The sequence below is a fragment of the Streptomyces sp. NPDC005878 genome (assembly GCF_040629815.1).
GTDB lineage: Bacteria > Actinomycetota > Actinomycetes > Streptomycetales > Streptomycetaceae > Streptomyces.
The window spans coordinates 1-57671 of sequence record NZ_JBEXWK010000024.1 but is presented as its reverse complement, the minus strand read 5'-3'; the positions used below and the strand labels follow the sequence as shown (position 1 = coordinate 57671).

At 72.8% G+C, this 57671-nt stretch carries 49 protein-coding genes and 1 tRNA gene (1 of these 50 running past the window's edge); 25 read left to right on the top strand and 25 right to left on the bottom strand.

Annotation, left to right across the window (positions count from 1 at the left end; translation table 11 throughout):
- From ABZ404_RS28620 to mscL, 5 genes are all read left to right on the top strand, one after another.
- A protein-coding gene (locus ABZ404_RS28620; RefSeq protein WP_358835833.1) for an MFS transporter crosses the window boundary here: on the top strand, positions 1 to 72 show its 3' portion. It extends 1206 nt beyond the left edge of the window; only the last 72 of its 1278 coding nucleotides appear in the window; its start codon lies beyond the left edge, outside the window; the stop codon is at positions 70 to 72.
- A gap of 68 nt (positions 73 to 140) precedes the next feature.
- Complete coding sequence (locus ABZ404_RS28615) at positions 141 to 455, top strand: FmdB family zinc ribbon protein (RefSeq protein WP_358835832.1); 315 nt, start codon at positions 141 to 143, stop codon at positions 453 to 455.
- Positions 456 to 583: 128 nt separating this feature from the next.
- Entirely contained in the window at positions 584 to 1450 is an 867-nt protein-coding gene (locus ABZ404_RS28610; protein WP_358835831.1) for an S-methyl-5'-thioadenosine phosphorylase, read from the top strand.
- A 399-nt stretch (positions 1451 to 1849) separates the two neighbouring features.
- Positions 1850 to 2491, top strand: a complete 642-nt coding sequence (locus ABZ404_RS28605; RefSeq protein ID WP_358991042.1) for a hypothetical protein — start codon at positions 1850 to 1852, stop codon at positions 2489 to 2491.
- Positions 2492 to 2647: 156 nt separating this feature from the next.
- A complete protein-coding gene (mscL, locus tag ABZ404_RS28600) occupies positions 2648 to 3100 on the top strand; it encodes a large conductance mechanosensitive channel protein MscL (RefSeq protein ID WP_358837795.1) in 453 nt (150 codons plus the stop codon).
- A gap of 31 nt (positions 3101 to 3131) precedes the next feature.
- Here mscL and ABZ404_RS28595 read toward each other — a convergent pair whose 3' ends face one another.
- From ABZ404_RS28595 to ABZ404_RS28570, 6 genes are all read right to left on the bottom strand, one after another.
- Positions 3132 to 3335, bottom strand: a complete 204-nt coding sequence (locus ABZ404_RS28595) for a hypothetical protein (RefSeq protein WP_358837792.1) — start codon at positions 3333 to 3335, stop codon at positions 3132 to 3134.
- 81 nt (positions 3336 to 3416) lie between these two features.
- The gene (locus ABZ404_RS28590) at positions 3417 to 3812 is read right to left on the bottom strand and encodes a hypothetical protein (protein ID WP_358837793.1); all 396 of its coding nucleotides are present in this window, start codon (positions 3810 to 3812) and stop codon (positions 3417 to 3419) included.
- Positions 3809 to 4639: a Rieske (2Fe-2S) protein gene (locus tag ABZ404_RS28585; protein WP_358991039.1), complete on the bottom strand. Its 831-nt coding sequence runs from the start codon at positions 4637 to 4639 to the stop codon at positions 3809 to 3811. The genes ABZ404_RS28590 and ABZ404_RS28585 overlap by 4 nt, the downstream gene beginning before the upstream one ends.
- A complete protein-coding gene (locus ABZ404_RS28580) occupies positions 4636 to 5235 on the bottom strand; it encodes a 4Fe-4S dicluster domain-containing protein (protein WP_358836769.1) in 600 nt (199 codons plus the stop codon). Before ABZ404_RS28580 ends, ABZ404_RS28585 begins: the two co-directional genes overlap by 4 nt.
- A gap of 8 nt (positions 5236 to 5243) precedes the next feature.
- The gene (locus ABZ404_RS28575; protein WP_358836768.1) at positions 5244 to 7538 is read right to left on the bottom strand and encodes a molybdopterin oxidoreductase family protein; all 2295 of its coding nucleotides are present in this window, start codon (positions 7536 to 7538) and stop codon (positions 5244 to 5246) included.
- A complete protein-coding gene (locus tag ABZ404_RS28570) occupies positions 7535 to 8626 on the bottom strand; it encodes an MFS transporter (protein ID WP_358836767.1) in 1092 nt (363 codons plus the stop codon). Before ABZ404_RS28570 ends, ABZ404_RS28575 begins: the two co-directional genes overlap by 4 nt.
- A 216-nt stretch (positions 8627 to 8842) precedes the next feature.
- On the opposite strand from ABZ404_RS28570, the gene ABZ404_RS28565 reads away from it, so the two are divergent.
- From ABZ404_RS28565 to ABZ404_RS28550, 4 genes are all read left to right on the top strand, one after another.
- On the top strand, positions 8843 to 10021 hold the full coding sequence (locus tag ABZ404_RS28565; RefSeq protein ID WP_358836766.1) for a low temperature requirement protein A: 1179 nt from the start codon (positions 8843 to 8845) through the stop codon (positions 10019 to 10021).
- A complete protein-coding gene (locus ABZ404_RS28560; RefSeq protein ID WP_358836765.1) occupies positions 10014 to 11057 on the top strand; it encodes a P1 family peptidase in 1044 nt (347 codons plus the stop codon). The genes ABZ404_RS28565 and ABZ404_RS28560 overlap by 8 nt, the downstream gene beginning before the upstream one ends.
- 253 nt (positions 11058 to 11310) lie before the next feature.
- The gene (locus ABZ404_RS28555; RefSeq protein WP_358836770.1) at positions 11311 to 12528 is read left to right on the top strand and encodes an Ig-like domain-containing protein; all 1218 of its coding nucleotides are present in this window, start codon (positions 11311 to 11313) and stop codon (positions 12526 to 12528) included.
- A gap of 167 nt (positions 12529 to 12695) precedes the next feature.
- Positions 12696 to 13457: a DUF6227 family protein gene (locus ABZ404_RS28550; RefSeq protein ID WP_358837942.1), complete on the top strand. Its 762-nt coding sequence runs from the start codon at positions 12696 to 12698 to the stop codon at positions 13455 to 13457.
- A gap of 184 nt (positions 13458 to 13641) precedes the next feature.
- Here the strand turns inward: ABZ404_RS28550 and ABZ404_RS28545 are convergent, their stop codons facing one another.
- On the bottom strand, positions 13642 to 15084 hold the full coding sequence (locus ABZ404_RS28545; RefSeq protein ID WP_358836073.1) for an MFS transporter: 1443 nt from the start codon (positions 15082 to 15084) through the stop codon (positions 13642 to 13644).
- 159 nt (positions 15085 to 15243) lie between these two features.
- Between ABZ404_RS28545 and ABZ404_RS28540 the strand changes: the two genes are divergently transcribed.
- Positions 15244 to 16224 carry a WYL domain-containing protein gene (locus ABZ404_RS28540; RefSeq protein WP_358836065.1) on the top strand — a complete coding sequence of 327 codons (981 nt, stop codon included), beginning with the start codon at positions 15244 to 15246 and terminating at the stop codon, positions 16222 to 16224.
- 220 nt (positions 16225 to 16444) lie between these two features.
- On the opposite strand, the gene ABZ404_RS28535 is transcribed toward ABZ404_RS28540, so the two are convergent.
- On the bottom strand, positions 16445 to 17440 hold the full coding sequence (locus ABZ404_RS28535; RefSeq protein WP_358836066.1) for a sigma-70 family RNA polymerase sigma factor: 996 nt from the start codon (positions 17438 to 17440) through the stop codon (positions 16445 to 16447).
- Between the two features lie 445 nt (positions 17441 to 17885).
- Here ABZ404_RS28535 and ABZ404_RS28530 point away from each other — a divergent pair, with 445 nt between their 5' ends.
- Positions 17886 to 18398, top strand: a complete 513-nt coding sequence (locus ABZ404_RS28530) for a MarR family transcriptional regulator (RefSeq protein ID WP_358836067.1) — start codon at positions 17886 to 17888, stop codon at positions 18396 to 18398.
- Positions 18399 to 18467: 69 nt separating this feature from the next.
- Here the strand turns inward: ABZ404_RS28530 and ABZ404_RS28525 are convergent, their stop codons facing one another.
- Entirely contained in the window at positions 18468 to 20009 is a 1542-nt protein-coding gene (locus tag ABZ404_RS28525; RefSeq protein WP_358836068.1) for an MFS transporter, read from the bottom strand.
- 152 nt (positions 20010 to 20161) lie between these two features.
- On the bottom strand, positions 20162 to 20818 hold the full coding sequence (locus ABZ404_RS28520) for a helix-turn-helix domain-containing protein (protein ID WP_358836069.1): 657 nt from the start codon (positions 20816 to 20818) through the stop codon (positions 20162 to 20164).
- Between the two features lie 270 nt (positions 20819 to 21088).
- On the opposite strand from ABZ404_RS28520, the gene ABZ404_RS28515 reads away from it, so the two are divergent.
- Complete coding sequence (locus tag ABZ404_RS28515; protein ID WP_358836070.1) at positions 21089 to 22396, top strand: M6 family metalloprotease domain-containing protein; 1308 nt, start codon at positions 21089 to 21091, stop codon at positions 22394 to 22396.
- A 589-nt stretch (positions 22397 to 22985) separates the two neighbouring features.
- Here ABZ404_RS28515 and ABZ404_RS28510 read toward each other — a convergent pair.
- The 4 genes from ABZ404_RS28510 to ABZ404_RS28495 form a co-directional block, all read right to left on the bottom strand.
- Complete coding sequence (locus tag ABZ404_RS28510) at positions 22986 to 24659, bottom strand: class I adenylate-forming enzyme family protein (protein ID WP_358836071.1); 1674 nt, start codon at positions 24657 to 24659, stop codon at positions 22986 to 22988.
- A 59-nt stretch (positions 24660 to 24718) separates the two neighbouring features.
- Positions 24719 to 26719, bottom strand: a complete 2001-nt coding sequence (locus tag ABZ404_RS28505; RefSeq protein ID WP_358991037.1) for an anthranilate synthase family protein — start codon at positions 26717 to 26719, stop codon at positions 24719 to 24721.
- The gene (locus ABZ404_RS28500) at positions 26716 to 27375 is read right to left on the bottom strand and encodes an isochorismatase family protein (protein ID WP_358837026.1); all 660 of its coding nucleotides are present in this window, start codon (positions 27373 to 27375) and stop codon (positions 26716 to 26718) included. Before ABZ404_RS28500 ends, ABZ404_RS28505 begins: the two co-directional genes overlap by 4 nt.
- 119 nt (positions 27376 to 27494) lie before the next feature.
- Positions 27495 to 28667, bottom strand: coding sequence for a 3-deoxy-7-phosphoheptulonate synthase (locus tag ABZ404_RS28495; protein WP_358837025.1), 1173 nt, complete (start codon positions 28665 to 28667; stop codon positions 27495 to 27497).
- A 409-nt stretch (positions 28668 to 29076) separates the two neighbouring features.
- On the opposite strand from ABZ404_RS28495, the gene ABZ404_RS28490 reads away from it, so the two are divergent.
- On the top strand, positions 29077 to 30330 hold the full coding sequence (locus ABZ404_RS28490; RefSeq protein WP_358837028.1) for a transposase: 1254 nt from the start codon (positions 29077 to 29079) through the stop codon (positions 30328 to 30330).
- Here ABZ404_RS28490 and ABZ404_RS28485 read toward each other — a convergent pair.
- From ABZ404_RS28485 to ABZ404_RS28470, 4 genes are all read right to left on the bottom strand, one after another.
- Positions 30309 to 32276, bottom strand: a complete 1968-nt coding sequence (locus tag ABZ404_RS28485) for a helix-turn-helix domain-containing protein (protein ID WP_358837024.1) — start codon at positions 32274 to 32276, stop codon at positions 30309 to 30311. The two genes, ABZ404_RS28490 and ABZ404_RS28485, sit on opposite strands and share 22 nt — an antisense overlap.
- A gap of 393 nt (positions 32277 to 32669) precedes the next feature.
- Positions 32670 to 33503 carry a PhzF family phenazine biosynthesis isomerase gene (locus ABZ404_RS28480; protein ID WP_358833976.1) on the bottom strand — a complete coding sequence of 278 codons (834 nt, stop codon included), beginning with the start codon at positions 33501 to 33503 and terminating at the stop codon, positions 32670 to 32672.
- Between the two features lie 55 nt (positions 33504 to 33558).
- Positions 33559 to 34050, bottom strand: a complete 492-nt coding sequence (locus ABZ404_RS28475) for a PhzA/PhzB family protein (RefSeq protein WP_358833975.1) — start codon at positions 34048 to 34050, stop codon at positions 33559 to 33561.
- A gap of 227 nt (positions 34051 to 34277) precedes the next feature.
- Positions 34278 to 35621 carry a glycosyltransferase family 39 protein gene (locus ABZ404_RS28470; RefSeq protein WP_358833974.1) on the bottom strand — a complete coding sequence of 448 codons (1344 nt, stop codon included), beginning with the start codon at positions 35619 to 35621 and terminating at the stop codon, positions 34278 to 34280.
- Between the two features lie 362 nt (positions 35622 to 35983).
- On the opposite strand from ABZ404_RS28470, the gene ABZ404_RS28465 reads away from it, so the two are divergent.
- Positions 35984 to 36056: transfer RNA gene (locus ABZ404_RS28465), tRNA-Arg, on the top strand.
- Between the two features lie 128 nt (positions 36057 to 36184).
- Here the strand turns inward: ABZ404_RS28465 and ABZ404_RS28460 are convergent.
- Positions 36185 to 36652, bottom strand: a complete 468-nt coding sequence (locus ABZ404_RS28460) for a tyrosine-type recombinase/integrase (protein WP_358833973.1) — start codon at positions 36650 to 36652, stop codon at positions 36185 to 36187.
- Between the two features lie 242 nt (positions 36653 to 36894).
- Between ABZ404_RS28460 and ABZ404_RS28455 the strand changes: the two genes are divergently transcribed.
- Together ABZ404_RS28455 and ABZ404_RS28450 are read left to right on the top strand one after the other, a co-directional pair.
- Positions 36895 to 38451: a hypothetical protein gene (locus tag ABZ404_RS28455; RefSeq protein ID WP_358833972.1), complete on the top strand. Its 1557-nt coding sequence runs from the start codon at positions 36895 to 36897 to the stop codon at positions 38449 to 38451.
- 660 nt (positions 38452 to 39111) lie between these two features.
- Positions 39112 to 39234, top strand: a complete 123-nt coding sequence (locus ABZ404_RS28450; RefSeq protein ID WP_358991034.1) for a hypothetical protein — start codon at positions 39112 to 39114, stop codon at positions 39232 to 39234.
- Here ABZ404_RS28450 and ABZ404_RS28445 read toward each other — a convergent pair.
- The 3 genes from ABZ404_RS28445 to ABZ404_RS28435 form a co-directional block, all read right to left on the bottom strand.
- Positions 39231 to 40076, bottom strand: coding sequence for a DUF6415 family natural product biosynthesis protein (locus ABZ404_RS28445; protein ID WP_358833970.1), 846 nt, complete (start codon positions 40074 to 40076; stop codon positions 39231 to 39233). The two genes, ABZ404_RS28450 and ABZ404_RS28445, sit on opposite strands and share 4 nt — an antisense overlap.
- Positions 40073 to 40357 (bottom strand): hypothetical protein, encoded by a 285-nt coding sequence (locus ABZ404_RS28440; protein WP_358833969.1) that lies wholly within the window; start codon positions 40355 to 40357, stop codon positions 40073 to 40075. Before ABZ404_RS28440 ends, ABZ404_RS28445 begins: the two co-directional genes overlap by 4 nt.
- A gap of 174 nt (positions 40358 to 40531) precedes the next feature.
- Complete coding sequence (locus tag ABZ404_RS28435) at positions 40532 to 41782, bottom strand: helix-turn-helix transcriptional regulator (protein WP_358833968.1); 1251 nt, start codon at positions 41780 to 41782, stop codon at positions 40532 to 40534.
- A 651-nt stretch (positions 41783 to 42433) separates the two neighbouring features.
- On the opposite strand from ABZ404_RS28435, the gene ABZ404_RS28430 reads away from it, so the two are divergent.
- Positions 42434 to 43000, top strand: coding sequence for a Uma2 family endonuclease (locus tag ABZ404_RS28430; protein ID WP_358833967.1), 567 nt, complete (start codon positions 42434 to 42436; stop codon positions 42998 to 43000).
- Positions 43001 to 43232: 232 nt separating this feature from the next.
- On the opposite strand, the gene ABZ404_RS28425 is transcribed toward ABZ404_RS28430, so the two are convergent.
- Entirely contained in the window at positions 43233 to 43472 is a 240-nt protein-coding gene (locus ABZ404_RS28425) for a hypothetical protein (RefSeq protein ID WP_358833966.1), read from the bottom strand.
- A gap of 375 nt (positions 43473 to 43847) precedes the next feature.
- Between ABZ404_RS28425 and ABZ404_RS28420 the strand changes: the two genes are divergently transcribed.
- Positions 43848 to 46511 carry an RICIN domain-containing protein gene (locus tag ABZ404_RS28420; protein ID WP_358833965.1) on the top strand — a complete coding sequence of 888 codons (2664 nt, stop codon included), beginning with the start codon at positions 43848 to 43850 and terminating at the stop codon, positions 46509 to 46511.
- Between the two features lie 56 nt (positions 46512 to 46567).
- Here ABZ404_RS28420 and ABZ404_RS28415 read toward each other — a convergent pair whose 3' ends face one another.
- Together ABZ404_RS28415 and ABZ404_RS28410 are read right to left on the bottom strand one after the other, a co-directional pair.
- Positions 46568 to 47827 (bottom strand): GAF domain-containing protein, encoded by a 1260-nt coding sequence (locus ABZ404_RS28415; RefSeq protein WP_358833964.1) that lies wholly within the window; start codon positions 47825 to 47827, stop codon positions 46568 to 46570.
- Positions 47828 to 47967: 140 nt separating this feature from the next.
- Entirely contained in the window at positions 47968 to 49095 is a 1128-nt protein-coding gene (locus ABZ404_RS28410) for a helix-turn-helix transcriptional regulator (protein ID WP_358833963.1), read from the bottom strand.
- A 233-nt stretch (positions 49096 to 49328) separates the two neighbouring features.
- Here ABZ404_RS28410 and ABZ404_RS28405 point away from each other — a divergent pair, with 233 nt between their 5' ends.
- From ABZ404_RS28405 to griH, 7 genes are all read left to right on the top strand, one after another.
- Positions 49329 to 50747 (top strand): FAD-binding oxidoreductase, encoded by a 1419-nt coding sequence (locus ABZ404_RS28405; RefSeq protein ID WP_358833962.1) that lies wholly within the window; start codon positions 49329 to 49331, stop codon positions 50745 to 50747.
- Positions 50744 to 51385 (top strand): NAD(P)-binding domain-containing protein, encoded by a 642-nt coding sequence (locus ABZ404_RS28400; protein WP_358833961.1) that lies wholly within the window; start codon positions 50744 to 50746, stop codon positions 51383 to 51385. The genes ABZ404_RS28405 and ABZ404_RS28400 overlap by 4 nt, the downstream gene beginning before the upstream one ends.
- A 133-nt stretch (positions 51386 to 51518) precedes the next feature.
- Positions 51519 to 52706, top strand: coding sequence for an MFS transporter (locus ABZ404_RS28395; protein ID WP_358833960.1), 1188 nt, complete (start codon positions 51519 to 51521; stop codon positions 52704 to 52706).
- A gap of 177 nt (positions 52707 to 52883) precedes the next feature.
- On the top strand, positions 52884 to 53834 hold the full coding sequence (locus tag ABZ404_RS28390) for an AfsR/SARP family transcriptional regulator (RefSeq protein ID WP_358833959.1): 951 nt from the start codon (positions 52884 to 52886) through the stop codon (positions 53832 to 53834).
- 255 nt (positions 53835 to 54089) lie between these two features.
- Entirely contained in the window at positions 54090 to 55466 is a 1377-nt protein-coding gene (locus ABZ404_RS28385) for an aspartate kinase (RefSeq protein ID WP_358833958.1), read from the top strand.
- A gap of 22 nt (positions 55467 to 55488) precedes the next feature.
- Positions 55489 to 56337, top strand: coding sequence for a 2-amino-3,7-dideoxy-D-threo-hept-6-ulosonate synthase (locus ABZ404_RS28380; protein ID WP_358833957.1), 849 nt, complete (start codon positions 55489 to 55491; stop codon positions 56335 to 56337).
- 14 nt (positions 56338 to 56351) lie between these two features.
- Positions 56352 to 57458, top strand: a complete 1107-nt coding sequence (gene griH / locus ABZ404_RS28375) for a 3-amino-4-hydroxybenzoic acid synthase (RefSeq protein ID WP_358833956.1) — start codon at positions 56352 to 56354, stop codon at positions 57456 to 57458.
- The last annotated feature ends 213 nt before the right edge of the window (positions 57459 to 57671 follow it).

Sequence of the window (57671 nt, the reverse complement as noted above, 5' to 3'; positions counted from 1 at the left end):
GCTCCGCGCTCCTCGGGACGCACCGTCGCGCGTAGTGGCGTGGGTCACCGAGTTCCCGTCACGGTGGACTGATCCAGCGGAATACGTCACTATGGACCGTCGTTAGCACTCATCGAGTGAGAGTGCCAGGAGGAAGACAAGTGCCGACCTACCAGTACCAGTGCACCGAGTGCGGCGAAGGCCTCGAGGCGGTGCAGAAGTTCACCGACGACGCCCTGACCGTCTGCCCCAACTGCGAAGGCCGCCTCAAGAAGGTCTTCTCGGCCGTCGGCATCGTCTTCAAGGGCTCCGGCTTCTACCGCAACGACAGTCGCGGCGCCTCGTCGAGCAGCACGCCCGCGTCCTCGGCCGCCAAGCCGTCGACGTCGTCGGGCTCGGACACGAAGCCGGCCGCGTCGTCGTCCTCGGCGTCGTCCTCCTCGTCGAGCTCCACCAGCTCGTCGTCGGCCGCCTGACCGGCCGCACGAGCCCCGGACACCCCGAAGACCCCGCCGTCCCCGACGGCGGGGTCTTCGGCATGCCCGAAGCGCGTTCTCCCCACGGCCCGGGCAGGGCCGGCCGGACACGCCCTAGGGTGCTGCGCATGGCTAACGCAGAGATCACGCAGAGCACGGGGAACGCCGAACGCGCGGAGATCGGCGTCATCGGCGGCTCGGGCTTCTACTCGTTCCTGGAGGACGTGACCGAGCTCCAGGTCGACACTCCGTACGGAAGTCCCAGCGACTCCCTGTTCCTGGGGGAGATCGCCGGACGCCGGGTCGCCTTCCTGCCCCGGCACGGCCGCGGCCACCACCTCCCGCCGCACCGCATCAACTACCGCGCCAACCTGTGGGCACTGCGCTCGGTGGGCGTGCGCCAGGTGCTCGGGCCGTGCGCGGTGGGCGGCCTGCGCCCCGAGTACGGGCCGGGCACGCTGCTCGTGCCGGACCAGCTGGTGGACCGGACGAAGTCGCGCGTCCAGACGTACTACGACGGCCACCCGCTGCCCGACGGCTCGGTCCCGAACGTGGTGCACGTGGCGCTGGCCGACCCGTACTGCCCCGAAGGCCGCAAGGCCGCCATCGCGGCCGCGCGCGGCCGGAACTGGGAGCCGGTGGACGGGGGCACGCTGGTCGTCATAGAGGGCCCGCGCTTCTCCACGCGCGCGGAGTCGCGGTGGCATGCGGCGATGGGCTGGTCGGTGGTGGGGATGACCGGGCACCCCGAGGCCGTGCTCGCCCGCGAACTGGGGCTCTGCTACACGACGATGACCCTGGTCACCGACCTGGACGCGGGCGCGGAGACCGGGGAGGGCGTCTCCCACGAAGAGGTGCTGCGGGTCTTCGCGGCCAATGTGGACCGGCTCCGCTCGGTGCTCTTCGACGCGGTGGCGGCCCTGCCGTCGGGCGAGCGCGACTGCCTGTGCGCGCGGGCGCTGGACGGGCTGGAGACGGGGATCCGATTGCCGTAGGGGGTGCGGTTGCCGTGGGAATCCGGCTGCCGTGGGTGATCCGACCGTCGTCGAGGGGGCCGACCGCCGTCGAGGGGTCGGGGTGCCGTAGGGGGCGCGGGCGGCGGGCCCGCCGTGGCCGGTGCAGCCGAGCTGTCGGCCGGGCGGCCGGGCGGCCGGCGGGTCGGGCGGCCGGCGGGTCGGGCGGCCGGGCGGCCCGCTCACACGGGGCGGGCTTCTCCCCCGTCCGCCCCCGAAGCCTCCCCCGGCAACCCGTCTCCCCGTGAGGGTGACGGGGTTGTCCACAACCCGCGAGTAATCCACAGGGTTCGGCGGGAAGTTGGCGGGGCGGGGATCGTGAGGAGCGTTCGAGCAGCACCCGTTCCGGCTCCGGCTCCTCACGATCGGTGGTGACCCGCCATGTCCTGGCCCTCTCCCCTGCCCTCCTCCCCCGCGCCCGCACCCCCTCCCGCGCCCGTTCCCCTGCCTTCCCCGGCCCCCGAGCCGGTCGGGGTGCCCGTCTTTCCCCCGCTGCGGGTGCGCGGGAGCCGGCACCGGCTGCGGCGGGCGGTGCGGCGCCGACGGCGGGCGATGGCGGCCGGTCTCGCGGTGGCCGCGGCGGCGCTGGCGGCGGTGGGCGCGCGGACCCCGGATCACCCGGATACGGGGCCTCCGGCTCCCGGCGCCGTCGCGGCGGCGAGCACGGGCGTCCGGCAGGCGGGCGCGCCATCCCGCCCCGCGGCCAGGGCCGTTGACGTGGTGTCGGCGCCGGTACGGATCGCGGACGCGGAGACCGTACGGCTGCTGCGGCCCGGCGACCGGGTCGATGTGATCGCGGCGCCCGACTCCTCACCGGGCGGCGCGGGCGGTTCGGGCGGCGCGGGTGGTTCGGGCGCGGCCCGTCTGGTGGCCTCGGGTGCGCGGGTGACCGACGTACCCCGGTCGCGCGGTCCGTCCTCGTCCGACGAGGGGGCCCTGGTCGTCCTCTCCGTCCCCCGCGCCACCGCGACCGCGCTCGCCGGTGCCGGTGCGACCTCCCGGCTGGTGGTGACGTGGTACTGAATCGCACGGACATCCTGTCAAGTCACCTGTTTGCGTACGCGGATTGGACAGCGCGGTCATGCGCTGACGTAGGTTGCGGAACGGTTTGCTCCACCCCCCGCACCTGCGAAGAGAGGCTCATTCGTGACCGACGAGAAGAAGAGCGGCGGCGGCGTCATGGCGGGCTTCAAAGCCTTCCTGATGCGCGGCAATGTGATCGACCTGGCCGTCGCGGTGGTCATCGGCGCCGCGTTCACCACCATCGTGAACTCGGTCGTGAAGGGCGTCATCAACCCGCTGGTCGGGGCGTTCGGAACGAAGGACCTGAACAGCTACAGCTCGTGCCTGAAGGGCCCCTGCCAGTTCGACCAGAAGACGGGCGAGGCGGTCTCCGGCATCCCGATCATGTGGGGCCTGGTCCTCAGCGCGGTGCTGAGCTTCCTCATCACGGCGGCCGTCGTGTACTTCCTGATGGTCCTGCCGATGGCGAAGGTCCTGGCCAAGCGCGCTCAGCGCGACAAGGCGAAGGAGGGCGTCCAGGAGACCATGGAGATCAGCGAGCTGGAGGTGCTGAAGGAGATCCGCGACGCCCTGGTCTCCCAGCTCGGTACGGGGCACAGCGCGCCGTAGCGCACGGCCGCCGGGCCGGACGGGGGCGCGCTCAGATGTGGTGGGGCGGCTTCTCGTCGAGGAAGCGCGCGAGGTCGGCCGCGCTGCCGGTCGAAGGGGCCCGCTCACCCCACCCACGGTCCGTGTCGTCCGCGGACTGCTGGTCCAGCGGATCGTCGAAGACCAGCGCGGGCCTCGGCTTCGGGTCGGACGCCGGCTTCGCATCGCGCGGTCCGGGGGCGGGGGCGGTACTCATAGCTCCAGGGTACGGCGAGACGGTGGCCGACACCCTCTCCTCCACCGGCGCCCTCCCCCTGGCCGCCCTCCCCCCGCCCCCTCACCGGTCCTTGGGGTCGATCAGCCAGAGGCCGAGGACGACGAGGAACGACAGGCCCAGGAAACCCGTGCCCCACCAGGCGGTCGCGGAGTCGCCCTTCATCCACTCGTCGACGATCACCGTCAGCCCCCAGAGCTGGCCGACGACCACGGTGATCGCCAGGACGAGCCGGGCCGTCAGCTTCGAGGACCGCTCCGGCTCCTGTTCGGTGCCCGCACCGGGGCCGGGGCCGGTGCGGCGGGTCCGGGGATCGCCGTATCCGCTGGTGGCGCGGATCTGGGGGTACCGGTCGCGTACGGGACGGTTGAGGCGCGGCTGCGCGCTGCCGGGGGTGTACGGCGGCGGCGCGGGCACGGTGGCGTCGCCACTCGCGCCGGGGCCGGTGTCGGCGCTCATGTCCGTTCGGTCCTCTCGGGCTGGGACCGCGCCCCCGGGCAGCCGATCCGGGCCGCCATGTCCGGGCGCCGCTCACCGAACTGCCGGCACATGGCCGCCTTGAAGCTCTCGCCGGAGCGGGTGGTGGCCACCGCCCAGACGCTGCCGTCGATCTCCTCGACGAGGAGCACCTTCGGCAGGGGGCGGGGCGGTGGTCCGGCGGTCACCTCACCGGTGCGGACGTCGAAGACGCCCTCGTGGCAGGGGCAGTACAGCTCGCCCTCCTCGCCCCGGTCCTCGCGCCACAGCACCGCGCAGGCCAGGTGCGTGCAGACGGCGGAGTAGCCGACGAGGGTGCCGTCCCTGAGCCGTACGCCGACCGCCCGGTCGTCCTCGCCGGGGAAGCGGAAGGCGATGGACTCGCCGGGGCGGAGCCGGTCGGCGACGCGCTTGGGCTCGGGGGCGTCCGCGCTGTCCCCGTGCCGGTGGAGCACGCCCCCGGCGACGGCGACCGCGCCGACGGCGAGGCCGCCCGAGACGGTGGTGACGATCCGCAGGTAGTCGCGGCGGGTGGTGAGCGAGTCGGCGGCGACGCGGTCGCGCAGCGCCTCCTGGGCGGGGTCGGGCCAGGGGGCGGCGGGCCCCGAGCCACCCTCGCGCGAGCCACCCGCACCCGGGACGCCCTCACCCGGGACGCCCCCGCTCGGGGCACCTCCGCCCGGGGCACCCCCGCCCGGGGAGCTTCCGCCCGGACCGCTGCCCGCGTCCGCCGTGCCGGGCCCGTCGGCCGGCGTGCCGGGCCCGTCGGCCGGGGTGCCGGGCGGCGGGGGCTGGCCGGTCGTGCTCATCGGACCGCCCTTCCGTTCACCTCGACGACCGGGAGGCCGCCGGGGACCGGCCACTGGACCCGGTCGGCGGGGACGACCATGGCCACGCCGGTGGCCACGACGACATCGCCGAACGTGAAGGAGTCGGCGACCTGGACACCGGGGCGTTCGGCGCGGAGCTCCTCGACCGTTCCGTAGAAGAGGGCGCCGGTGGGGCAGACCGTGGCGCACATGGGGGCGAGGCCGTAGGAGGTGCGGTCGTAGCAGAGGTCGCACTTCATCTGGAGCTTCGCCCGGAGGTCGATCTTCGGTACGCCGAAGGGGCAGGCGTTGACGCAGTTGGCGCAGCCGATGCAGCGGGAGGTGTCGGCCTGCTGCACCACTCCGTCGGCGGTCACCAGGATCGCGTCGGCGGGACACACCTCGGCGCAGGGGGCGACCGGGTCCTCGCAGTGCATGCAGACCGTGGGAAGGGAGGCGACCGAGTGCCCCTCGTCGGGGTAGTCGAGATGGATCATGGATGTGCCCCGGTGCGAGTCGCACTCGCGGCAGGCCGAGACACAGGCCTGGCAGCCGATGCAGCGCCCGGGGTCGATGAAGATCGTTCTGCCCATCATGGCGGGCGTCAGCTCCTCTCGGCGGTGCCGCGCCCCTGCGGGGACGTGGGCGGCCGGGGGTCGGTGCGGGAGGCCTGGGCCGCCGGCCAGGCCACGTGGCCGGGGGCGGTCGGGGGCGCGGGGACCTCGGCGATCCGGTCGCCGGGCTCGATGCGGCAGGCGCAGACCTTGTACTCGGGAATCTTGGAACGGGGGTCGAGAGCGTCGATGGTGAGCACGTTGGCGGCCGTGGGAGCCGGCCAGTGGTACGGGATGAAGACGGTGTCGGGGCGGATCGCCTCGGTGACCAGGGCGGGGAAGACCTCGCTGCCGCGCCGGGTGACGACGCGGACCGGGTCGCCGTTGCGGAAGCCGTGCGAGGGGTGCACCTCCACCCAGGGGCGCGGGGTCTGCTCGACGAGCGCGCCGAGCCGGCGGGTCTGGTTGCCGGAGAGGAAGTGCGCCACGGTCCGGCCGGTGGTGAGGGAGAGGGGGTGCTCGTCGTCGTACGGGTCCATCGGCGGGTGCCACTCGACGACCTGCATATGGACCTTGCCGTCGGGGTGCGCGGTCCGGCCGTCCTCGAACAGGCGCGGGGTGCCGGGGTGGTCGGTGGAGGGGCAGGGCCAGACGATCCCGCCGGTCTCCTCCAGGCGCTCGTAGGTGATGCCGTAGTAGTCGTTGACCGTCCCGGCGGAGGCGACGCGCAGCTCGTCGAAGACCTCGCGCGAGCCGGCGAAGGCGAACTTGTCGCCCGCGCCGAGGCGTTGGGCCAGCTGGCAGATCACCCAGGTGTCGGTGCGGACGCCGGCGGGGGGCTCCTGGGCCTTGTTGTGCTTGACCACCCGGGCCTCGGCGTTGGCCATCACGCCCTCGTCCTCGGCCCAGGTGGTGACGGGGAAGACCACATGCGCGTCGGCCGCTGTCTCGGAGAGGAAGAAGTCGAATTGGGCGTGGAACTGAAGGGCGTCGTAGCCCTCCTTGACGGTCCTGTAGTTCGGGAGGGAGACGAAGGGGTTGTTGCAGATGCCGATCAGGCCGCGGATCTCCTGGCGGCGCATCTGATGGACCATCTCCATCATCGAGGTTCCGGCGGGCGGGAGTTCGGACTCCTCGATGCCCCAGATCTCGCAGATCTGCCGCCGGTGCTCGGCGTTCATGATGGAGCGTCCGCCGGGCAGCAGGTCGGCCTTCTGGCCGTGCTCGCGTCCGCCCTGGCCGTTGCCCTGGCCGGTGAGGGTGCCGTAGCCCGCGCCGGGCCTGCCGAGGTTGCCGGTGGCCACGCAGAGGTTGATCACGGAGAGGCAGTTCTCCACGCCCTGGGAGTGGTGCTCGATGCCCCGGGCGTGCCAGGCCATGGCCCTGGGGGCGCGGGCGAAGACGCGGGCCACCTCGACGATCTGCGCGGCCGGGACCCCGCAGATCTCCGCGGCCCGCTCGGGGGGATACTCGGCGGCCTTGGCGCGGACCTCCTCCCAGCCCGTCGTGTGGGCGGCGACGTACGCCTCGTCGACGAGCCCCTCCTCGACCACGACGTGGAGCAGCGAGGTGAAGAACGCCGAGTCGGTGCCGGGCTTGAGGGCCACGTGGATGTCGGCGGTGCGGGCGACCGCCGTCTCGCGCGGGTCGATCACGATCAGCGTGGCGCCCCGGTCGCGTGCCCCCCACACGTACTGGGTCATGACGGGGAAGCACTCGCCGACGTTGGACCCGGCGATGAGCAGGCAGTCGGTGAGGAGGATGTCGGAGAAGGGGTTGGCGGCCCGGTCGATGCCGAAGGCGAGCTTGTTGGCACCGGCCGCGGAGACCATGCACAGCCGCCCGTTGTAGTCCACGTGCCGGGTCTTCAGCGCGACGCGGGCGAACTTGCCGACCAGATACGTCTTCTCCGAGAAGAGGCTGGCCCCGCCGAGCAGGCCGAAGGCGTCATGGCCGTGGGCGGCCTGGATACGGCGGATCTCCGCGACCGTGAAGTCCAGGGCCTCCTCCCACGACGCCTCGCGGAAGGGCTCGTCGCGGGAGCGGCGCAGCAGCGGCGCGGTGAGCCGGTCGGGGTGGTTGACCTGCTGGTACGCGTTGATGCCCTTGGGGCACAGGCGCATCCGGTTGATGTCGTGGTCGCGGGGTTCGACGCCGAAGACCCTGCCGCCGCGGTCGACGCGGAGATACATCCCGCACTGCACCCCGCAGAAGCAGCAGTGGGTGGGCACGAGGGTCTCGCCGTCCTGGTCGGCGCGCCGGCGGTCGGCCGGGATGTCGCCCGCGTCGCGGAGGACGCGGGTGCCGGGCGGGGCGAGGGAGGGGTCCAGCGGGAGCCGGTTCACTTGTAGCCCTTCTTGACGTGCGCGAGGTAGGCGGAGCCGCGCAGCACCCGCTTGCAGCGCGGGCAGTACTCGGCCCAGGCGTCGAAGCCGAGGCGGAGGTCGCGCATGGTCCCGCGCAGGTTCTCGACATAGGGGGCGGTGTCGACGGGCTCGCCGCAGCGGCGGCACGGGAAGACCTGTTCGTCCTGCCGGGCGGTGTACTTGAAGAGCTGCATCCCGACGGCGGCGGGCCGCTGGACGATGTGGAAGAACTTCCCGAACGGGATGTAGATGAGGGTGAACACCACCGACACCATGTGCAGCACGGCCAGGAACTCGTAGCCGCCGCCGTGCAGGAAGACCGACGAGAAGGTGAGGAGGAGGCCGGTCACGGAGACGACGATCAGCAGGAGCAGCGGGACCAGGTCGTAGGCGAAGCGCTGGCCGGTGATCGCGCCGCGGTCCTTCATGCGGCGCCACAGGAAGTACGAGGCACCGGGGATGACCAGGACGGCGGCGATGTCCAGCCCGTGGAACATCAGCCAACCCAGGAGGTTCAGCGAGTCGAAGCCGAGGATCTTCAGACCCCAGATCCGCATCTCGTAGCCGGGCCCGGAACCGGTCGACGAGGTGAAGGTGAACCAGCCCCAGGTGAGGGGGAAGGTGATCGCGGCGGCCAGCAGACAGCCCCAGAAGACCAGCTGGTGGGCGGCCCAGCGGGCGTGCGAGCGGGCGCCGAGGAACTTCTGGAGACCGAGGTAGGTGGCGGCCATCCTGGGCAGCGCGGTGGGCGCCCGGCGGAAGTTGGCGACGGAGAAGAGGCTGCGCCACCCCTGGGTGAGGAGGCGGCGGGCGCCCGGCGAGGAGATCCACACGGTGTAGCGGTAGGCGACGCCGAAGGCGAGGAAGACGGTCGCGCAGGCGTAGGGCAGGAGGGCGGAGTCGAAGTCCTTCAGCCGGCGGCTGCCGAAGACGATGGCGAGGACCAGCAGGAGGGAGAGGGCGGTACCGGCGGCGGTCGCCCGCAGCGCGACCGTCGGCTTCCCCGTGGGTGGCCTCGCCGCGGGAGGCTTTGCTGCGGGGCGCTTCGCTGCGGGAGGCTCGGTCACCCGGCCACCGTAGGTGCATCTGACCACTTATCACCTGTTTTGACGGGTGGCGGGGTGAACCCTTCAGTCAGATGGCAGTGGGGGGCGGGCGGCCGTGGGGCGGGGCCGGGCGGGGCCGCTCGCCGGCCGGGGAGCCTCGCAGCTGGGTCCCGGTCAACCCGCCCGGGTACCCCCCGGTGCCGCCGTCCCGGTGTCCGCGTCTGGTCTCCTTGGCCCATGCCCCGCATGACCGCACGCAGCCGCCACGAGGAACACCGCGCGGCAACGCCCCTGGAACTCTTCTTCGACCTCTGTTTCGTCGTCGCCGTCGCGCAGGCCGGCGCCCGGCTCGTCCACTCGCTCGCCGAGGGCCACCTCGGCGCCGGACTGGCCGGCTACACCGCCGTCTTCTTCGCCATCTGGTGGGCGTGGATGAACTTCACCTGGTTCGCCTCGGCGTACGACAGCGACGACGTGCTCTACCGTGTCGTCACGCTGGTGCAGATCACCGGTGTCCTCATCCTCGCCGCCGGGGTGCCGCGCGCCTTCGACGACAGTGACTTCACCGTCTGCGTCATCGGCTACATCGTGATGCGGCTCGCCCTGACCAGCCAGTGGCTGCGCGCGGCGCACAACGCGGCGGACCCGGGCGAGCGCCTGATGGCGCTGCGGTACGCCGCCGGGCTCGTCGTGTGCCAGCTCGGCTGGGTCGGCCTGCTCTTCGTGCCGCACGGCGCCACCCGCTCCTGGGTGTTCGCGGTGCTGGCCCTCGCCGAGATCGCCGTACCCGTGATCGCCGAGCGGGACGCGCAGAGCACCTGGCATCCGCACCACATCGCCGAGCGGTACGGCCTGTTCACCCTGATCGTGCTGGGCGAGACGGTCGCCGCCGCCACCGTCGCCGTACAGGAGGCGCTCGACGAGCACGAGGCGCTGGGCGAGCTGCTGCCGCTCGCGGGCGGCGGGCTGCTGATCGTCTTCGCGGCCTGGTGGATCTACTTCGCCGTGCCGATCGCCGGTCATCTCACCTCCAACCGGCAGGCGTTCGCCTGGGGGTACGGGCACTTCGTCATCCTCGGCTCGGCCGCCGCCATCGGGGCCGGGATGGAGGTGGCGGTCGAGCAGGCCGTCGGCAAGGCGCACATCTCCACGGCGGCGGCGTCGGCCGCCGTCACCGTGCCCGCCGCCCTGTTCATGCTCACGGTGTGGGCGCTGCACTCGCGCCACTTCAAGCGCACCCTCGCCCAGCAGCTGGTCCTGCCCGTCTCGGCGGTGGCGACGCTGGCCTGCACGTTCGCCGGGCACGGGGCCGTGCTCGCCGCCGGCCTGGTGGCCGCCGCCACCGTGGCGGTGGGCGTGGCGCTGCCCGGTCACGACGGGGAGGGAGACGACCCTAAGGTCGACGGTCATGGCTGACACCGCGAAGACCCCCGGGGCCGACTCCCTCACGGACGTGCCCGGCTTCCTCGTCGGGCACGCCCACGTCCCCGGCGAGCGGGCCCTGAGCGGGACCACCGTCGTCCTGGCCCCGGCCCCCGGCGCCGTGGCGGGCGTCGATGTGCGCGGCGGCGGGCCCGGCACCCGGGAGACCGACGCGCTCGACCCGCGCAACGTCGTCGAGCGGATCGAGGCCGTGGTGCTGACGGGCGGCAGCGCGTACGGACTGGACGCGGCGGGCGGTGTGATGGCCTGGCTGGAGGAGCGGGGGCGCGGGGTGCGGGTGGGGCCCGAGCCGCACCAGGTGGTGCCGGTCGTCCCGGCCGCCTGCGTCTTCGACCTCGGGCGCGGCGGCGACTGGCACGCCCGCCCGGACGCGGCCACCGGCCGGGCCGCCGCCGAGGCCGCGGGCCCCGACGTCGCCCAGGGCTGCGTCGGTGCCGGGACCGGGGCGGTCGCGGGCGGCCTCAAGGGCGGGGTCGGCACCGCGAGCGCCACCGTGCCCTCCGGCGCCACCGTCGGAGCGCTGGTCGTCGTCAACTGCGTGGGCTCGGTGTTCGACCCCGCGACGGGGGCGCTGTACGGGGCGCCGGGGCGCGTCGCGTACCCCGAACCGGCGGTCCACGAGGCGGCCATGGAGCGGCTCGGCCGGGCCCGTACCACCTCCGGGCTGCCGCCCCTGAACACCACGCTCGCGGTGGTCGCCACCGACGCGCCGCTCACCGGCCCGCAGGCGCAGAAGCTCGCGGGCACCTCGCACGACGGGCTGGCCCGGGCCATCCGGCCGGTGCATCTGATGCACGACGGCGACACGGTCTTCGCCCTCGCCACCGGCACGTCCACCTCCACCGGCACCGGCACCGGCGCGCCGCTGTCGCCGGTCGACCTCAACGCGGTGCTGGCGGCGGGCGCGGACGTGGTGGCGCGGGCGGTCACCAAGGCCGTGCTGGCGGCGGAGGGGGTGGAAGGACCCGGCGGGACGTTCCCGTCGTACCGGGATCTGTACGGGAGTTGAGGGGCCTGGCGGCGCTGTCCCGCCTCGCCGCCGGCGCCGACCAGCTGTTCGCGGCCATCACCCTGGAGTGTCAGGGCCCCCGCCGGCCGCTCCCACCGCCTCCCCCCTGTGGCGTGAGTCACAGAGCGCGCTCGCAACCGTAAGGGCCGTGTGAGTGCTCTGTGCACGTACTGAGTGACGTACGCACAGATGGAGCAACCACGTGATCTCGCCCGACACCGCCGCGCAGCCGCAGTCCCGCACCCCGCAGCAACTGCGCGCCCGGCGGCGGGCGTTCACCGCCGCGTCGGCCCTGCTGCTCGGCGCCCTGACCCTGACCGCCTGCGGCGGCAGCGCCTCCGGCTCCGACAAGGGCGACGGCAAGGGCAAGGGCGGCGACTCGGCCCCCGCCCAGGACGTCTCCACGCTGAAGATCACGATCTCGGCGAAGAACGGCTCCGCCAACGCGAGCGTCAACAGCACCGCCGTCACCGCCCAGGGCGGCAAGCTCACCCAGGTCACCATGGTCGAGGCGCAGACCGGCAAGGCCGTGGCCGGCGCGCTCGCCGCCGACGGGCTCTCCTGGAAGCCCACCGCCAAGGTGGAGCGCGGCACCCCGTACAAGATCATGGCGACCGGCAAGGACGACAAGGGGCGGCCCGCGACCGAGAACTCCGCCTTCACCACGGTCTCCTCGAAGAACAGCTTCATCGGCACCTACACCCCGGACAACGGCGCGACGGTCGGTGTCGGCATGCCGGTCTCGTTCACCTTCGACAAGGCGATCACCGACAAGAAGGCCGTCCAGTCGCACATCACGGTCAGCTCCAGCAGCGGCCAGCAGGTGGTCGGCCACTGGTTCGGCGGGCAGCGCCTGGACTTCCGGCCGCAGGAGTACTGGAAGGCCGGGTCCAAGGTGACGATGAAGATCGCCCTGGACGGCGTCCAGGGCGGCCAGGGCATATCCGGCGTGCAGTCCAAGACCGTCACCTTCACCATCGGCCGCAACCAGGTCTCCACGGTCGACGCCCGGACGCAGAAGATGACCGTGCAGCAGGACGGCAAAACGGTCAAGACGCTGCCCGTCTCGACCGGCAGCGCCGAACACAGCACGTACAACGGGCAGATGGTGATCTCCGAGAAGTTCACCGAGACCCGGATGAACGGCGCCACGGTCAACTTCGGCGGCGAGTACGACATCAAGGACGTACCGCACGCGATGCGCCTGTCCACCTCGGGCACCTTCCTGCACGGCAACTACTGGTACAAGGGCGACCCGTTCGGCAACACGGGAACCAGCCACGGGTGCGTGGGGCTCAAGGACGTCCGGGGCGCCCAGGGCGACACCCCCGCCAAGTGGTTCTTCGACCACTCGCTGATCGGTGACGTGGTCACCGTGAAGGGCTCGCCGGACAAGACGATCGCCCCCGACAACGGCCTGAACGGCTGGAACATGGCGTGGGCCGAGTGGCAGGCGGGCAGCGCCGTCTGACGTCCCGTCGGGCCGCGGCCCGGGGCCCCGCCCCGGGCCGACTCCCCCGCCGCACGGGGCCGTTCCAAGCCGATGAGAATGTTTCGGCCATGCCCGCTGCGCGAAGCGCGCTCAAGGGCTACGTTGAGCACCCTCTACGTGACGAACAGCTACGGCGGGGAGACGCCTTGGTGCCCAACGAGTGCGAGTACGAGACGGCCGAGGACCACCTCGCCGGCCTGCTCGGCCGCGCGCTGAACTCGTTCGACCTTCCGGACGAGCTGGTGGAGAGCCTCGACTCGGCCCTCGCGCACACCACTTCGCTGCACTCGTCGCTGCACGCCTCGGGCGGCCCCGGCCGCCCCCGGCTCAGCCGCGAGACCTACCGCCACACCTATCTCCTCCTCGACGGCACCACGGTCACCCTCTGGGAGGTCGTGCACGCCCGGGGCAACGAGGTGTACGCGGACGAGGAGAGCGCCGCGCTCGCCGCGGCCCGGCTGTGCCGGCGGGTCCGTCCCGACCTGGCGGCCGGGCCGGCGGACGACGGCCTCGACCCGGGGCTCACCGGGGTCGAAGTCCTCGGCGGGCTGACGCCGGTGGAGCGCGCCGGGGCGCGCGGGACGTACGAGGCGGACGGCTCGGCCGACCACGCGCGGCGGCTGCTGCGCCGCGCCGAGAACCCGGACCGGCCCGGCGAGAGCGTGGCCCGCTTACTGCGGGGCGCCGTCGCCCATCGCATCACCCGGGCCCTGGGCGGGCACGGGGGTTCGGCCGGGCGCGGCGGCGCCATCCTGTACGAGCACGCGTTCCTGCTCCGCGACGGCGTCGAGCTGAGCCTGTGGGAGGTCGAGCACACGGCGACCCCGGACGGCCGCCACATGTGCGAGGTGTACGCGGCGCAGGAGTCGGCGCGGACGGCGATGGAGCGGCGCACGCGGGTCTCCTGACCCGGCCGGGGTAAGCGGCGACGCCGGGCCGGGTGGAGGTCTCTCCACCCGGCCCGGCGTCGTCGTGGCTTACCGGCCCGGCGTCGTCGTGGCTTACCGGCCCGGCGTCGTCGTGGCTTACCGGCCCGCGTCGCCGCGGCGTTGCCCGCCCGCGTCGTCGTGGCCTACCCGTTCGCCCGCGCCGTCACGGCGTCAGCGCCGGCTCCTTGGCGACCTCGTCGGACGGCTCCGCGTCCGCGCCGCCCTCCAGGTGCTGCTTGGGCCGGGCCGGCAGCAGGAACATCCCGATGAAGATCAGGGCGCAGACGCCCGCCACGACCCACAGCGAGCGCTGGAAGGCGTCCGAGAAGGCCGGGCCGATCTCGGCGAACGGCAGGTCGTCGTCGATCGCGCCGAAGAAGACCACCGAGACCAGGCCGAGGCCCAGCGCGTTGCCCATCTGCTGCACGGTGTTGATCAGGCCGGACGCGGAGCCCGCGTGCTCCTGCGGGACCTCGGAGAGGACCGCGTCGGTGAGCGGGGCGACGATCAGGCCCATGCCGACGCCGAGGACCACCAGCGGCAGCGCCATCTGCCAGGACTCGATGTCCATCCCGAAGTGGCGCGCCTCCCAGATGTAGATGAGCAGGCCGAGGGCGGTCACCAGCGCGCCCGCCTGGAGCACCTTGCGGCCGAACCTGGGCACCAGCGACTGGACGGACATGCCCGCCGCGGCCGACATGGCGATGGAGAACGGGATACCGGTCAGACCGGCCCGCAGCGCGCTCCAGCCGAGGCCTATCTGCATGTACAGCGTCCAGACCAGGAAGAAGATGCCCATGGCGAGGCCGAACGTCATCTGCACCGCGATGCCCGCCGCGAAGCTCTTCACCCGGAACAGCGAGAGCTCCACCAGCGGCGAGCCGTCCTTGCGCGCCTTGACCCGCTCGTACGCCACCAGCGCGCCGAAGACGACGAGGCTGCCGGCCATCGAGAGGTGGCCCCACAGCGGCCAGCCCAGCTCGCGGCCGCGGGTCAGCGGGTAGAGCAGCATCAGCAGGCCGAGGGTGACCAGCGCGACGCCCACCAGGTCGAGCTTGAGGGCCTTGGGCGCCTTGGACTCGGTGATGAACTTGGCGCCCAGGACCAGACCGGCGACACCGACGGGCAGGTTGATCAGGAAGATCGGCCGCCACTCGAGACCGAACAGGTTCCACTCGGTCAGCAGCGCGCCCAGGATCGGGCCGGAGACCGCGCCCAGGCCGATGACCGCGCCGAACATGCCGAACACCTTGCCGCGCTCCTCGGCCGGGAAGGTGGCGTGGATGATCGACAGGACCTGCGGCACCATCAGGGAGGCCATGGCCCCCTGGAGGATGCGGGAGGCGACCAGCATCTCGGGGTTGGCGGCGAAGCCGCAGAGCGCCGAGGCGATGGTGAAGCCGGTCATGCCGATGAGGAAGAGCTTCTTGCGGCCGTGGATGTCACCGAGGCGGCCACCGGTGATCAGACCGGCGGCGAAGGCCAGGGCGTATCCCGCGGTGATCCACTGGATCGAGGCGAAGGTCGCCCCGGTGTCCTTCTGGATGGAAGGGATCGCTACGTTGACGATCGTGACATCGACCAGGTCCATGAAGGCCGCGGTCATCACGATGGCCAGGGCGAACCACCGTCGGCGGTCGGTCACGGCGGCCGCTGTGCCGGGGGCCGCGGCTTCTGGAGGTGTGGGCGTGGTGGAGGTCATGGGAAAGAAGCTAGACCCTATGTAGGTCAGCCCGCGTCCTAATTTTCCCGCATCCTGGGTCTCATGACGGACACCCCGGCTCGGCTGCTCCAGCTCCTCTCCCTGCTCCAGACGCCCCGCGAATGGCCCGGCGGCGAACTCGCCGAGCGCCTCGGCGTCTCGCGGCGCACGGTCCGCCGTGACGTGGACCGGCTGCGCGAGCTGGGCTATCCCGTCCAGGCGACCCTGGGCGCCGACGGCGGGTACCGGCTGGTGGCCGGGAAGGCGATGCCGCCGCTGGTCCTCGACGACGAGGAGGCGGTGGCCATCGCGGTCGGGCTGCGGGCGGGCGCGGGGCACGCGGTCGACGGGGTGGAGGAGGCGTCGGTACGGGCGCTGGCCAAGCTGGAGCAGGTGCTGCCGTCCCGGCTGCGGCACCGGGTCGCCACCCTCCAGGCCGCCACGATGCCGCTGACCGGCCCGTGGCGCGGCGACGGGGCGAGCGTCGACCCGCACACGCTGACCGTGATGGCCTCGGCCGTCACCGGGACGGAGCGGCTCCGCTTCGACTACCGCAAGGGCGACGGCAGCGAGTCGCGCCGCGTGGTCGAGCCATACCGGCTGGTGTCGACGGGACGGCGCTGGTACCTCGTCGCGTACGACATCGAGCGCGAGGACTGGCGTACGTTCCGGGTCGACCGGGTGGCCTCCCCCTTCGCGACGGGGTCGCGGTTCGCGCCCCGGGAGCTGCCCGCGCAGGACGCGGCGGAGTTCGTGAGCCGGTCGCTGTCGCGGATGCAGCCGGAGCTGGACCTGGACGTGACGTTCGAGGCGCCCGCCGACTTCGTGACGGCGCGGCTCACCGCGTCGATGGGGGCGCCGGTGCCGCTCGGCCCGGCGCGGTGCCGGCTGCGGGCGCGGGTGACGGAGTCGCTGGAGTGGGTGGCGATCCGGCTGGCGCTGGTGGACTGCGAGTTCGCGGTGGAGTCACCGGGGGCGCTGACGGACTATCTGGCGGATCTGGGAGCCCGGCTCACCCGGGCGGCGGGGCCCCGTTCCGAGTAGCCCCGAGGCCACAGGGGCCCGCCCCGACCCTGGGCAGCCTGACCGCAGCCCGAGGAGCCCCGAGGTCACGGGGGCCCGGCCCTGGGCAGGGAGGAGCCCGGCCGCAGCCGAGAAGTCCCTCGCCGCCCCGGGCCCCGCCCCGGGCAGGGGGGAGCCCCCGGCACCGGGGGGGGGGAGGGTGCCGGGGGCTCGTCTGGGGGGGGTGGGCCGGGGCGGATCGTTACGCCGCCGCGTCGAAGCCCGTGTCCCGTGCCATCTTCTTCAGTTCCAGCAGGGCGTGCTTCTCGATCTGGCGGATGCGCTCGCGGGTCAGGCCGTGCTCCTTGCCGACCTCCGTCAGCGTGCGCTCGCGGCCGTCGTCGATTCCGTACCGCATCTTGATGATGGAGGCGGTGCGCTGGTCGAGCTTGCCGATCAGGTCGTCGAGCTCCTCGCTGCGCAGCAGCGTGAGCACCGACTGCTCGGGGGAGATCGCCGAGGTGTCCTCCAGGAGGTCCCCGAACTGGGTCTCGCCCTGGTCGTCGACCGCCATGTTGAGCGAGACCGGGTCGCGGGCCCAGTCCAGGACGTCGGCGACGCGCTCCGGGGTGGAGCCCAGCTCCGCGGCCACCTCGGCGGCCTCCGGGTCCCTGCCGTTCTCCCGGTTGAACTCGCGCTGGACGCGGCGGATACGGCCCAGCTCCTCCACCAGGTGGACGGGGAGGCGGATGGTGCGGGACTGGTCGGCTATCGAGCGCGTGATGGCCTGGCGGATCCACCAGGTCGCGTACGTCGAGAACTTGAAGCCCTTGGCGTAGTCGAACTTCTCCACCGCGCGGACCAGGCCCGCGTTGCCCTCCTGGATCAGGTCGAGGAGCGGCAGACCGGCCCTCGGATAGCGCCGGGCCACGGCGACGACGAGGCGGAGGTTGGAGCGGATGAAGAGGTCCTTGGCCCGGTCACCGGCGGCGACCAGGGCTTCGAGCTCCTCGCGGGAGGCGCCGCCGGCCTTGCTCTCCACCTCTCCGTCGAGGATCTGGCGTGCGTACACCCCGGCCTCGATGGTCTGGGAGAGCTCGACCTCCTTGGCGGCGTCGAGCAGCGGCGTCCGCGCGATCTCGTCGAGGTACATCCCGACCAGGTCGCGGTCGGCGATCTCGCCGCTGACGGCGCGAACACTGCTCCCCGACTCGGATCCGCTGCTTGCGGTCCGGCGGGCGACGGCGCGGGTTGCCATGCGTGCTCCCTTGCTGTGTAGGTCGCGACACCCTCCCGGGTGCCCTGCATCCGATGGAAACAACGGCTGGAATCCGGACAGAATTCCCGTCCGGACCATCGATTTCCGGATCATGCAGTACCCTGTGCCGCCACCGGTGCCGCACGGATGCTGCGGGAACGTACAGAGGCGCAGGTCAGGCCCGGTGCCGGAGTCTTCGACCCCGGACCGTGAGCGCCGCTCCGGTGAGACCGGCGTCACATCCGAAACAGTTGCCTTCACCTCGGAAGAGCCCTCCCCGTTTCCGTTCTCTCCCACCGTGAAGACGACCCGCGCCGCCTCCTGGTTGCTCAGGATGTCCAGACTGCCCTGGTTCCCTGGTACCCCTCTCGGCCCAACAGCAACGGGGTGAGGCAAAGGAGCGGGCAGGTGGTATCTTGTTCAACTTTCAAGAAGCGCCGGTACAGTGGAATCCATGACCACCACCCCCGCCGAGGAGCCGCGCTGGCTCAGCGACGACGAGCAGCGCACCTGGCGTGCCTACCTCCACGCCACCACGCTTCTGGAAGACCATCTCGACCGCCAGCTCCAGCGGGACGCCGGGATGCCGCACATCTACTACGGGCTGCTCATCCAGCTCTCCGAGGCTCCCCGGCGGCGGCTGCGGATGACCGAGCTGGCCATCGGCGCCAAGATCACCCGCTCCCGGCTCTCGCACGCGATCGCGCGGCTGGAGAAGAACGGCTGGGTGCGGCGCGAGGACTGCCCCTCCGACAAGCGCGGCCAGTTCGCGGCGCTCACCGACGAGGGCTTCGAGGTCCTGGAGCGCACCGCGCCGGGCCATGTGGCCGCCGTGCGCCAGGCGATGTTCGACCGGCTCACGCCCGAACAGGCGGAGCAGCTCGGGCAGATCATGCGGGTGATCGCCGAGGGCCTGCAGCCCAAGGACGCGGGAGCGGACCTGCCCTGGCTCCGCTGAGCCGGACAGGTCCGCGTCTGGTGTGTGCTCTGCTTCCCGCTTACGCGTCCCCCACGTAGGCGGTCGGCGTCAGTGGGCGATCACCGGCACCCGGATCTCGTCCTCGGCGCCCTCGCCGTCACCGGAGCCGGTGAGCGAACCGGTGTCGGGGCGGCCGGTGTTGATGAAGGTGACCGCGATCGCCGAGGCGACCACCAGGATGCCGACCGCCCACCAGATGGCACTGGTGAAGCCGTGCACCATCGCCTGAAGCTTCAGCAGCTCCACGCTCTTGGCACCGGCGGCGTGCGAGGTGGCGTACGCCGTGGTGGCGGAGGCGGCGATGGTGTTCAGCAGGGCCGTACCGATGGCGCCGCCCACCTGCTGCGAGGTGTTGACCATGGCGGAGGCGACACCCGCGTCACGCGGCTCGACCCCGATGGTGGCCAGCGACATGGCCGGCATGAACGCGGTGCCCATGCCCAGGCCGAGCAGCAGCTGCGCCGGCAGGATCAGCCCGGCGTAGGAGGTGTCGATCTGGAGCTGGGTGAGGATCAGCATGCCGATGCCGGCGGTCAGGAAGCCGGGGCCCATCAGCAGACGCGGCGGCACCCGGGTCATCAGCCGGGCACCGATCTGGGTGGATCCGGTGATCATGCCCGCGATCATCGGCAGGAACGCGAAGCCGGTCTTGACCGGCGAGTAGCCCTTCACGACCTGGAGGTAGTACGTCAGGAAGAGGAAGAGGCCGAACATCGCGATGATCGCAAGGCCGAGGGAGAGGTAGACCCCGCCCCGGTTGCGGTTGGTGATGACGCGCAGCGGCAGCAGCGGGTGCTTGACCCGGGCCTCGGTGGCGACGAACCCGGCAAGCAGCACGACGGCCGCGACGAACATCGTCACCGTCAGCGTGTCCGACCAGCCGGCCGACTCGGCGCGGGTGAAGCCGTAGACCAGCGCGACCAGGCCGAGGGTGGACAGGACCACGCCCGGGACGTCCAGCGGCGAGCGGTTGCGGGTGCCGGAGGGCTCACGGATCACGAAGTAGGCACCGGCGGCCGCGACGATCGCGAACGGGATGTTGACGAAGAAGGTCCAGCGCCAGTTCAGGTACTCGGTGAGGAAGCCGCCGAGGATGAGGCCGACGGCGCCGCCGCCACCGGCGATCGCGCCGTAGATGCCGAACGCCTTGGCGCGCTCCTTGGCGTCGGTGAACATCACCGCGAGCAGGGAGAGCGCGGCGGGCGCGAGCAGCGCGCCGAACGCGCCCTGGAGCGCGCGGGAGCCGAGCAGCATGGCCTGGCCGGTGGCCGCGCCGCCGAGCGCGGAGGCCGCGGCGAAGCCGAGCAGACCGACGACGAAGGTGCGCTTGCGTCCCCAGAGGTCGGCTATGCGGCCGCCGAAGAGCAGCAGACCGCCGAAGGCGAGGGCGTAGGCCGTGATGACCCACTGCTTGTTGCCGTCGGAGATGCCCAGGTCGGTCTGGGCGGAGGGCAGGGCGATGTTCACGATCGTCGCGTCGAGCACGACCATCAGCTGGGCGAGCGCGATGAAGGCGAGGGCCTTCCAGCGACTGGGGTCAGGAGCGAGGTCCTGGGGCTCGTGCTGGCGAGCCTCGACGGTTTTCGACATGGGTGTAGCCACCTTGGGACGTGATGGTGCGATGAGCAGAGTGCGGAGTGCGGAAGTGCGACGTACGTACTGAGGTCTGTGTCTGTGTCTGTGTCTGTCTGGGGCTGAGGGCTCGGTGCGCGGAGCGGACTCGCCGCCCGGACGCGGGTCGGTCAGGGCTGGCTGAGGTCCTGCATCGTCGCCGCCGTCCCCGGCAGCTCGGACCGCGCCGGGGCCATGAGCCCGTCGAGGAAGAGCTGGAGATGGCGGTGGACGAACCGGTCCATGTTCGGGCACGCGGTGCCCGGCAGCGGCCGGGTGAGCTGGGTGAGGGCGACCATCAGATCGCCCACGTCGACGTCGTCGCGCAACTGGCCGCTGCGCCGGGCCCGCGCCATCAGGACCCGGACGGCCCCGTCGAGGCGTTCCCGGGCGGCGTTCAGCTCCGGCACGTCCTTGTCGAAGCTCTCGGAGAGCATCGGGCACAGGGCACCGATGCGCTCGTCGGCCGCGTTGAAGACGAACCGGCGCAGCGCGGCGAAGGCGTCGGGCTCCTCGGCGGTCGCGGTCTCCGCGGCCACCGCCCCCCGCTCCATGACCGCGAGCACCACGCTGGTGATCAGCTCGGTGCGGTCGCGGAAGTGCCGGTAGAGCGTGGCGTTGCCGATGCCCGCGCGCTTGGCGATCTCGTCGAGCGGCACCATGGCGCCCTCCTCGACGAACATCTCGCGCGCGGCCGTGATGATCCGCTCCCGGTTGCGCAGGGCGTCGGCCCGCGGCCGCGGGGCGCGACGGGGCTCCGCTGCGGTGCTCGGGGTGGCGGTGGACACGGCGTGCTCCTTCTGCTGCGTACGAAGTCGTCGTCCGAACCGGAACCGGGGAGGCTCTCCCCGTTTCGGCGGGACACAGGTGCAAACGGGGAAACGCTCCCCGGTTATTTCCGGCTCCGGGCCCTGTTTCCTGTGACCTGAGTCACACCTGCCGAGCCGGAAAACCACACGCCCGGCCCACCCAGCGCGCGCCCCCGACACGCCCGACACAGGGTGATCGCACGAGCGCAGCCCGGAGCGGCCGGCTGCCGTGGGCGAAGGCGAGTGCGCATGGAGGAGTCCGGCAGACCGCGCCGTCGGATACCCGGCGGGCCGCGCGACCCGCGCCGCCGCCGCACCGTCGCGGGCGCGGCCCTCGCCGCCGCCGTGCTCGCCTCGATGACCGCGGGCAGCACCACCCTGATGCCCCCCTTGCGGGCGTCGGCCGGCCCGGTGGCCACCGGCGGCGAGACCGCGCTCGCCCCGTGCCGGATCAACGCCACCCTCGGGGTGCAGATGTCGGAGGGCCTGCCCACCCCGCCCGGCTACACCCACTCCACGGGCACGATCCGCGCCCTGACCCTGATGGTCGACTTCCCGGACGCGCAGGGCACCGAGTCCGCGCTGAGCCGGTACGCGGAGTTCTTCCCCCAGACCACCCAGTGGTTCCGCACCGCCTCCTACGGCCGGCTCGACTACCGCCCCGACGCCCCCCTCCCGCAGTGGCTGCGGATGCCGCAGTCCTTCGCCGCGTACGGCATAGAACGCGGCTCGCCGTACGAGCCGGGCTACCGGCGGCTGGTCAAGGACATCGTGGCGGCGGCCGACTCCCGGGTGAACTTCGCGGCGTACGACCTGGTGAACATCCTGATGTCGCCGAACGCGGGGCCGTCCGCGCTGGACACCGTGCTGTCGGTGACGTTCTCCGGGAACGAGGAAGCGCCGCTCGCGGACGGCGTCCCGCTCTCCAACACGTCCTTCGTCTACAGCCGCCAGGACGACGGGTCCGGCTCGTACCGCGAGACGGGCTACCGGGTGCTGCCGCACGAGAACGGCCATGTCTTCGGGCTGCCCGACCTCTACACCCCCGAGGGCGGGGGCGCGGTCGGCCACTGGGACATCATGTCCGAGGACTGGGGCGCCAACAACGACCTGCTCGGCTGGCACAAGTGGAAGCTGGGGTGGCTGGACAACGCGCAGGTGGGGTGCGCGGCGGGGGCCGGGGCCAGCGAGTACCTGCTGACCCCGCTGGCCGCTCCCGGGACGGGCCGCAAGCTGGTGTTCGTACCCCTGTCGGACGAGAGCGGGTACGCGGTGGAGGTGCGGACGCGGACCGGGAACGACGAGGCGGTGTGCAAGCCGGGGGTGCTGGTGTACCGCGTCAGCACGGACGTCGACACCGGGCGCGGGCCGATCACCGTCGCCGACAGTGCGAAGGACAGCGGGGGGTGTACGCGGCGGCCCAATGTCCACGCGGAGCTGTCCGACGCGCCCTTCGCCTCCGGGGAGACGTTCACGGACCGGGAGCGGGGGGTGCGGGTGTCGGTTCTGGGGGCGGACGAGCTGGGGAACTATCGCGTGCGGGTCACCCGGGGGTGAGGATCCGTGACCCCCGGGAGGACCCCCACCCCGCCCCTTCCCGAAAGCCCTCGGGCGGGCGGCCGGGACCTTCGTGCCTGCGGCCCGTGCCCAGCCTGTGGCGCAGTTCCCCGCGCCCCTGAAGGTCCGGGACTTCACCTGCGGGCCGGTGGAGGGCTGGTCGCGCAGTTCCCCGCGCCCCCTATTCGGCCCGGACTTCGTCTGCGGGCCGGCGTCGGTTGCTCGCGCAGTTCCCCGCGCCCCTAGGGGGTTGCCCGCAGCCGGAACAGTCGGCTCAGCCCCAGGCTTCCACCGGAACAGTCGGCTCAGCCACAAGCTTTTAGGGGCGCGGGGAACTGCGCGGCCGGCCACCCACGGCCCGCAGACGACAGCCGGCCTTTCAGGGGCGCGGGGAACTGCGCGAGCAACCCACCACCGCGCCGCAGACGACCCACCACACCCAGCCGCCCCCCACCTACCGCAAAACCCACCCACCCCAGGGGCGCGGGGAACTGCGCGACCAGCCACCCACCACCCGCAGACGAAAGCCGGCCCATAAGGGGCGCGGCCGGTCACCCGCGGCCCGGCGCCCGACGGGCGGCCTCGGGGATCATCGGCGTCGCAGCCAGTCCTCCACCTCCGTCCGCAGCTCCCGCTTCAGTACCTTTCCCGTCGCGTTGCGCGGCAGCGGCCCCGTCCGGGCCAGCACGTGCGCGGGCACCTTGTACGCGGCCAGGACCCGCGCCGCGTACGCCCTCAGCTCCTCCGGCGTGACCGGCGAGGCCACCCGCACCACCGCCGCCACCTCCTCGCCCAGCTCCGCGTGCGCCACCCCCACCACCGCCGCGTCCAGCACCGCCGGATGGCCGTGGAGGACGGACTCGACCTCCACGCAGTAGACGTTCTCGCCGCCCCGGATCACCATGTCCTTGATCCGGTCGACCACCGCGATCCGGCCGTCCCGCGCCACCGCGAGGTCACCGGTCCTGAACCAGCCGCCGACGAAGGCGCGTGCGGTGGCGTCGGGGTCGTTCCAGTAGCCCCGTACGTTCGCCTGGGCGCGCAGCCACAGTTCGCCGACCTCGCCCTCGGGCACGTCGGCGCCGTCCTCGCCGACGACCCGCACCTCGGTGGTGGGCGTCGGGCGGCCCACGCTGTCCGGCCACCGCCGGTACTCCGCGCCGAAGTTGGCCAGCACGCCCCCGCTGGTCTCGGTCAGCCCGTATCCGTTGCGCGGCTCCATCCGCTCCCCGTACCGCGCGGTGAGCCGTACCACCAGGGTGGGCGGCGCGGTGGAGCCGCCGGTGTTGAACATCCGCAGCGACTCCATCGGGTCGCCCGCCCGCTCGGCCTCGTCGAGGAGCTGGAGGGCGGTGGTGGGGACGCCCGCGTAGTGCGTCACGCCGTGCTCGCGGATCAGGGCGAGGGCCCGGCCCGCGTCCCACGCGCGCATCATGACCAGGGTGCCGCCCGCGCCCATCACCGAGTAGAAGCCGCTGAACCCCGCGACGTGGAAGAACGGATAGGTGACCAGGGACACCGGCGCGGGCCCCTGCCCCGGCACCAGGCCCCGGCCGAGCGCGGAGGCCGCCGCGTGGAAGCGAGGGTTCATCGCCGCCCCGGCCTGGGCGAGGTGGGTGGCCACGGCCCCCTTGGGGCGGCCGGTGGTGCCGGAGGTGTAGATGATCGTGGCGTCGTCGTCCGGCGACACCGTGACGTCCGGCGGCCCGGCGGCCGGGTCGGGCGCGCCCAGGTCCTCGTACGCCTCGAAGCCCGGCGGAGGAGTGCCCGCGCCCTGGAAGACGATGCCCCGCACCCCCGCCGCCCGCGCCCAGTCCGCGACCCGCTCCGCCCGCTCCCCGTCCACGAGCAGCACCCCGGGCGCGCAGTCGTCGAGCGCGTACCCCAGCTCGGACGCGGTCCACCAGGCGTTCAGCGGCACCGCGACCAGCCCGGCGAGCTGGGTGGCCCAGAACGCGATCTGCCACTCGGGGAGGTTGCGCATCGCCACCGCCGCGCGGTCGCCCCGGCGCAGCCCGTACTCCTCCACCAGGCGCCGGGCCAGCGCCGAGGCCGCCGCGAAGAACTCCCCGTAGGTGTACGTGCCGCTCTCCGCCACGAGGAACGGCCGGTCCCCGTACGCCCAGGTGACCTCCACGAACTCGCGCAGGGTCCGCGGGCCCCCGGTGTAGAGGAGCACCCCGTCCGGCCCCCGCTCGACGGCGAAGGGCGCCCCGGGCGCGGTCAGGAGCGCTTCGGCGGCGGCGGGGGTGTACGGCGGCACGAGGGCCCTCCTTGGCGGCGGGTGCGGGGCGCGGGGCTCCTCGTAACATAGACGCCGCCTCAGCCCGGCAGGAGGCCGCCCGGGCTGGAGCGGACCACCGCGGTCAGCGCCTCGGCGAGGACGCGTACGCCGTCCTCGGTGAGCACCGACTCGGCGTGGAACTGCATCGAGGCGAAGCCGGGGCCGCGCAGCGCGTGCACCTCGCCGGTGTCCGCGTCGCGGCTGACCGCGATGACGCCGTACTCGGGGTGGGTGAGCTTGTCGTCGGCGCTGCGGGCGGCGAACGTGTTGTAGAAACCGACCCGCTCGTACGCGCCGAAGAGGTCGATCTCCTTCTGGACGCCCTGGTTCGGGGTCTCGCGCCGGGCCAGGCCGAGGCCGAGGAGGGTGGCGAGGACCTGGTGGCTGAGGCAGACCGCGACGAACGGGCGCCGCTCGTCGAGGAGCCGGGTCACGGCCGCCCGCAGATGGGCGATCTTGGGGTGGCCGGTCTCCCGGGGGTCGCCCGGCCCGGGGCCCATGACGACCAGGTCGTGGCCCTCGAAACCGTACGGCTCGTCGAAGCGGCGGACCGTCACCTCAAGCCCCAGGGCGGCCAGTTGGTGGCCGATCATCGCGGTGAAGGTGTCCTCCGCGTCGACGATCAGCACCCGGCGCCCGGCCAGCTCCTCGACGGGCGCGGCCCGCCTGGCGGGGTCGCGCAGCCAGAAGCGGGCGATACGGTCGTTGCGCCGCTCCAGCGCCTCGCGCACCCGCGGGTGCGCGGCGAACCGTCCGGCACCGGCCGCGCCGGGGGCGGCGGGCTCGTCCGCGTCCAGGGCGGCGAGGAGCCCCGCGGCCTTCGCCCGGGTCTCGGCGACCTCGCTCAGCGGGTCGGAGTGGCGCACCAGGGTCGCGCCGACGCCGATGCCGATCCGCCCCTCGGCGCTGATGTCGGTGGTACGGATGAGGATGGCGGAGTCCAGGGTGCGCCCGCCGTGCGCGTCGCGGCCGATGAGGGCCATGACCCCGCTGTAGTAGCCGCGCCCCTCCGGCTCGTACCGGGTGATCACCTTGCAGGCGCTCTCCAGCGGGCTGCCCGTGACGGTGGGGGCGAACATCGTCTCGCGCAGGATGTCGCGCACGTCGTGGGAGGTGCGGCCCTCGATGAAGTACTCGGTGTGGGCGAGGCGGCCCATCTCCTTGAGGTACGGGCCGACGACCCGGCCGCCGCCGTCGCAGATCCGCGCCATCATCTTGAGCTCCTCGTCGACGACCATGTAGAGCTCGTCGGCCTCCTTGCGGTCGGCCAGGAAGGCCATCACACCGGGCAGGTCTGGGCCGGCCGCCGGGTAGCGGTAGGTGCCGCTGACGGGGTTCATCACGGCGGTGCCCCCGTGCAGGCTGACATGGCGTTCGGGGCTCGCGCCGACGAAGGTGCGCCCGCCGGTGTGCACCAGGAACGTCCAGTACGCGCCGGACTCCCGCTCCACCAGCCGCCGGAAGAACGACAGCGCGCTGCGCGGGGTGTACGGCGTGATGTCCGCGACGAACGCGCGCTTGACGACGAAGTTGGCGCCCTCCCCGGTGCCGATCTCGCGCTCGACGACCTCGCGCACGATCGCGGCGTAACTGTCGTCGTCCACGTCGAAGCGGCCGCCGGTGAGGACGACCGGCTCGTCGGGCAGCCGCCGCAGGGCCTCGGCCAGCGGCAGTGTGCCCTGCTCGGCCACGGACATCACGAGCAGCGGTTCGCCGTCGTCGGTGCCGGCGAAGCCGCGCTCGACGATCTGCCGGTACGGCACGACCGCCAGCACCTCGTGGCGGGCGCCCGGCCCGGCGGGCGCCTCGGGCACCGGGATCGCGGCCAGCGTGTCGACGGCGCCGACCTCCCCGAGCAGCACCTCCAGAACGTCCCGGCCCACCGTCTCGGGCCGGTGCAGCAGGGCGTACGCGGCGGGGGCGCGGTCCAGGACGCGGCCGAGCAGATCGTGGCCGAGCGGGTCATGGTCCAGCGGCTCCCGGCCCGGCCGGTCCGGGCCCGGCCGGTCCCCGTCCGCCGGGAGGCGGCCGTCGCTCATCGGTGCGCCCCGTCGACGGGGGCGAGCTCGGCGAGGACCGCCTTGGTGGTGGTGACCACCGCGCAGCGCCCGGCCGCGTACTCCAGGGCGAGGCGGTGGTGGCGCTCGGCGAAGTCCGCGACCGCGTCCGCGACGAGGAAGGGCTGGATGTCGTGGGTGAACGCCTCCACCGCCGTCATCAGCACGCCCACGTGCGCGTACACCCCGCAGAGCACCAGCTGGTCGCGGCCGGCCGTACGCATCCTCTCCAGCAGGTCCGACCGGAAGAACGCGCTGTAGCGCCACTTGGTGAACAGCCAGTCGTCCGGGCCGGGTTCCAGCTCGTCGACGATCTGGCGGTCCTCCGGGGTGACCCGCATGCCCGGCCCCCAGAAGTCCTTCAGCAGCCCGCGCTCCCGCTCGCTCATCCCGCCCGGCTGGGCGGTGTAGGCGACCGGGATGCCCGCGGCGGCGCAGCTCTCGCGCAGCAGCACGGTGTTGCGCAGCAGGGGGCCGCCGGGCGACTGGTCCGCCGGCAGCGGCCGCAGGAAGTAGCGCTGCATGTCGTGGACGAGCAGCACCGCCCGGGCGGGATCGACCGTCCAGGGCGCGGTGTTCGCGGGGAGGTCGCCCTCGGCGGGCATCGGATACGGGTCGATGGTGGGCAGGCCCGCCATGGAGGATCCTTTCGCTGTGCCGGTACGGGTGCGCGGTCGGACGCGGCGTGCGTTCATCGGCGTACGTACGTTCACGGCGTACGTGCGCGGCGTACGTCCAGGGGCAGCGGCGGCCGGGGTCAGCCGAGCCAGGCCGAGGCCACCGCGACCGCCTGGCGCGGGTTGAGCCGCGGGTCGCAGAAGCTCGTGTACTTGTCGCCCACCTCGTGCAGCCGGTCGTGGTCGGTGACGCACTCGGTGACGTCGTCGGGGGTGGTCTCCAGATGGATGCCGCCGGCGGTGCCGCCCGCCGTGGTGACCGCCCGGTGGAACTCCACGACCTCCCGGACGACCGTCTTCACCAGCCGCGTCTTGAGCCCGTCGGGGCCGGCGACGGTGTTGCCGTGCATCGGGTCGGTCAGCCAGATCACCGGGTGGCCCGCCGCGCGCACCGCCGCCACCAGCGCGGGAAGCCGCTCCCCCACGGTGTCCGCGCCCATCCGGGCGATGAGCGTGAGGCGGCCGGGCTCCCGGCCGGGGTCGAGCCGCTCGCACAGCGCCAGCAGGTCCGCCGAGGTCGTCGATGGGCCGACCTTGCAGGCCACCGGGTTGGCGACGGCCGCGAGCAGCGCCACATGGGCGCCGTCGAGCCGTCGGGTGCGCTCGCCGACCCACGGCCAGTGGGTGGAGGTGAGCAGCGGCCGGCCGTCGTCCCGGGCGCGCAGCAGCGGCAGTTCGTAGTCGAGCAGCAGCGCCTCGTGGCTGGTCCACACCGGCGCCTCGTGCCGCGCCCCGCGCCCCGGGCCGCTCCAGCCGAGCAGTTCCAGGATGCCGCGCGCCGCCCGGTAGCCGGTCAGCATCCGGGTGGGGTCGGGGCGGCGCAGCTCGGGGTCCGGCTCGGGATCGTTGACCATATGGCCCCGGTAGACGGGGAGTTCGACCCCGGCGACCGTCTCGGTCGGACGCGAGCGCGGCTTGCCGTACTGCCCGGCCAGCCTTCCCACCCGCAGCACCGGCTTGTGCGAGGTCATCCGCATGACCCCGGCGAGCACGTCGAGCAGCCCCGCCTTGCGGGCCACGTCCCCGTGGCCGCTCTCCGCCCAGTCCTCGGCGCAGTCGCCGCACTGCACGACCTGGACGCGCCCGGCGGCGACCTCGGCCAGCCGCCCGCGGAGCCGGTCCACGTCGTCCGCCTCGACGAGCGGCGGCAGCGCGGCGAGCTCCCGCCGTACGCGGACGAGTTCGGGGTGGCCCTGCCAGTCCGGTTGCTGCACCGCGGGCAACGAGCGGAGGAACGTGTGGACGCTGTTCACCTGAAGCCTCCCTGCGTGGCGTGGCACCGCTCACCCGAGGGGCGGATCAGGAAGCGGCCGGACGCCGACTCTCGCAAACCGCGGGAGGAAAACCGAAGGGCGTGCCGCGGACTCCGTGACCTCCGCGCCGGACCTGGGCCGGACTTGACGGAGTGTCCGTCCCGTACGGCGGGGGGAGAAACAGCCGCACCGCGCCGCCGGGCCCCGGTGGCGCAGTCACCACCGGGGCGCACGGTAGCGCGTGACGTCCCGCGCGGAACCGGTGCGCGGGCGGGCCGGCAGTGGCGAGCCACCCACGCGGCGGCGCGACGGGGTGCCCCGTGCACCTCGCCCCTCCCTCCGGCCCCGGCCATGGTCGAAGGGGTGGCTCCGACTGGCCGCCCAGAGCTTCCAGGGGGTTTCCGTGAGCATGCCCGCCGGCCGTACGCGGCCCGTCCGGTACCGTCCCGCCGCCGCCGTGTCGCAACGCACCTCGCCCGCGGTGATGTACGAGCGGGAGTTCATGCTCAGGGACCTGAGCAGCACGCTCTTCGCGTCCCTGCCCCGACGGGACCAGCGCCACAAGGGCGAGCAGTACCTGCGCGGGCTGCTCACGGCCAGGGGACGCCGCTCCATCCGCAACGTGGCGGCCTGCCTGGGCGATCCCACCCTGGAGCAGACCCTCCACCACTTCATCTGCAACTCCACCTGGGAGTGGCGCCCGGTGCGTGAGGCGCTGGCCTGCTGGGTCGGCCACCTCATCGCCCCGCGCGCCTGGGTGGTGCGGCAGACCCCGATCCCCAAGTCCGGCCGCCACTCGGTGGGCGTGGGCCGCGGCTTCGACCTGCACCGCAACCAGATGTTCCACGGCCAGCAGGCCTTCGGCGTGTGGTGCGCCTCCCCCGAGGCGGCGGCGCCGGTGAACTGGCGGCTGGTCCTGCCGGAGCGGCGGGGCGAGGGCGGCGAGGGTAGCGCCCCGGGCGCGCCCGGCAAAAGGTCCCGCGGCCACACCGGTGAGACGCCCGAGGAGTGCGCCACCACCGCCGCCCTGGACTTCGCGGACCTGCGCGGCGCCCCGCTGCTGCCGGTGGTGCTCGACCTGCCCGCCCGCGACCCGAACGCCGTCGTACGGCGGTTCGCCGCGGCCGGGGTGCCGGTGCTCGTACGCGTCGGGCCGGGGGCCCTGTTCACCGTGGAGGAGCCCGCCCCGGCCGGGTTCGCCGCGGGCGCGCTGCCCGCGCACCGCATCCTCGACTCGGTCCGGGGCCGCCGCCAGCGCGTCGGCGCCTTCGCCCCGGACGCCCCCGCGGGCGTACGGAACACCACCGCGGTCAAGGTACGGGTGGGGCTGCCGGGCGGGACGCCGGTGCCCCGGGACGCCCGCGAGGGTGCTCTGGCGCTGCTCGGGGAGTGGCGGGAGCCGCACGGGACGCCGAGCGGGCTGTGGCTGACCAACATGGGCGGGGTGCCCGCCGCCACGCTGCTGGGCCTGACCCGGCTGACCGACCGGGTCGGCCGGGACTTCGCGGAGCACGGGGACCGGGCGGGGCTGCGGGACTTCGAGGGGCGCTCCCTGCGGGGCTGGCACTGCCACATGACGCTCGCCTCGGCCGCCCACGCCGTCCAGGTCCTGGCCGCGGCGCGGCGCGGGCGGGAGGAGGGTTACGTCCCCAAGGTGTCCTGAGCCCCGTCGGCGCCCTCCCGCCGGCCGGGCAGCGCCTCGCGCCGGCGGCGCAGTACGTCCCGGGCGCGCAGCAGCCGTAACGCCAGCTGGGCCTCGGTGGCGCGCTCGGGGCGCTGCCAGCCCGGGCCGAGCAGCTCGGTGATGCGTTCCAGGCGTCGGGTGACCGTGTTGGGGTGAACGTGCAGACCGCCCGCCGCGCGGGTGGGGCTGCTGCCCGCCGCGAAGTACGCCTCCAGCGTCTCCGCCAGCCGCGTCATGCGCTCGGCGTCGTGGTCGAGCACCGGCCCGAGGACCGAGGCGACGAACCCGTCGACGTCCTGGTCGTCGGAGAGCAGCAGCCCGAGGAAGCCCAGGTCGTCGAGGGAGGCGGCGCTGCCCGCGCCGTCCAGCGCCAGCAGCGCGTCGAAGCAGCGCAGCGCCTCCTGGTACACCCGGGCCACCGAGGGAAGCGAGTCGGCGGGGCCCGCCGAGGCCACCGTGACGGGCCCGGTGAGCAGCGGCGACAGCTCGCCGGAGACCGCGCGGGCGACGGCCGAGGCGTCGGCGCCGGGCAGCAGCAGCACGACGCCGCCCTCGTCCGCCTTCATCAGCCCCGAGCCGCGGTAGGCGTACGAGGAGGCCCACACCACCGCCTTGCCGTGCTCCTCGCCCTCCGGCCGGACCACCACCACGATGTGCGACGCGTCCGGGTCGAGGCCCACCTGCCGTGCCTGGCGGGCGAGTTGGTCCGGCGCCTGGGCGGCGGCGGTGAGCAGGGCGTCGAAGAACTCCTCGCGCGGCGGCCCCTCCGCCACGGCCGTGCTGCGCCGCACCGCGAACAGCAGCGCCACCGCCTGTCCCACGAAGCCGAGGAAGGCCCGCTCGTCCTCGGTGGGCTCCCACGCGGCCCGCAGCAGCACCAGACCTGGCTCCTCGCCCGCGCCGACGGGGGCCGCCCACACGTCCGGGGCGACCTGGACCGGGCCGCCCGCCGCGTGCGTCTCCAGGGCCGCCTCCCGTATCCGCGCCTCGTCGAGGTCCGGCGCCCGACCCGCGCCGGCGAGGACGCGCCCGCACCCGTCGCTCACCACGAGCCCGGCGCCGAGCGCCGCGGCGGCGGCCTTGGCCAGCTCGTGCGGATCACCGCCGCCCAGCACCAGCGCGGCCAGCCCCGCCCGCGCGTCCGCCAGCCGCCGCAGCCGCGCGATGGCGGCGTCCGCGCGCACACCCGCCGACTCCAGCGCGACGATCTCCTTGCGGGAACGGTCGAGCAGCCGGGCCTTCTCCAGGGCGACCGCGGCGAAGTCCGCCAGGTACCGCATGACGCTGATCTCGTCCGGGGTGAAGTGCCGCACCACCCGGTCCGCGCCGTACAACGCCCCGATGGACTCGCCTCCCTGACGGATCGGCACCACCATGACGGCGTGCAGCCCCTCGGCCCGGACCATCGCGTCGAGCTGCTCGCCGTGCGGAATGCGGTCGTCGTTGAGGTAGTCGGAGGTCCAGGAGGGCGCGCCGCTCTCGTGCGCCAGTTCCCCGAGGCCACGGCTCTTCTCGACCACCAGCCCCACGTTGAGCGAGGTGGTGTCGCCGTCCGAACTGTGCACGTACGAACCGCCGCCCGGCGTCCGCAGACTGATGTACGCCATGTCGAACCCGAGCAGCCGTCGGGCGCGGCTGGTGATGACCTCCAGCAGGCTGTCGGGGTCGTAGGGGATCGTCATGTCGTGGACGGTGTTGACCAGATCGGCCATCACCGACTCCCGCTGGCGGCGCTGCTGGCCGGAGGCCTGGATCTTCAGGGCGAGCATGGTCGCCCTTTCCAGTTCCTCCAGCGGCGCGGAGGGCAGCTTTTCGCGGCGGGCGCGGTCGAGCAGCTCCTGGAAGTGCGCGGGCGGCGCATCGACGGCGAGCAGTTCCAGAACGGCCAGTGCCGGGGAATCCGATAACGCCTTGCCGTCCGCCATTGCCGCCGCCCCCCATAGGCTCGGAACAGGGCGCGAGCCCCCATCGAACCTACGTTCCCGGGTAGGGCGGGTCAAGGCCGGGTCAAAGGGGCTGACCAGGGCGGGAGGCGGGGCTTGAGCGGGGCGCGAGGGGGGCGCCCCGGGGGGTGCGCGGTGCGGGGTTGCCGGGCGGGGGCGGCGGGGGGTTGCCGGGCGGCCGGCCGGGCCGGGGGGCGCGGCAGCGGGCGGTGGTCGACGCGGCCGGGCGGTGGTCGACGCGGCCGGGCGGTGGTCGGCGCGGCCGGGCGGTGGTCGCGCGGCCGGGCGGTGGTCGGTGTACCGGGAGCCCCTCTCCACGTAGCGGGAGCCTCCCCACACGTAGCGGGAGCGTCCCTACACGTAGCGGGAGCCTCCCTACACGTAGATCGTGCCGTGGGCGAGCACCGCCCCGTGACCGCCGACGTGCACCGCGGCCACCTCCTCCCCCTCCCCCTCGACGTTCGCGTACATCGGGGACGGGCGGCCCATCTCCACGCCCTGGAGGATCTCCAGGTCCTGGCCGTAGGAGGCGAGGCCGTGGCGTGCCAGGTGGATGGCGACGGGCCCGGCGGCGGAGCCGGTCGCCGCGTCCTCGACGACGCCGTACGCCGGGGAGAACATCCGCGAGCGCCAGTGCGTGCCGGAGCCCGCGAAGCAGTACGCCGACATGTCGGGGAAGGCGCGCAGCGCGTTGTGGTCCGGGGTCAGCGCGGAGAGCGCGGCGACGCTCTCCAGGCCGACGAGCACGTGCCGGGGCCCGTTGCGGTACGCCTCGACGGGTGTGACCGACGCGTCGAGCCCGAGGGCGGCGAGCAGCGCCCCGGCGTGCTCGTACGGCTCCCAGACGGGCACGGGCTGCGCCATCCGTACGGAGGTGGCGTCGTCGCCGTGGACCAGCTCGAAGGGGATCGCGCCCATGGCGGTCTCCAGGACGAGCCGGTCGGCCTTGCGCGGGCGGCCGATGGCGACCGCCGTACCGAGGATCGGATGCCCGGCGAACGGCAGCTCGTTGACCGGCGTGAAGATCCGTACGCGCGCGTGGCCGCCGTGCCGGGCGGGGAGCACGAAGGTGCACTCGGAGAGGTTCATCTCCTTGGCGATCCGCTGCATCACCTCGGCGGGCAGGTCCCCGGCGTCGAAGAAGACGGCGACGGGGTTGCCTTCGAGGGGGGTACGCGCGAAGGCGTCCACGACGGTGTACTCATGCATGGAACGGGGTCTCCTGGGGGCGCGGGTACCGGGGGCCGGGGGCCAGGGGCCGGGCTCAGGTGGGGATGCCCTCGCGCCTGACCACGGGGACGGGGATGCCCAGGGCGCGGAGCTGTTGGTTCGGGTTCATGAACTCCCGTTGCAGCTTGATCTTCCCGTTCTCGAACTCGAAGGAGTGGAGGAAGTGGTTCCGGTAGTGCCCCTCGGGATAGCCGGGGAAGAGGATCTTCCCTTCGCCGTCGCACTCCACCCAGAACCGGTTCGGGTCCTGCGTCTCGAAGATCTCGACGTTGATCCACACCCAGTCGGGGAAGCACTTCAGCGACCACACGGCGTGCTCGCCCAGGGTGTCGCGCCCACGGATGGCGATGGGCTCACCGGTGTCGGTGGTCCACAGTCCGCCCACCCCGTCCTCGGTGAACAGCAGGTGCCGCCGGAGCCGGTCCTCGCCACGGCAGTTCATGTACTGCTCGACCACGGCCCGATTGCTCCGCCGCACCTCCGCGTGGTCGTCCTGGAACGTATGCGGCCGGGTGGTCTCGGACATCGCGCGATCCTCCAAGTGCTGCGTCGACGGGTGCGCTGCGAGCGGCTTCGGCCTCGCGTACGTACCGGGGGCCCCGGGGCCGTACCGCACCGCGACCCTGTTCCGGGGCGGGCCGCGTCGGCAACCGGGCGCGGGGGACTTTGGCAGGTGCGGCGGAGACCGGGGGCGGACCTGACGGAGTACGGGTCCCGGGGCGGGGCTGCGGGCCGCACTGCGAGGCGGACGGACTACGGCGAGTGCGTCCAGACCATGGTCAGGTACCCGCTGTAGAAGGCGGAGGCGAGGGCGGCTCCGGTGAGGGTGCACCACACGGTCGTCCGGCGGGCGCGGGCCATCGCGGTGGCGAGGGGGAAGAGGAGGGGGAAGGCCGGGAGCAGGAAGCGGGCCTTGGCGTGGAAGAAGCCCGCCCCGCCGACGGCTATGAGGACAAGGGCGGCGGCATAGACCCAGATCACCAGGGGCGGGCGGCGCAGGGCCAGGACGGCGAGCAGGATGACGGCGGTGACGACGGTCGCGGCGGCCACGACGTAGTCGAGGGTGAGGGTGGGGAGGGTGAACAGGTCGCGCAGGCGCTGGGCGGTGAAGACGCCGCCGTCGAAGGTCGAGCCCCATTGGCGCTGTTCGACGAAGTACCCGTCCCAGCTGCCCATGCGGTGCCCGACCCAGACGACGAAGGCGGCCCAGCCGAGGGGTGCCAGGGCCATCGCGCCGTACAACCGTGCGGTGGGGCGGCGCGGCGCGCGTCTGCCCCGGGCGGGCAGGAGCTGCGGGGTACGCCTGCCTCCGGCGGGGAGCAGCTGCCATGCGGCGCTGAGCACGACGGCGGCGATGACGGCGAGACCCGAGGGGCGGGTCGCGCCGGCGAGCAGGGCCAGCGCCCCGGCGGTGAGCCAGGCCCGGCACAGCACCGCGTACAGGGCCCAGGCGGCGAGCGCGGTGAACACGGGCTCGGTGTAGGCCATGGACTGGACGAGGGCGTGGGGCACGACCGCGTACAGGGCGACCGCGAACAGGGCGACCCGCGCGTCGTACAGCTTCTCCGCGACGGCGAAGATCCCCCAGGCCGCGAGGAGCGAGGCGGCCAGGGCGACGAGCCAGGCCGACCGGTCGGCCGGGAGCCCGGTGACGGCGGAGGTGATCCGTATCAGGGCGGGGTAGAGGGGGAAGAAGGCGAGCTTGCAGGTGGGGCCGCCAAGACCGCAGCCGGGCACCATCGGGCTGGTGTAGCCGTGCTGGGCGATGTTCAGATAGAAGACGGAGTCCCACCGGGTCGCCAGCACCTCGTGCAGCCCCAGCCCCTTGCGGTGCCCCCAGACGCCCACCACGCCTATACCCACCAGGCGCAACGCGATGTGGAGCAGCAACGCGGTCCGCGCCCGCCGCCAGGAGTCGCGTACGGCTTGGGGGGTGGTGCGGGGGTGGTGATCAGGTCCCTGGTGATCGGGTCCCTGCTGGCCAGGCCCCTGGTGGTCAGGCCCCTGCTGGCCGGGCCCCTGGTGATCAGGCCCCTGCTGGCCAGGCCGCCGCGCTGCCGCGTCGAGCGTGTCGGCCCATATGTGGGTGCCTGCCACGTTCCACTCCCCGTCCGCCTGAAGTACTCCGCCCAGGCGGAACCGCGTTCACATTCACTGTTACGGGGAGACACCGTACAGACCGCGGTGCCGGGCCCCCGCCGCACGGTCGCCGTCAACTCCCCCGCCACAAGGTCGCCGTCAACTCCCCCGCAGGCGGGACCGTTGCCCCGGCCCCCTGACCGGGATCCCTGACCGGGACCCCCAGCGCCCGGCATCTCCCCGTACGCCGGGCACGCCACCCGCTACACTGGCGGCGGCGATCAGTCGCTCGTCCGGTTGATCACCCATCTGTCCGAACGTGCCGAGGAACGGGACCGCGTCCGCGATCCGCTCTTCGACACGAGGGCCGACAGATCCCCGCCTCCGTAGCTCAGGGGATAGAGCACCGCTCTCCTAAAGCGGGTGTCGCAGGTTCGAATCCTGCCGGGGGCACAACGCGTTACCGCTCTGACCTGGGGGTTTCCCCCCCAGGGAGGGCTCTACTCGGCCTCGAACTCCTCGTCCGGGACCGTTTGCGTGAGTTGGTGCGTGAGCGGACGGAGAGTTGATCTCCGAAATTTCTACCGACGGATCAGCATCATCCGGCACGTACTCCGGGCCGGGATGCTCCACGTCGTCGGGCTCGGCCTCCGCTTCGAGGGGGTGTTTTCGGAGGTGGCGCGGGCGCGCGGGACGAGCTGGGCTGCGGCCTCGGCGACCGCCAGGTCCGCTTCGGGGAGCAGGCTCGTGTACGTGTCGGCCGTGGTGGTGATCGAGGAGTGGCCGAGCATCTCCTGGATGGCCTTCAGGTCGGCCCCGCCGGCGCGGGCCAGCGTCGCGGCGCCGTGGTGGAGATCGTGGAGCCGGACCGGCGGAAGGCCGATCTCCTCGTACACCTCGATGAACTGTTGCGTGACATTGGCGGGGTGCAGCATCTCGCCGTTCTCCTTGGTGAAGACACGTTCGGTCTCGACCCAGGCGGTCCCCCATTTCTCGCGGTCCTTAGCTTCGGGCGGGATTGTCAGTGCTCCGTGCGACCGTGATCGCACTTGGGTCATGGGATGGTCACGGCTCGATGAGCGCCCATCTCGTTCGCTGGCATGACGCTGACAGCAAGGGGAAATCCGTGGCAATACTCCTCGGCACGTTGCTCATTCGTCGTCTCACATCCTCGAATGGTGAACGGAGAACAGGGACAGGGGCAGGGTTGCCCAGTCCACGCAGGGTGGGGGACGAGGTCCGATCCGGCGCGTCACAGATCGATGCAGCTGTCGGCGGCTTCGAAGTCCCCGTGCCAGTTACCGAGTTCGACGAACGGGTGGATCTGATCTTCCGGACTCCGAAGCGAGAGCGTGATCAGCTGCTCGCCAAGGGGTTGTGCGAACAGCAAGGTTGGGCGATCCGACCGGCCAGCGAACAGGAAGATACCGGGCGGCCGGAGAACCAAGCCGCGTACGTCGTGGAGGTCCGACTTCCCGGCTCGCGCAGGGGTGCCGAAACCGGCGCCCGCAAGCGGCTGCTGGAGGTTGTGGGCAAGCACGTGCCCGTGACCATCGTGGGAGGTTCCCTCGTCCGCACTCAGGCGTCCGAGCCGTTGGTGACCTGGCGGGTCTTTCAAAAGTCCGGCTGGCAAAGCAGGCGGGGCCTTGGCTGGTTGGCCTCGCTGCGCAGCCAGTCAGGACTCGCCGACGAGCAGTGCACCATCGACGTCGTTCCATCCGTTGATGAAGCGGAGGTCCTGGAGCGGCTCGGGCAACAACGGCTCGGAGGTTTCGAGTTCGACGAGTCATGCCATGGAGTGAGAAAGAGCGTGGGGCCCAAGGCCAATGAGGTGGCGGAAGGTAGGAATCCCTGGTGGCACGACCGCCGAGGGGTAGCATGCCGCCTTGCCCTGGGATTCCTGCTCATGTTCTACGGCTGGCTTGCATATGACCGATCCCTGCTCGGCCAGCTGGCCATGTTCGCACCGCTCGCCGTCGCCGCGTGGTACGTCGGTAGCTGGTACACGAGTAATGCGCGTCGCCCTCGGCTCTTGCGCTGGGCAGCTGGGACCCTGCTCTTCGTCGGCAGCGCGATGCCCGGATACATCTGGCACCAACAGAACCCCTACGGGGTCGCCGCACAGGTCAGAAGCATTCTACTCACATGCACCTGTCTGGCTCTGCTGTGGTTTGTACCCCGGGGATGCTGGTTCGCCATTCGCCAGACCTGGATCAGCAGGCACGCCGCCGCCCTACTCACCGTGTTCGTCCTGCCCTTGCCGTGGGCCCTGCCGTTCGTCGGCTCGTTCCTGCAGTTCTTGTATCTGGAGGATGCATTCGGAATTCCCGCTGACTCGGTCTCAACCCCCGTCTATTGGACCGGTGCATCCGCACTGCTCCCTACGCTCGGCTGCATAGGGCTGCTGCTGCCGTCTCTGGCCCTCTACGGCTGGGCGCGCCACTTCCACTGGGCTTGGGAGAAGAGCATTGTGAGCGCCGTGTCCGCATGCACTGCCGCCATGCTCGTCGTCGCTGGTGGAGCTGCGTTCATGAACCGAACCTCCGAAGCAGCCCACCGCGCCGCCCGTGATGTGGTGAACGCGACCGCCCCGGAACCTTACTTCGGAATCCAGGGCAGGCGGATGTGCGTACAGCCACTCGAAGGCAAACTCTCTGTGCACAACGGACCACTCCCAACCGATCGTCCGCTGCTCGCCTTCAGCACGGGCGGCGATGTCCTATACCTGTGGGACCCAGTGCGCGCCCAGGAGCGTGGCGGACCTGACCCCGTGATGTCGGTGCATTCGGCAGAGGTCTCGACATACGCGGTAAACGACGGTGAGAGCCACTGCCCGAAGCGAGCTTGAGGCGCAACAAGCAGAACACCAGAAACCCAGGCACTGATCTCGCCTCAACCCGATTCGGGACAAGGAGGTCGGCAGCTTAAGGCTGGATGGACCTACATGCGGGCGGGACACCGGACAGAACATCACTGCACCGACGGAGACCTCGCTGGTCAGACGAACGGAATTGCGTGAGCGATGCGTGAGCGGACGGTGGAGCATGAGCCGCCAGAGGCAGGACTGGTGATCATGCCAGGTGGTGCTGACCTGCGAGGACAGCACCACCTGGCATGATCCAACACCCTCGATCAGGGATTCGATCCCGCTCCTAAAGTGGGTGTCGCAGGTTCGAATCCTGCCGGGGGCACCAGTGCTTCAAGGCACTACACGACAAAGAGCCATGTCGGGGCAGGTGCCCCGACCTGGCTCTTCTCTGTAGCTCCCGCGCTGTACACGGTCTGGCACGTCCTCGAAACGGTCTCCCTCGCGCGGCGATCTCCTAAATATCACCTAAATGATCACGGAGAAAGCCCAGGTCGCACCCGGCGAATACGGAACGGCCCCCTGCTCGCATGGAGCAGGGGGCCGACCGGTGCCGGGCTCGAAGGTGCCACCTGCGGACACCCGGAGCATCTAGGGGCGGGGGTTACCCGCCAGCCACGGGAACACAGATTGAGGAGCGCGTTGGCGCCGACCGGCAGACCATCAACCGCGGTCGAGATGGAGCACCACGCCGCCCGGATCGACACGCTGCTCCTGATCGCCGACGCCCTCGACGTGCCGCTGTCCGACCTCGTCCGCCCCTAGCGACCGACAACGACCGACGTCGGCCCATCGGGTGACGCCTCCAGCTCGCGCAGCAGCTGCACCACATCACGGCAGCACTCAGCGAGATTCCGCGCGTGCACGTACTGCCGGACCGGCGTGTTCTCCTCCCGCACCTGGCCCAGCTGTCGGTGCGCCTCGGTGATGGCCAGCAGGACGCGGCTACGCGCGGGAGCGTCGGATGGCATCCGGGCCGCCGCGTCGTGGAGCGCTGGCAGCGCCAGCATGAGGTAACCGTGGGCCCGCGCCGTCGCTTCCGCCGCCGCATCCAGATCGTGCGCCCGGGTTGTCGTCCCGGTCAGCAGGGCGCGGCATCCCCGCTCGATGTCGCCCAAGTCGAGGCCCGGCGCGGACCTTGGGTTGGCGATGCGCTGGGTACCGAGCCGGATCAGCCGGCCAACCCCTTCCGGTGTGCAGAGGTCACCTACACCGCGGGGCGGAAGCAGCCAGTAGATCCCGGGCCGTGCGGTGCGGGGGAGGTCGGGGACCCCGAGATAGGTCCCGCGGGCAAGGTGCTGGACGTCCCGGGTGTCGTGCTGGGTACAGGTGCCCGGTGGTACGAGGGCGTAGTAGGAGACGCTCCTCGCGTATGCGTCGTGGATGACCGGGCCGTCCAGCATCCGCTCCAGATGCGGGCCGACGACCTCGGGGTGTCCGCTCTGCATGGCGGCATGGACGATCTCGGCGGAGATGCGCACGGCGTCGAAGATGCCGCCGCAGGGGAGCATGGCCGCGCCGCCCTGCGCCCACTCCAGCCAGGCCGCGGACGGGGTGGTGTGCGCGGACGCGAGCCACTGGGAAATGGCCGTCTGCTGGTCGATCACGATGCGACCGCCTCAGATGTCTCGACGCACCGGATGAACGCTCCGAGGTCTGTCAGCCAGGCGCCGAGCTTGGCCCGGTCCGTCGGCGTGCTGGCGCCCATGTGGGCAGCGGACGGCGTGATGATTCCCGCGACCCGGCCCTCCTCGGCGAGGTGGGTGACGCGCATCAGGGCGCGGCGCTGCGAGCGTGGCCGGTCCGTGGGCGCGATGTCGTACAACGCAGCGGTGACGACGAGATCCTGCTCGGTGGCGTAGGCCCGCAGTTGCTCAAGCGTGGGCACGCAATCGTGATCCGTAGCTACGCAGGCGTACAGAGCCACACGTGGGCGTGGATCTCGGGCGGGTTCCGGGCTGATGGCGTGCACAGGGCGCCCCCTCATCGGTGATGGATGGTCTCCGTCTCCGAACGTAGGGGCGCCCTGCGGATACCGAGGACACAGATGGTGTCCCCTTGCTCACGCAGCGAGCAGACCGACCTTCGTGGCGAGCTCAGCCGCTCGGCGCCGCCGGTCCGCGACCTTCGACTCGGCCTCTTCCAGGATGATCGACTTCGCGTAGCCGTTGTAACGGATCGTCTCGGGCGCCGATTCGTACGCCTTGTCGAGAGTCGCGATCGCCACGTCCGGCTGCCCGTCGAGCTGGAAGCCTCGGGCTTCCTCGATCCGGTGCCGGGCCCTGCGCGGCCGCGACGGAATCGTCACGCTGTCCGCCCGCCCGGCCTGCCTCACCGACTCCGGACCGGCGTGGAGTTCAACCGCCACGGTCACCGCGTGCGCGCCCATGATGGCGCGGGAGAACGACGTCACCGGGTGGAAGTAGTCGACGGGCAGCCGCCCGGCCATCTCCCGCGCCCTGTCCCAATGCCCCCACGCCACACCCTTTTCGCCGCGGCGAGCCGCCGTATACCCGGCCTCGAACGTGAGCGCTCCAGCAATCGCCAGCACGGGGTCCGAGGCATCCGGCAGGAGAGGCGACAGGTACCGCAGAGCTTCGACGGTGACCGCGTCGGCAGCCTCGTAGTGGCCGGGCCCGGAGTCGCGGTGAGCCTGCGCCATCAGCCACGCAGCGACGCCCACGGCGTGGGGGTCGTCGCTCTGCTGGGCTGCGACCATGCCGCGCTCGGCGACCCGCCACAGCAGGCTGCTGTCGGGCTGGTAGGCCACGAAGAACTGCGACAGCGAATACACCTCGGCGAGCACTGCCTGCGCCGCGCGCCACTCGGCGGGCTGCTGCGCCTGACGGACCGCGAGCTGCGCGTCCTCAATGAGACCGGGCAACAGGGAGCCGATGACCTCGCGGTGGTTGGGGGCGGAGTGCCGCTGCGACCAGGCGAGTTCGAGCCGGGCCCGCAGGTGCTCGGCCGACGGTGCCTCGCGGCTCGTGGTCAGGGGGTAGGAGTCGACGGCCGCGCGGACGGCGGCGAGCCGCGGGTGGCCAGGGCCGATGAACAGGTCGACGTGCCTGTCCGGTCGACCGGTGAGATCAGCGAGGTCCCGGACACGCAGCGCCTCCGCGATCATCATCACCATATCGATGCCGGGTGCCTGGAGTTGACCGTTCTCCACTCGCTTCACCCAGCTCGCCGACTTGTCGACGAGCCCGGCGAGGACGGTGCGGCTCATGCCTCGGCGCTCGCGGAGGATCTGCATTCTCTGGCCGAACCTCAGCGGGTCGACGTACGGGTCCGGGGTAGCGTCAGGTGACACGGCCTTGTCCCATCTCTGTGCAGCTAGTCACTTCACAGGGTATGGGGCAGGGCCCTTCTCATGTGAGCCGCTCGTCAAGGGTGCCGCGCCGAGGCGGCCGACCTCGCCCGGACGCAACGGTGGATCGAGCAGGAGCGGGCCCGGCTCACCGAGGAAGCACGCCGCCGGACACCCGCGCCCCCGCCGCCCTGGCTCGGCCGAGCAAGGACACACTTCGGCATTGGATTCAGCCAAGGCACACGTGTCGCCGTACTTCAGGCAGGTGCCGATGAGATCAACAGGTGTGCTCAGGAGACAGGCTGGAAGTTCAATGATTCTCGGTCGGTCGACATCCAAGACTGACGTCAACGCCTGTATACAGCGGTGGCCGTGCGCGCGATCTCGCGCAGCCACAGCGTCCAGACAGCCTTACGGCCGAGCGGCACGGACTCCGGGCCGGGATGCCGCGAAGGGCCCTCTGGATGCGCCGGCGCACGTCAGGGGCGCACGCCAGACCTACCAGCGCCCATGAACATGAAGCAGCCCCGGCTCCTGCGCAGACGCCGGTCGGCGGTGCGGGGCGTGAGCGGGATCAGCGTGCCGGACGGGTGGCAGCCAGTACGCTGAGTCCAGCGGGATCGGGTCCTCAGCACAGTGTCCGGGAGGTGCTTCATGGCAGCCGAGATGGTGGCCCCGGCGTGGATGCACGAGCAGATCACGGCGGAGGAGTACGAGTCCTGGTCCGAGGAGCAGTGCGCCGGGATCGAGATCGTGGACGGGATGGTCGTCGTGAGTCCGAGTGCGTCGAAGCGGCACAACCGACTCGCTCGGATTCTGGCGAACGCCCTGGATGCCGCCGCAGGCCCGGAGTGGAACGCCGACACGGACTTCGACGTCCGGCTTCAGGACGTCCCGCTCACCAATCGCCGCCCGGACGTCGTCGTGTACCGCGCGGACACGATCGACATCACCCCCACCCGTCCTGAGCATGTGCTGCTGGTCGCGGAGGTGGTGTCGCCGGGCTCGGAGACCACCGACCGGGTCGTGAAGGTCGACCAGTACGCCAAGGCGGGCATCGGCTTCTACTGGCGGATCGAGCAGGCCGCGACCGGCCTTCCTCTCGTGTACACGTACGTTCTCGATCCCGCGACGGGGGCCTACCGGGACGGAGAGGTGTTCACCGGCGTCCTCAAGGCCGCGGCTCCCTTCCCGGTGGAAATCGACCTCGGCCACATCTGACCCACCAGCCGGACCAAGCGGCTCGCCGCGCGTTACTGACCAGCGGCAACAGCATCGCCCGGCAGCGCCACCTCGCCGCGACCGCGCTCCCAGCGCTCCCAGCGCTCCCCGCACATGAGGCGAGCCGGAGCCTCACCACTCCGCCAGATTCCGCACCGCGGTCCTCGGCAGGACCCGTCGGCACGACCCCGGCCCGGCCTCGTACAACCGCGCCCCGCGCCAGCCCGCCCGCCTACGCATCCTCCACATGCCCGCACGACGCGCAGACCCAATAGTCCCGCTGCGCCCACATCGTGCGTCGGCACCGGCCGCAGCCGCGGGTCTGGATCCCGTGGGGGCCGAGCGGTGGTGGGTCCGGGGTCGTCGCGGCGTACTCGACGATCTGGTCCCGGACCCGATCGTCCGTGGTGGCGGCCATCCGGAGCAGGCGGGCGGTGCGGCTGCGGGCCTCGTCGGCGAAGTCGGTCGTCATCTCGGGAGCAGGTTACGGGCGGCCGGGCCGGGGGCGGGCCGCGTACGGGACGTTCACCTGATTGTGTCGCGCTCGCGATCGCGGACGTACCGCTGCCGGGCCGGTCAGGTCCGAGGGTCGGCTCCGAGGCGACGGCTCCGGGGGACGGTCGTGGATGGCCGGCCGACCTCGTTGAGGGCGCTCAGAAACCCGCCCCCCGAAAAGTCCCCCCAAGAAACCCCTCCCCACGGCAACCTCCCCCCACCCCAGCGACCACTGACCACTGACCACCTACCGGATCCGATCGACAAGTCCCGCTCGTCGGCGATCCGTCCTGTCTCTGGTGTACGGCCGCAAGGAGATCGACCCGCCGTGAATGAACCCATACACAGATCCGTGGACACCCGCACCCCCGGCCCCCGCGCCCGTCGCGGCCGGCACCGGCGGCGTTGGACCGCTACCGGGCTGATGCTCGGCGTGCCGGCCATCGTGCTGCCGTACTTCCTGTTCGTCCAGGACGACTCGCAGGCCGCGACCGTCGACGCCGACGCCTACTACCAGCTGGTCTCCGTGCGCAGCGGCAAGGTGCTGGACGTCAACGCGTTCTCCACCGCCGACGGCACCCGGATCCAGCAGTGGACCGACCAGCACACCGCCAACCAGCAGTGGAAGCTGAAGTCCGCCGGGGGCGGTTACTACGAGCTCGTCAACCGCAACAGCGGCAAGGTGCTCGGCATAGCGCGCGACTCCACCGCGAGCGCCGCCGTCGCCGAGCAGCAGACCGACCGGGCCGCCGCCTCCCAGCAGTGGCGGATCGACGACGTGGGCTCCGGGGCCGTCACCCTCACCTCTCGCCGCAGCGGGCAGGTCCTGGACGTGCTGGGGGGTTCCTCCGCCGAGGGCGCCGCCGTCGTCCAGTATCCGGGCAAGGGCAGCACCAACCAGCAGTGGAAGCTGGTCAGGGTCGGCGAGGCGCCGGCCACCGGGAGCGGGAACGGGAGTGGGAGCGGGGCGGCAACCGCCGCCGCCGGGCCGTACACCTGGAAGAACGCCCAGGTCGTCGGCGGCGGCTACGTCACCGGCCTGGTGTTCAACCCGCGCGAGAAGGACCTGCTGTACGCCCGCACCGACATGGGCGGCGCCTACCGCTGGGACGCCGCCGCCGCGCAGTGGATCCCGCTCACCGACTGGATCGGCGAGAAGGACTGGAACCTGCTGGGCATCGACTCGCTGGCCACCGACCCCGTCGACCCCGCACGGCTCTACCTCTCCGCCGGCACCTACACCAACGAGTGGGCGGGCAACGGCGCGATCCTGCGCTCCACCGACCGGGGCCGCACCTTCCAGCGCACCGATCTGCCCTTCAAGATCGGCGGCAACGAGGACGGGCGCGGCGCCGGGGAGCGGCTCGCGATCGACCCCGCGCATCCCGGGACCCTGCTGCTGGGCACCCGGAAGAACGGGCTGTGGCGCAGCACGGACCACGGTGTGACGTGGGGACAGGTCTCCTCGTTCCCCGTCAAGGGCGGGGCGGGCAGCGGCGCGGGCATCTCCTTCGTGACGTACGGACCGGCAGGCAGCGGCACGGTCTACGTCGGTGTCGCCGACAAGTCCGCCTCCCTGTACCGCTCCACCGACGGCGGCGGCACCTGGCAGGCCGTCCCCGGGCAGCCCACCGGGCAGCTGCCGCAGCACGGTGTGGTCTCCGGTGACGGCTCGCTGTACCTGACGTACACCGACGCCCTCGGGCCCAATGGCGTGACGGCCGGGTCGGTGTGGAAGTACGCGCCGAAGGGCGGCGCCTGGAAGAACGTCTCCCCGTCGCGGGGCAGTTACGGGTTCTCCGGTCTCGCCGTCGACCCGCGCAAGCCGTCCACGGTGATGGTCACCACCCTCGACCGCTGGTGGCCCGAGGACGAGATCTACCGGACCACCGACGGCGGGGCGAGCTGGAAGGGTCTGGGCTCGACGTCGGTACGGGACGCCTCCGGCGCTCCCTACGTCGGTACCGGCATCGGGCACTGGATGACCGCCCTGGCCATCGACCCCTTCGACTCCGGGCACGTGCTGTACGGCACCGGCAACGGCATCTGGGGCAGCAAGGACGCCGACGCCGTCGACAGCGGCCGCACCAGCCACTGGGCCGTGGGGGCGCGTGGTCTTGAGGAGACCGCGCTGGCGGACGCGATCGCCCCGCCCGGCGGCGCCGCCGTCATCACCTCCATGGGCGACCAGGGCGGCTTCCGCCACGACTCGCTCCAGGTGCCCGGCGCGCAGATGAAGAACCCGGTGATGACGAACAGCACCGACATCGACTTCGCGCAGTCCAACCCCTCGGTGATGGTCCGCGTGGGCCGGGGCGGCGCGCAGGACGGGGCGTACTCCGCCGACGGCGGCCGCACCTGGACGGGCTTCGGGTCGGAGCCGGTCGGCAGCGCCCACAGCGGGCAGGTCGCGCTCTCGGCGGACGGTTCCGTCATCGTCTGGACCCAGGCCGGGCAGGCCCCGTACCGGTCGCTGGACAAGGGCAGGACCTGGTCGCGGGTCGGCGGGCTCGGCACCGGTGCCGTCGTCGTCGCCGACCGCTCCTCGGCCAGGACCTTCTACTCGCTGTCCGGCGGCACGCTCCACGCCAGCACGGACGGGGGCGCGACCTTCTCGGCCCGCGCCACCGGACTGCCCGAGGGCCGGCTCGCGGCCGTTCCCGGTGTCGCCGGGGACCTGTGGATCTCCGGCGGGGGCAAGGGGCTGCTGCACTCCACCGACGGCGGCCGTACGTTCGCCCCGGTCGCCGGGGTGCGGGCCGCCTCCGCGCTGGGCTTCGGCAAGGCCGCGCCCGGCGCCTCCTACCAGGCGCTCTATCTGATCGGTACGGTCAAGGACGCCACCGGGGTGTTCCGCTCCACCGACCGGGGCGCGAGCTGGCTGCGCGTCAACGACGACGCCCACCAGTGGGGCAACTTCGCCGGCACCGGCGTCGTCACCGGTGACCCCGACGTCTACGGCCGCGTGTACGTCGGCACCAACGGGCGGGGGCTGCTGTACGGCGACCCGTCCTGACGCCGCTGTACGGCGACCCGTCCTGACGCCGCGGCCCTGACGGGCCGCCCGGCGCCTCACGCGCAATGACTGTCGAACCCCCCGACCCCCGCCGCCCCTCTCCCCGTCCCCACCCCGACCGCGAGCGCCACCGCCTGGGCCGCGTAGGCGAGCATCCGCTCGCCCTCGGGGGTGAGGGCCGTGCGGGGGCGGGCCAGGACGTGGCCCAGCCAGGTCGGGCCCGCCCAGACCGCCGCCTGCCAGGTGTCGTGGTCGAGGAGCTGGGGGGTGCGGGGGGCCGGGGCGGGGGCGGGGAGGTCCGGCCAGGGGTCCTCGCGGCCCGCCAGGACGCGGCCGCGGTGGTCGCGGACCAGGATCTCGGCGTCGAGGAGCACCCCCACCTCCGCCGCCAGACCCGCCACGCCCCGGCCGGCCAGGGCGAAGCCGATGATGTGGTCGCGTACCGCCTCCAGCGAGCGCTCCTTCAGGATCGTCTCCATCGCCAGGGCGCTGTGCTCCTCCAGCTTGGCCACCTCGGCGTTGTAGAGCTCCAGCCACTGGGCCTTGTCGACCGCGGCCGCCGCCAGGTCCGCGAGGGAGCCGAGGAGGGCGGCCTCGTCGGGCTCGAAGTGGCGTACGTCCCGGTGCGCGGCGTACAGCACGCCCACCGTGCCGCTGGCGTGGTGCAGGGGCAGCGCCAGCACCGAGCGGATGCCCTCGCGGGCGATCGCCGCGTCCAGGGCCGCGTCGTGCTCGATCCGGGTCTCCGCGTGGTAGTCGGGCGTCCAGAAGGGCGCGCCCGTGCCCCGGACCACCGCCCCGATGCCGTGGTCTCCCGACAGGTGCAGGCCGATGTGGAGCGAGGTGGTGGCGCCCGCCGACGCCCGCACCACCGAGTCGCCCGAGCCCGTGGTGAGCAGGGCCACGAACGCCATGTCCACGTGCAGCAGTGCCCGGGTGCGGTGGGCGACCGTCTTCACCAGGCCGTCCACGTCGCAGGACGAGGCCAGTTCGCGGGCCGTGTCCAGCAGGGCCGCCAGGTCCGCCTCGCGCCGGCGGCGGCGGTCGAGCAGGCCGTGGACCGTACGTCCCAGACGGCCCGCCCGGTGGACGAGGGCCAGCTCCTCCGCCGTCGCGCCCCGGTCGTGGGCGTGCAGCAGGACTTCCTCCATGGCGTCCAACGGCGCCTGGGCCGCCAGGAGTTCGAGGATCCGTAAGGCTCCCCCGGGGCCGTCCCCGCCGTGCTCGCCGCCGGGCTCCCCGTGTGCCGCCGCAGCCGCCGTGCCCTTCGCCACCACAAGCCTCCCCCCGGACGCGTCGGCCTCAGCGATACGCATCGGCGACCCCCCTCAGCGTTCCGCGCCCAAGATATGTGCGCGTTGTGTGGAGGCGGAAGGGGGGAGTCATGGTGATCCGGCGATCGGGCCCCCGGTCCACGCCCCCGGGGCGCGGCGTCCGGTCCGCCCGGCGCGCCCCCTCACCCCCACACCCGCTGCTCCGACTCCTCCCCCAGCGGCGCGTAGTGCTCGGTGAACAGCTTCGCCACCAGTTCGCCGCGGCTGGACACCCGGACCTTCTCGAAGATCGCCTTCACATGGTCGCGGACGGTGTGCGGCGAGAGGAACAGTTTCCCGGCCATCTCCGCGGTGCCCAGACCGCGCGCGATGTGCTGGGTGATCTCCAGTTCGCGGTCGGTCAGTTCGTACGCCTTCACCATCAGCGGGGCCACCTCCGAGATGGAGGCGCGCTCGATCACCACGGCCGACGCGCCCAGTTCGCCGTCCGCGCCGCGCAGGCAGGACGCGTGGCAGGCCAGCCAGCGGCCTCCCCGGCTGCGCACCCGGACCCGTGCCACGCCCTTGTCCCAGCCCGCCGCGATCGCCCGGGCCTTGCTCGCCGTGCTGTGCATCCAGGCCGGGACCGCCACCCCCAGCGGGGTCGGGGTCGAGGGGCCGGGCAGCAGGTCGTCCAGGAGCTCGCGGGCCTCGTCGTTGACCGACAGGAGGCCACCCGCGGCGTCGAAGAGCAGCAGGCCGGGGCCCGGCCCGTGGCTGGGGGTGGGCTCCGCGGACGGTTCGGTGAAGGACCGCAGCCGCCGGGCCATCGCGGCGGAGAGCTCCTTGACCACCAGCGCGTCGTCCGCGCCGAACGCCGGCGCGCCCTGCGCACGGAAGAGGCTGACCTGGCCCCACGGGTGGCCGCCGACCCGCAGCACGGCGCGCAGTTCGTCGTCGAGGCCGCGCGGCGCCAGGAAGTCGCGGTAGAGGGTGCTGCGGCCGGGCAGTCCGCCGGTGGCCTCGCGCAGTCCCGCCACCGGCAGCGGCGCGCGGGCGAGGTCGCGGAAGAGGTTGATGTTCTCGGTGAGCAGCTCGGACTCCCAGTAGACCGAGCAGCCCTCCTCGGTGAGGTTCTCCACCCGGATCGGTGAGGTCATCATCCCCGTCACCGGGTCGGTGGCCCGCCACACCGAGGCGTCGTACGGGATGAGGCGGCGCAACTGCTCGGAGGCGGTCGCGAACAGGGCGAGGGCGTCGGGGGCCGCGCCGATGGCCGTCAGGAGCGTGTCGATGGCGTGGGTGGTGCTCGCGTTCCTGGGCACGGTCACGGGCCGGTACTCCTCGCTCGCCACCCCTCGCGCGCGGGTGGGCCTCGTCGGGTGCGCGTCTGCCCCTCCATGCTCCCGCACCCGAACGCCCCGCACACCCCCCTCAGTTGAGGGGGGCGGTGCCCGGGCAACACCTTGTTCTCGGGATGTCGCCCCGGGGTCCGCGCCGCCGACGATGGGACACGCCGGCCCCGCCCCCCCCCACCCCGCGCCCGATTGAGGAGGCACCCCTCGTGCGACCTGCCGTGCAGCATCCCCCGCACCTCCCCGCCGACCAGGTGGCCGCGCTCGCCGCGGCCGTACGGGGGCCGGTCCTCCTTCCCGGGCAGGACGGGTACGCGCGGGAGAGCGCGGGCTTCAACACCCTGCTGGAGCACCGCCCCGCGCTGGTGGTGGGCGCGACCGGGGCGGCGGACGTGGTGGCGGCGGTCCGGTTCGCCGCCGGGCACGGGCTGCCGGTCGCGGTCCAGGCCACCGGCCACGGCGTGGCCCGGGCCGCCGACGGCGCGGTGCTCGTCTCCACCCGCCGGATGACCGGGCTGCGGATCGCCCCGGACCGGGGCACCGCGCGGCTGGCCGCCGGGGTGCGGTGGGAGCAGGTCGTCCACGAGGCCGCCGTCCACGGCCTGGCCCCGCTCAACGGCTCGTCCCCGCTGGTCGGCGCCGTCTCGTACACCCTCGGCGGCGGCCTCGCGGTGATGGCCCGCACCTTCGGGTACGCGGCCGACCACGTCCGCGGCCTCGACGTGGTCACCGCCGACGGTGAGCTGCGCCAGGTGGACCAGGAGCGGGAGCCGGAGCTGTTCTGGGGGCTGTGCGGCGGCAAGGGCAACTTCGGGATCGTCACCTCGATGGAGATCGGCCTGATGCCGGTGCCCCGGCTGTACGGCGGGGCGCTCACCTTCGACGGGGCGGCGGCCCCGGTCGTGCTGCCCGCCTGGCTGGACTGGACGGCGTCGGCGCCCCTGGAGATGAGCTCCTCGCTGGCGCTGGTCCGCTTCCCCGACGACCCGGCGCTGCCCGGCGAGGTCCGCGGCCGGTTCGTCGTCCAGGTGCGGATCGCGTTCACGGGCACGGCCGCCGAGGGCGCCCGGCTGGTGGCGCCGCTGCGGGAGTCGGGGCCGCGCGTCCTCGACACCGTGCGGGAGATGCCGTACACGGACGTCGCCTCGATCCACGGCGACCCGACCGAGCCCTACCCGTACCACGAACGCACCCTGATGCTCGGCGAACTGGACCGGACCGCGGCCGGGCGCCTGCTCGCTGCGGCCGGGCCGGACTCCGGGTGCTCGCTCGGCCTGGTGGAGCTGCGCCACCTCGGCGGGGCGCTGAGCCGGCCGGTGCGGCACCGGAACGCGGTGGGCAACCGGGACGCGCGCTTCTGCCTGCTCACCGTCGCCCCCGGCGGGCCGCGCCCGGCCGGTCCGGGCCAGGACGACCTGCTCCTGGAGCGGCTGGCGCCCTGGGCGACCGGCGGGAAGTACCTCAACTTCCTGGACGCCTCGGCCGGTGACGACCAGGTCCGGGCGGCCTTCACCCCCGAGGCGTACGCACGGCTGGGCGAGCTCAAGGCGCGGTACGACCCCGCCAACCTCTTCCGCGTCAACCACAACATCGCCCCGGCGGCCCTGGCGAGCGAGGTGCCGGCGTGAGGATCGGGGTGGTCGGCGCGGGGCCCATGGGCCGGGCCGCGGCACGGCAGTTCGCGCTCGCGGGCGAGACCGTACGGCTCGCGGACCGCTCCCCGGAGCGCGCGGTGCGGGCGGCCGCGGCGGCGGGCGCGGGCACCCGGGGCCGGGTCGAGGCCCATGACGTCGAGGGCGTCCTGGAGGCCGACCTCATCACGCTCGCCATGGGCAGCGAGGACACCCTCGCCTTCGTCACCCGGCACCGCGCCGCGCTCGCCGGGAAGATCCTCATCGACACCACCAACCCGGTGGAGGAGGCCGGGGCGGCGGCGCTCGGCCGGGCGGGCCCCAGCATGACCGAGCTGATCGCCCGGGCCGCTCCGCAGTCCTCCGTGGTGAAGGCGTTCAACACCACCTGCGCGGCCACCCTGTTCGCCGGGCGGGTCGACGGCGCCCACCTCGACGTGTTCGTGGCGGGCGACGACTACAGCGCCAAGATCCCGGTCATCGAGCTGATCGACCGGGCGGGGCTGCGCGGCCTGGACGCCGGCGATCTGCGCAACGCGCACGTCCTGGAGCAGATGGCGCTGCTGTGCCGGGAGCTCATCGAGCGGCTCGGCCTGGGCCGCGACGCCGGGATCAAGCTCCTGCCCGACGGATGAGGAGGCCCCCGCCCCTGCGCGCATCCGCGCCCGTACGTCCGTACCCGTGACCGAATCCGCGCCCGTGTCCCGCCCGGCCCCCTCCCCGACGGGCCGCCCCCGTCCCCTGCCCGCACCCTCCGAAGGAGTCACCGTGCGTCTGCGCCTACTCGTCCTCGCGTTGGGAAACTTCGCGATGGGCGTCGACACGTTCATCATCGCGCCGATCCTCGACCCCATGGCCGACGACTTCGGCGTCTCCCGCACCACCGCGGGCTGGCTGATCACCGCCTTCGCCCTGGCGTACGCGATCGGAGGGCCGCTGCTCGCCGCCGCCACCGGCCACCGGCCGCCCCGCCAGCTCCTGCTCGGCGCGCTCGGCGTCTTCGCGGTCGGCAACGCGCTCACCGCGGTGGCAGGGGACTACTCCTGGGCCATGGCCGGGCGGGTGGTGGCCGGCGCCGGGGCGTCCATGTACACCGCCAACTCCCTGGCCGTGGCACGGGCGATGGTGCCGCCCGAGCGGGCCGGTCGGGCGGCGGCGCTGGTAGTGGGCGGGCTGACCGCGGCCATCGTGCTGGGTCTGCCGCTGGGCGCCTGGCTCGGCGACCAGGCGGGCTGGCGCGCGGCCCTGTGGCTGGTGGTGGGGCTCACCGCGGCGGCGACGGCCGGGATCGCGGCGACCGTGCCGCGGCTGAAGGGGCAGGCGGCGACGACCCTGCGGGCCCGGCTGGCTCCGCTCGGGCAGCCGCGCGTCCTGGTCACCCTGATCGCCACCTGGCTCTGCCTGAGCACCAGTTGGACGGTCTACAACTACATCGACGAGGTGATGGACGAGGCGACCGGCGGCGACGCGGGCCGCACCTCGCTGATCCTGCTCTGCTTCGGCATCGGGGCGGTGTCGGGCAACCTGCTCACCGGGCGCCTCACCGACCGGATCGGACCGGTGCGGACCATCACCGTCGCCGCCCCGCTCCTGGTCGCCGCCGCCACCCTGACCCCGCTGCTGTCGACGTCGCTGGGCGCGGGCATCGCGATGGCCGTCGCCTGGGGCGTCTGCCACTGGATGATCAATGTGCCGCAGCAGATGCGGCTGGTGGCGACCGCGCCGCAGTCCGCGCCGCTCCTGCTCGGCCTGCACCAGAGCACGATCTACATCGGGATCAGCACCGGGGGCGTGGCCGGGGCCGCCGGCTACTCCGCCGACGGCGCCACGGGCGTCGGCTACGCGGCGCTCGCCGTGGGGATCGTGGCGCTGGGCGTCCTCGCGCTCTCCCTGCGGATCAACCGCCCGGCCACCGCCCCCGCCGCGGCCGCTCCCACCACCGCCCCGGCCCGGTAGCGGGGGCGCGCCACGACCGGCTCCACGCGTACTCCACGGGCCATCTGAAATCCTTGCCGAAGACGTTCCGCCCGGCCGCCGCATCGGCCGGGCCGGAATGGTTGCCCCTGGCGGCCGAAACGACCTCCAGAGGCCGAAAAGAGATGCTAGAACGCCGACTTGGGGAGGGCTCAGCCAATGCAGTCAGCGGGAAACCCGGCATTCACTTTCCGAATACTCGGTCCACTGGAAGTCGAATGCGCGGGCCGGAAGGTCCGCCTCGGTGGATTCAGACAACAGGCACTGCTCGCCACGCTCTTACTGGAAGCCGAACACGTCGTACCGATCGAACGGCTCCTGGAGGCCATCTGGGAGGACACCCCGCCCGCCTCCGCCAAGGGGCAGGTGCGCATCTGCGTCTCCGCCATCCGCCGCCAGTTCGTCGGGGCGGGCGTGGGGGACCTCATCGAGACGCATCCGGCCGGGTACCGCATCCGGGTGCCGAACACCGCGCTCGACCTGGCCCGCTTCGCGCACCTGGCGGCGCTGGGCCGCTCGGCCGCCCGCGACGGGCAGCCCGAGCAGGCCGTCGACCTGTTCCGCTCGGCGCTGGCGCAGTGGAAGGGGCCGGTGGCGGCCGGCCTGGAGAGCCGGGTGCTGCGCCAGGCCGCGACCATGCTGCGCGAGGAGCAGCTCTCCGTCCTGGAGGAGTGCGTCGACCTGGAGCTCCAGATGGGGCGGCACCGCAAGGTCGTCGGGGAGCTGTACCGGCAGGTCGCCGAGAACCCCTACCGCGAGCAGATGTGCGCCCAGCTCATGCTCGCCCTGTACCGCTCGGGGCGGCAGGCCGACGCGCTGCGGCAGTTCCGTGAGACCCGGACGCTGCTCTCGGCGGAGCTGGGCATCGACCCCGGGGAGTCGCTGCGCACCCTGGAGCGGGCCATCCTCGCCGAGGATCCGTCCCTGGAGGCGCCCGGCCGCCCGGCCCCGGTGGAGGCGGGCCGTACGGCTCCGGTCGCGTCCCTGATCCGCCAGGCCTCGCACCGCGCGGTGAAGATGTCCTGGAGCGACCACACCCTGGCGATGCGCACCCGGCTGACCAGTTTGCAGCAGGCCAATCTCCGTCTCCAGGCAACGTTGAATCTCTGACGAAATCGGGTGGGCACCGTTCCCACCAGCGTTTTCCCTACTGCCCCGTGCCCCCGGCACGGGGCATTTCGCGTCCGGTATCGCCGCGCGCCCGGCCGCGATATCCGCGTGAAACCTGGCCGATACGCGTCTTTGGCAGCGTCACCGCCGGTGGGGCCGGACCGGAAGGGAACGGGGAACCGGGAGAAAGCCCCGCCGAAGCCGCGTGAAAGGACTGCTTCATGGCTCTCTCGAACGGCGGAGGTGACCCCTCGCATGGCCCCCTCGCCGCACGACCCGGCCGGACCCGGCCCTGACCGCACCGGCACCCCGGGCCCCGAACACCCCGGGGGCCCGGCACGCCCCGACGGCTCCCCGCGCTCCGACCGGCGCGGGCCCGTGGTGCACAAGTACGGCGGGAGCTCGCTCGCCACGATCGAACAGGTACGTGCCGTGGCGCAGCGGGTCGCGGCCACGCACCGGACCGGCCGTCCGGTGGTCGTCGTGGTCTCGGCCCGGGGGAAGACCACCGACCGGCTGCTCCGGCTGGCCGAGGCCGTCGGGGCGCCCCCGGCGGGCCGCGAGACCGACCAGCTGCTCGCGACCGGCGAGAACGCCTCCGCCGCGCTGCTGGCCATGGCACTGCACCGGACCGGGGTGCGGGCGGTGTCCCTGGTGGGCGCCCAGACCGGCATCCTGGCGACCGGTACGCACGGCCGCGGCGTGATCGTCACCGTGGACACCGACGGCATCGACGAGGTGCTCGCCCGGGGCGCGGTCGCGGTCGTGGCCGGGTTCCAGGGGCTGACCGCCCGGCGCGAGGTGATCACCCTGGGGCGCGGCGGGTCGGACACCACCGCCGTGGCCCTGGCCGCCGAACTCGGCGCCGCCCACTGCGAGATCTACACCGATGTCGACGGGGTGTTCACCGCCGACCCGCGGCTGCTGCCCGGCGCCCGCGTCCTGCCGGCCGTCGACGTCGACGTGATGGCCGAGATGGCGTTCGCCGGCGCCCGCGTCATGCACGCCCGGGCCGTGGAGCTGGCGGCGCTGCGCCAGGTCGACATCCACGTCAAGCACTCCGCACGGCCCGGCCCCGGGACCGTGATCGCCGCCAGGGAGGAGACGAAAGCCGACATGCTCGAATCACCGACGACCGTCACCGGAGTGGTCCTCGACGCGGACGTGGCCCGGGTCACCCTGCGCTTCGACGCGGGCGACGCGGACGCGGCGACCGATGTGTTCGCGTTCCTGGCCCGCGAGTCCCTCACCGTCGACATGGCCGCGCTCTCCGACGAGAGCACCGGCGTGAACATCGGCATCACCCTGCACACCGACGACGTGGAGCCGCTGCGGGACTACCTGGAGCGGCGCCCCGGACCGCCGGGCCGGCCGATGGAGTCCGACGAGGGGATCACCAAGCTCTCCCTCGTCGGTACGGGGCTGCTCAGCCGCCCCGACAGCACCGCGCGCATGCTGCGCTGCCTCAAGTCGGCGGCCATCGCGCCCAGTTCCGTGTCCACCTCGCAGATGCGGATCTCGGTGACCGTCCCGGACGGCGACGCGGTACGGGCCGCCCGGGTCCTGCACGACGAGTTCGGCCTGACCGCGCTCACCGCCGGTACCGGCGTCACCGCGTCCGTACCCGCCTGATCCGACCGAGGAGGTTGTGCTGATGTTGCACCATTCGTTCGCACGGCAGTTGCGGCTGCGCAGGATCCACCGCCACGGCGGCGACCGGCTGCTGATCGTCCCGCTGGACCACTCGGTCACCGACGGCCCGCTGACCGGCGGGAAGCGCCTGGACCACCTGGTCGGCCGGCTGGCGGACAACGGCGTGGACGCGGTGGTCCTGCACAAGGGCAGCCTGCGGTACGTCGACTCCGCCCGCTTCGCCCGCACCTCGCTGATCGTGCACTTGAGCGCCAGTACCGTGCACGCCCCCGACCCCAACGACAAGTACCTGGTCGCCAGCGTCGAGGAGAGCCTGCGCCTGGGCGCGGACGCGGTCAGCGTGCACGTCAACCTCGGCTCCGTCCAGGAGCGCCGGCAGATCGCGGACATGGCCGCGGTCGCGGACGCCTGCGACCGGTGGAACGTGCCGCTGCTCGCCATGATGTATCCGCGCGGCCCGAAGATCACCAACCCGCGCGACCCCGCGCTGATCGCCCACGCGGCCTCGCTCGCCGCCGATCTGGGCGCCGACGTCGTCAAGACCGTCTGCGCCGAGACCGTCGCGGAGATGCGCGACATCACCTCCGCCTCGCCGGTCCCGCTCGTCGTCGTGGGCGGCCCCCGGGAGCCCGACGAGGCCCGGGTGCTCGCCTACGTGGACGAGGCGCTGCGCGGCGGCGCCAGCGGGGTGGCGATGGGCCGCAACGTCTTCCTCGCGCCGGACCCCGGGGCCATGGCCGCCAAGGTCGCCCGGCTGGTCCACCCCGTACCCGCACCGCACCCGGACGACCGGCCCGCGCCCGGCGCGGTCACCGACGCCTCCGCCGTACCGCTGACCCCCGTCTCTTAAGAGGAGTTCGCCCCATGAAGCTCAGCTGGCTCGACGCCCGTTCGCTCGGCGAGGCCAAGGAGGCCATCCTCCAGGAGGCCCTGCACTACCGGCTGGAGGGCATCGTCGCCGACGACCCCGCCGACTTCGCCGACCTGCCGCCGACCGTCACCAAGGTGCTGTTCCCCCAGGGCAAGCCGCTGCCCGCAGAGTTCGGGGACGCGTCCGTGGTCATCGTGGACCCGGCCCGGCACGGCATCACCCCCGCCGAACTCGCCCTCAAGCACCCGGAGGTGGAGTTCGGGCGCTTCGTGGAGATCGTCGACGCGCCGACCCTGGAGGACGCCTGCGAGTCCGCGCGCACCGAGAAGTGGAGCGTGCTGCTCTTCCGCGACCCCACCAAGATCCCGCTGGAGATCGTGATCGCGGCGGCGGCCCGCGCCACCGGCAGCATGATCACGGTGGCCAAGGACGTCGAGGAGGCCGAGATCATCTTCGGTGTCCTGGAGCACGGTTCGGACGGCGTGATGATGGCGCCCAGGGCCGTCGGCGACGCGGCCCACCTCAAGGCCGCCGCCACCGCCGACGTGCCCGACCTCAACCTGGTCGAGCTGGAGGTGCGCCACACCGAGCACATCGGCATGGGCGAGCGCGCCTGCGTGGACACCTGCACGTACTTCCGCGAGGACGAGGGCATCCTGGTCGGCTCGCACTCCAAGGGCATGATCCTGTGCGTCAGCGAGACGCACCCGCTGCCGTACATGCCGACGCGGCCGTTCCGGGTCAACGCGGGCGCGATCCACTCGTACACGCTCTCCAAGGACGAGCGGACCAACTACCTCAGCGAGCTGAAGGCCGGCAGCAAGGTCCTCGCCGTCGACATCAAGGGCCAGACGCGGCTCGTCACGGTCGGCCGGGTCAAGATCGAGTCGCGGCCGCTGATCTCGATCGACGCGGTGGCGCCCAACGGGCAGCAGGTGAACCTGATCCTCCAGGACGACTGGCACGTACGGGTCCTGGGACCCGGGGGCGTGGTGCTGAACAGCACCGAGCTGAAGCCCGGGGACAAGGTGCTCGGGTTCCTGCCGAGCGAGGACCGGCACGTGGGTTACCCCATCGACGAGTTCTGCCTGGAGAAGTAGCGGTTCACCGCGCTGTGCGGGGCGCGGGACGCGTCGTCGTTCGTCTGCGGGCCGGCGCGGGCTGGTCGCGCAGTTCCCCGCGCCCCTCAGGTAACACGGGCGCGGCGGTGGGCCCCCCCCCCCCCCCCCGCCCCCCCCCCCCCCCCCCCAAACCCCCCCCCCCCCCAACACCCCCCCCCGGAAAACACCGCGGGCGCCGCGCCCCGAGCCGGA

Excerpts from the sequence above, each read along its gene's own strand:
- ABZ404_RS28415 (WP_358833964.1), bottom strand. The coding sequence starts at position 47,827 with ATGCGTATCGCTGAGGCCGACGCGTCCGGGGGGAGGCTTGTGGTGGCG.
- ABZ404_RS28390 (WP_358833959.1), top strand. The coding sequence starts at position 52,884 with ATGCAGTCAGCGGGAAACCCGGCATTCACTTTCCGAATACTCGGTCCA.
- ABZ404_RS28475 (WP_358833975.1), bottom strand. The coding sequence starts at position 34,050 with ATGTCCGAGACCACCCGGCCGCATACGTTCCAGGACGACCACGCGGAG.
- ABZ404_RS28430 (WP_358833967.1), top strand. The coding sequence starts at position 42,434 with ATGGCAGCCGAGATGGTGGCCCCGGCGTGGATGCACGAGCAGATCACG.
- ABZ404_RS28505 (WP_358991037.1), bottom strand. The coding sequence starts at position 26,719 with ATGAGCGACGGCCGCCTCCCGGCGGACGGGGACCGGCCGGGCCCGGAC.
- ABZ404_RS28535 (WP_358836066.1), bottom strand. The coding sequence starts at position 17,440 with ATGGCAACCCGCGCCGTCGCCCGCCGGACCGCAAGCAGCGGATCCGAG.
- ABZ404_RS28500 (WP_358837026.1), bottom strand. The coding sequence starts at position 27,375 with ATGGCGGGCCTGCCCACCATCGACCCGTATCCGATGCCCGCCGAGGGC.
- griH (WP_358833956.1), top strand. The coding sequence starts at position 56,352 with ATGAAGCTCAGCTGGCTCGACGCCCGTTCGCTCGGCGAGGCCAAGGAG.
- ABZ404_RS28480 (WP_358833976.1), bottom strand. The coding sequence starts at position 33,503 with ATGCATGAGTACACCGTCGTGGACGCCTTCGCGCGTACCCCCCTCGAA.
- ABZ404_RS28610 (WP_358835831.1), top strand. The coding sequence starts at position 584 with ATGGCTAACGCAGAGATCACGCAGAGCACGGGGAACGCCGAACGCGCG.
- ABZ404_RS28595 (WP_358837792.1), bottom strand. The coding sequence starts at position 3,335 with ATGAGTACCGCCCCCGCCCCCGGACCGCGCGATGCGAAGCCGGCGTCC.
- ABZ404_RS28580 (WP_358836769.1), bottom strand. The coding sequence starts at position 5,235 with ATGATGGGCAGAACGATCTTCATCGACCCCGGGCGCTGCATCGGCTGC.
- ABZ404_RS28490 (WP_358837028.1), top strand. The coding sequence starts at position 29,077 with ATGCCCGCCGGCCGTACGCGGCCCGTCCGGTACCGTCCCGCCGCCGCC.
- ABZ404_RS28525 (WP_358836068.1), bottom strand. The coding sequence starts at position 20,009 with ATGTCGAAAACCGTCGAGGCTCGCCAGCACGAGCCCCAGGACCTCGCT.
- ABZ404_RS28590 (WP_358837793.1), bottom strand. The coding sequence starts at position 3,812 with ATGAGCGCCGACACCGGCCCCGGCGCGAGTGGCGACGCCACCGTGCCC.
- ABZ404_RS28515 (WP_358836070.1), top strand. The coding sequence starts at position 21,089 with ATGGAGGAGTCCGGCAGACCGCGCCGTCGGATACCCGGCGGGCCGCGC.
- ABZ404_RS28425 (WP_358833966.1), bottom strand. The coding sequence starts at position 43,472 with ATGACGACCGACTTCGCCGACGAGGCCCGCAGCCGCACCGCCCGCCTG.
- ABZ404_RS28380 (WP_358833957.1), top strand. The coding sequence starts at position 55,489 with ATGTTGCACCATTCGTTCGCACGGCAGTTGCGGCTGCGCAGGATCCAC.
- ABZ404_RS28385 (WP_358833958.1), top strand. The coding sequence starts at position 54,090 with ATGGCCCCCTCGCCGCACGACCCGGCCGGACCCGGCCCTGACCGCACC.
- ABZ404_RS28565 (WP_358836766.1), top strand. The coding sequence starts at position 8,843 with ATGCCCCGCATGACCGCACGCAGCCGCCACGAGGAACACCGCGCGGCA.
- ABZ404_RS28545 (WP_358836073.1), bottom strand. The coding sequence starts at position 15,084 with ATGACCGCGGCCTTCATGGACCTGGTCGATGTCACGATCGTCAACGTA.
- mscL (WP_358837795.1), top strand. The coding sequence starts at position 2,648 with ATGGCGGGCTTCAAAGCCTTCCTGATGCGCGGCAATGTGATCGACCTG.
- ABZ404_RS28605 (WP_358991042.1), top strand. The coding sequence starts at position 1,850 with ATGTCCTGGCCCTCTCCCCTGCCCTCCTCCCCCGCGCCCGCACCCCCT.
- ABZ404_RS28485 (WP_358837024.1), bottom strand. The coding sequence starts at position 32,276 with ATGGCGGACGGCAAGGCGTTATCGGATTCCCCGGCACTGGCCGTTCTG.
- ABZ404_RS28585 (WP_358991039.1), bottom strand. The coding sequence starts at position 4,639 with ATGAGCACGACCGGCCAGCCCCCGCCGCCCGGCACCCCGGCCGACGGG.
- ABZ404_RS28560 (WP_358836765.1), top strand. The coding sequence starts at position 10,014 with ATGGCTGACACCGCGAAGACCCCCGGGGCCGACTCCCTCACGGACGTG.
- ABZ404_RS28540 (WP_358836065.1), top strand. The coding sequence starts at position 15,244 with ATGACGGACACCCCGGCTCGGCTGCTCCAGCTCCTCTCCCTGCTCCAG.